The sequence below is a fragment of the Streptomyces ardesiacus genome (genome assembly GCF_003112575.1).
Lineage (GTDB): Bacteria > Actinomycetota > Actinomycetes > Streptomycetales > Streptomycetaceae > Streptomyces > Streptomyces ardesiacus.
The window spans coordinates 1,354,499-1,410,620 of record NZ_BEWC01000001.1 but is presented as its reverse complement, the minus strand read 5'-3'; the positions used below and the strand labels follow the sequence as shown (position 1 = coordinate 1,410,620).

The 56,122-nt window shown below is 72.6% G+C and carries 51 protein-coding genes (2 of these 51 cut by a window edge); 31 read left to right on the top strand and 20 right to left on the bottom strand.

The window, feature by feature from the left end; all coding sequences use genetic code 11:
• Both Sdi02f_RS06145 and asnB (Sdi02f_RS06140) read left to right on the top strand, forming a co-directional pair.
• Positions 1-225, top strand: the 3' end of a protein-coding gene (locus Sdi02f_RS06145; protein WP_108932829.1) for a hypothetical protein. The gene continues 351 nt to the left of window position 1, outside the view; only the last 225 of its 576 coding nucleotides appear in the window; its start codon lies off the left edge, out of view; it ends in the stop codon at positions 223-225.
• 418 nt (positions 226-643) lie between these two features.
• Positions 644-2,485 carry an asparagine synthase (glutamine-hydrolyzing) gene (gene asnB / locus Sdi02f_RS06140; RefSeq protein WP_030401175.1) on the top strand — a complete coding sequence of 614 codons (1,842 nt, stop codon included), beginning with the start codon at positions 644-646 and terminating at the stop codon, positions 2,483-2,485.
• A 151-nt stretch (positions 2,486-2,636) separates the two neighbouring features.
• Here asnB (Sdi02f_RS06140) and Sdi02f_RS06135 read toward each other — a convergent pair whose 3' ends face one another.
• Positions 2,637-2,834: an antitoxin gene (locus Sdi02f_RS06135; protein WP_053639679.1), complete on the bottom strand. Its 198-nt coding sequence runs from the start codon at positions 2,832-2,834 to the stop codon at positions 2,637-2,639.
• A 154-nt stretch (positions 2,835-2,988) separates the two neighbouring features.
• Positions 2,989-3,777 carry a TSUP family transporter gene (locus Sdi02f_RS06130; RefSeq protein WP_037824790.1) on the bottom strand — a complete coding sequence of 263 codons (789 nt, stop codon included), beginning with the start codon at positions 3,775-3,777 and terminating at the stop codon, positions 2,989-2,991.
• Between the two features lie 102 nt (positions 3,778-3,879).
• Here Sdi02f_RS06130 and Sdi02f_RS06125 point away from each other — a divergent pair, with 102 nt between their 5' ends.
• Positions 3,880-4,695: an AraC family transcriptional regulator gene (locus tag Sdi02f_RS06125; protein ID WP_053663564.1), complete on the top strand. Its 816-nt coding sequence runs from the start codon at positions 3,880-3,882 to the stop codon at positions 4,693-4,695.
• 470 nt (positions 4,696-5,165) lie between these two features.
• Positions 5,166-5,396 (top strand): hypothetical protein, encoded by a 231-nt coding sequence (locus Sdi02f_RS06120; RefSeq protein ID WP_108932828.1) that lies wholly within the window; start codon positions 5,166-5,168, stop codon positions 5,394-5,396.
• An 18-nt stretch (positions 5,397-5,414) separates the two neighbouring features.
• Here the strand turns inward: Sdi02f_RS06120 and tatA are convergent, their stop codons facing one another.
• A complete protein-coding gene (tatA, locus tag Sdi02f_RS06115) occupies positions 5,415-5,687 on the bottom strand; it encodes a Sec-independent protein translocase subunit TatA (protein WP_108932827.1) in 273 nt (90 codons plus the stop codon).
• A gap of 151 nt (positions 5,688-5,838) precedes the next feature.
• On the opposite strand from tatA, the gene Sdi02f_RS06110 reads away from it, so the two are divergent.
• Complete coding sequence (locus Sdi02f_RS06110; RefSeq protein WP_108932826.1) at positions 5,839-7,407, top strand: LCP family protein; 1,569 nt, start codon at positions 5,839-5,841, stop codon at positions 7,405-7,407.
• On the opposite strand, the gene mgtA is transcribed toward Sdi02f_RS06110, so the two are convergent.
• The 4 genes from mgtA to Sdi02f_RS06090 all read right to left on the bottom strand — a co-directional run bounded on the left by mgtA (position 7,398) and on the right by Sdi02f_RS06090 (position 13,000).
• Complete coding sequence (gene mgtA / locus Sdi02f_RS06105) at positions 7,398-10,118, bottom strand: magnesium-translocating P-type ATPase (protein WP_108932825.1); 2,721 nt, start codon at positions 10,116-10,118, stop codon at positions 7,398-7,400. The two genes, Sdi02f_RS06110 and mgtA, sit on opposite strands and share 10 nt — an antisense overlap.
• Positions 10,111-10,473, bottom strand: a complete 363-nt coding sequence (locus tag Sdi02f_RS06100; RefSeq protein ID WP_037798922.1) for an ArsR/SmtB family transcription factor — start codon at positions 10,471-10,473, stop codon at positions 10,111-10,113. The genes mgtA and Sdi02f_RS06100 overlap by 8 nt, the downstream gene beginning before the upstream one ends.
• A 199-nt stretch (positions 10,474-10,672) precedes the next feature.
• Entirely contained in the window at positions 10,673-11,488 is an 816-nt protein-coding gene (locus Sdi02f_RS06095) for a class I SAM-dependent methyltransferase (RefSeq protein ID WP_108932824.1), read from the bottom strand.
• A 315-nt stretch (positions 11,489-11,803) separates the two neighbouring features.
• On the bottom strand, positions 11,804-13,000 hold the full coding sequence (locus Sdi02f_RS06090) for a right-handed parallel beta-helix repeat-containing protein (RefSeq protein WP_108932823.1): 1,197 nt from the start codon (positions 12,998-13,000) through the stop codon (positions 11,804-11,806).
• 230 nt (positions 13,001-13,230) lie between these two features.
• On the opposite strand from Sdi02f_RS06090, the gene Sdi02f_RS06085 reads away from it, so the two are divergent.
• Together Sdi02f_RS06085 and Sdi02f_RS35825 are read left to right on the top strand one after the other, a co-directional pair.
• Positions 13,231-13,605 (top strand): PadR family transcriptional regulator, encoded by a 375-nt coding sequence (locus Sdi02f_RS06085; RefSeq protein WP_030401187.1) that lies wholly within the window; start codon positions 13,231-13,233, stop codon positions 13,603-13,605.
• Complete coding sequence (locus tag Sdi02f_RS35825; protein WP_167458126.1) at positions 13,602-14,201, top strand: HAAS signaling domain-containing protein; 600 nt, start codon at positions 13,602-13,604, stop codon at positions 14,199-14,201. The genes Sdi02f_RS06085 and Sdi02f_RS35825 overlap by 4 nt, the downstream gene beginning before the upstream one ends.
• Positions 14,202-14,263: 62 nt before the next feature.
• Here Sdi02f_RS35825 and Sdi02f_RS06070 read toward each other — a convergent pair whose 3' ends face one another.
• The 3 genes from Sdi02f_RS06070 to Sdi02f_RS06065 all read right to left on the bottom strand — a co-directional run bounded on the left by Sdi02f_RS06070 (position 14,264) and on the right by Sdi02f_RS06065 (position 16,860).
• Entirely contained in the window at positions 14,264-15,610 is a 1,347-nt protein-coding gene (locus tag Sdi02f_RS06070) for a glycosyltransferase (protein ID WP_245962138.1), read from the bottom strand.
• 67 nt (positions 15,611-15,677) lie between these two features.
• The gene (locus tag Sdi02f_RS35820) at positions 15,678-15,839 is read right to left on the bottom strand and encodes a hypothetical protein (protein ID WP_167458125.1); all 162 of its coding nucleotides are present in this window, start codon (positions 15,837-15,839) and stop codon (positions 15,678-15,680) included.
• A 103-nt stretch (positions 15,840-15,942) separates the two neighbouring features.
• The gene (locus Sdi02f_RS06065) at positions 15,943-16,860 is read right to left on the bottom strand and encodes a LysR family transcriptional regulator (RefSeq protein WP_031083858.1); all 918 of its coding nucleotides are present in this window, start codon (positions 16,858-16,860) and stop codon (positions 15,943-15,945) included.
• Between the two features lie 126 nt (positions 16,861-16,986).
• On the opposite strand from Sdi02f_RS06065, the gene Sdi02f_RS06060 reads away from it, so the two are divergent.
• The 6 genes from Sdi02f_RS06060 to Sdi02f_RS06035 are packed head-to-tail and all read left to right on the top strand — an operon-like array spanning position 16,987 to position 23,054.
• Positions 16,987-17,988 carry a fumarylacetoacetate hydrolase family protein gene (locus tag Sdi02f_RS06060; RefSeq protein ID WP_108932822.1) on the top strand — a complete coding sequence of 334 codons (1,002 nt, stop codon included), beginning with the start codon at positions 16,987-16,989 and terminating at the stop codon, positions 17,986-17,988.
• On the top strand, positions 17,985-18,947 hold the full coding sequence (locus Sdi02f_RS06055) for a cyclase family protein (RefSeq protein ID WP_108932821.1): 963 nt from the start codon (positions 17,985-17,987) through the stop codon (positions 18,945-18,947). Before Sdi02f_RS06060 ends, Sdi02f_RS06055 begins: the two co-directional genes overlap by 4 nt.
• 24 nt (positions 18,948-18,971) lie before the next feature.
• Positions 18,972-20,102 (top strand): FAD-dependent oxidoreductase, encoded by a 1,131-nt coding sequence (locus Sdi02f_RS06050; RefSeq protein ID WP_108932820.1) that lies wholly within the window; start codon positions 18,972-18,974, stop codon positions 20,100-20,102.
• A gap of 5 nt (positions 20,103-20,107) precedes the next feature.
• On the top strand, positions 20,108-21,106 hold the full coding sequence (locus tag Sdi02f_RS06045; protein ID WP_108932935.1) for an amidohydrolase family protein: 999 nt from the start codon (positions 20,108-20,110) through the stop codon (positions 21,104-21,106).
• A gap of 4 nt (positions 21,107-21,110) precedes the next feature.
• Positions 21,111-22,043: a VOC family protein gene (locus Sdi02f_RS06040; protein ID WP_108932819.1), complete on the top strand. Its 933-nt coding sequence runs from the start codon at positions 21,111-21,113 to the stop codon at positions 22,041-22,043.
• A 39-nt stretch (positions 22,044-22,082) separates the two neighbouring features.
• Positions 22,083-23,054, top strand: coding sequence for a fumarylacetoacetate hydrolase family protein (locus Sdi02f_RS06035; RefSeq protein ID WP_030401196.1), 972 nt, complete (start codon positions 22,083-22,085; stop codon positions 23,052-23,054).
• Between the two features lie 87 nt (positions 23,055-23,141).
• On the opposite strand, the gene Sdi02f_RS06030 is transcribed toward Sdi02f_RS06035, so the two are convergent.
• Positions 23,142-23,870 carry an SDR family oxidoreductase gene (locus Sdi02f_RS06030; RefSeq protein ID WP_031083871.1) on the bottom strand — a complete coding sequence of 243 codons (729 nt, stop codon included), beginning with the start codon at positions 23,868-23,870 and terminating at the stop codon, positions 23,142-23,144.
• A gap of 131 nt (positions 23,871-24,001) precedes the next feature.
• Between Sdi02f_RS06030 and Sdi02f_RS06025 the strand changes: the two genes are divergently transcribed.
• The 3 genes from Sdi02f_RS06025 to Sdi02f_RS06015 all read left to right on the top strand — a co-directional run bounded on the left by Sdi02f_RS06025 (position 24,002) and on the right by Sdi02f_RS06015 (position 27,782).
• Positions 24,002-25,207: an NAD(P)/FAD-dependent oxidoreductase gene (locus Sdi02f_RS06025; protein WP_031083873.1), complete on the top strand. Its 1,206-nt coding sequence runs from the start codon at positions 24,002-24,004 to the stop codon at positions 25,205-25,207.
• A 127-nt stretch (positions 25,208-25,334) separates the two neighbouring features.
• Positions 25,335-26,003, top strand: a complete 669-nt coding sequence (locus tag Sdi02f_RS06020; RefSeq protein ID WP_420707246.1) for a DUF4328 domain-containing protein — start codon at positions 25,335-25,337, stop codon at positions 26,001-26,003.
• A gap of 222 nt (positions 26,004-26,225) precedes the next feature.
• Complete coding sequence (locus Sdi02f_RS06015; RefSeq protein WP_037798887.1) at positions 26,226-27,782, top strand: FMN-binding glutamate synthase family protein; 1,557 nt, start codon at positions 26,226-26,228, stop codon at positions 27,780-27,782.
• Between the two features lie 71 nt (positions 27,783-27,853).
• On the opposite strand, the gene Sdi02f_RS06010 is transcribed toward Sdi02f_RS06015, so the two are convergent.
• The 5 genes from Sdi02f_RS06010 to Sdi02f_RS05990 form a co-directional block, all read right to left on the bottom strand.
• Positions 27,854-28,759, bottom strand: a complete 906-nt coding sequence (locus tag Sdi02f_RS06010; protein WP_108932818.1) for a class I SAM-dependent methyltransferase — start codon at positions 28,757-28,759, stop codon at positions 27,854-27,856.
• Between the two features lie 129 nt (positions 28,760-28,888).
• The gene (locus tag Sdi02f_RS06005) at positions 28,889-29,518 is read right to left on the bottom strand and encodes a helix-turn-helix transcriptional regulator (RefSeq protein ID WP_037798891.1); all 630 of its coding nucleotides are present in this window, start codon (positions 29,516-29,518) and stop codon (positions 28,889-28,891) included.
• 32 nt (positions 29,519-29,550) lie between these two features.
• On the bottom strand, positions 29,551-31,503 hold the full coding sequence (locus tag Sdi02f_RS06000) for an APC family permease (protein ID WP_030401203.1): 1,953 nt from the start codon (positions 31,501-31,503) through the stop codon (positions 29,551-29,553).
• Between the two features lie 115 nt (positions 31,504-31,618).
• Entirely contained in the window at positions 31,619-32,059 is a 441-nt protein-coding gene (locus tag Sdi02f_RS05995) for an OsmC family protein (RefSeq protein WP_030401204.1), read from the bottom strand.
• Between the two features lie 10 nt (positions 32,060-32,069).
• A complete protein-coding gene (locus Sdi02f_RS05990; RefSeq protein ID WP_051849622.1) occupies positions 32,070-33,053 on the bottom strand; it encodes an SDR family NAD(P)-dependent oxidoreductase in 984 nt (327 codons plus the stop codon).
• A gap of 346 nt (positions 33,054-33,399) precedes the next feature.
• Here Sdi02f_RS05990 and Sdi02f_RS05985 point away from each other — a divergent pair, with 346 nt between their 5' ends.
• Together Sdi02f_RS05985 and Sdi02f_RS05980 are read left to right on the top strand one after the other, a co-directional pair.
• Positions 33,400-35,733, top strand: a complete 2,334-nt coding sequence (locus Sdi02f_RS05985) for a beta-L-arabinofuranosidase domain-containing protein (RefSeq protein ID WP_108932817.1) — start codon at positions 33,400-33,402, stop codon at positions 35,731-35,733.
• A 128-nt stretch (positions 35,734-35,861) separates the two neighbouring features.
• Positions 35,862-36,290, top strand: a complete 429-nt coding sequence (locus tag Sdi02f_RS05980; RefSeq protein WP_030401207.1) for a cold-shock protein — start codon at positions 35,862-35,864, stop codon at positions 36,288-36,290.
• A gap of 27 nt (positions 36,291-36,317) precedes the next feature.
• On the opposite strand, the gene Sdi02f_RS05975 is transcribed toward Sdi02f_RS05980, so the two are convergent.
• Entirely contained in the window at positions 36,318-36,689 is a 372-nt protein-coding gene (locus Sdi02f_RS05975) for a VOC family protein (RefSeq protein WP_030401208.1), read from the bottom strand.
• A gap of 109 nt (positions 36,690-36,798) precedes the next feature.
• On the opposite strand from Sdi02f_RS05975, the gene Sdi02f_RS05970 reads away from it, so the two are divergent.
• Complete coding sequence (locus Sdi02f_RS05970; protein WP_030401209.1) at positions 36,799-37,260, top strand: MarR family winged helix-turn-helix transcriptional regulator; 462 nt, start codon at positions 36,799-36,801, stop codon at positions 37,258-37,260.
• 14 nt (positions 37,261-37,274) lie between these two features.
• Here the strand turns inward: Sdi02f_RS05970 and Sdi02f_RS05965 are convergent, their stop codons facing one another.
• Together Sdi02f_RS05965 and Sdi02f_RS05960 are read right to left on the bottom strand one after the other, a co-directional pair.
• Positions 37,275-37,805, bottom strand: a complete 531-nt coding sequence (locus Sdi02f_RS05965) for a hypothetical protein (RefSeq protein ID WP_030401210.1) — start codon at positions 37,803-37,805, stop codon at positions 37,275-37,277.
• 146 nt (positions 37,806-37,951) lie between these two features.
• The gene (locus Sdi02f_RS05960) at positions 37,952-38,365 is read right to left on the bottom strand and encodes a Fur family transcriptional regulator (RefSeq protein WP_030401211.1); all 414 of its coding nucleotides are present in this window, start codon (positions 38,363-38,365) and stop codon (positions 37,952-37,954) included.
• A 188-nt stretch (positions 38,366-38,553) separates the two neighbouring features.
• On the opposite strand from Sdi02f_RS05960, the gene Sdi02f_RS05955 reads away from it, so the two are divergent.
• Together Sdi02f_RS05955 and Sdi02f_RS05950 are read left to right on the top strand one after the other, a co-directional pair.
• Positions 38,554-40,017, top strand: a complete 1,464-nt coding sequence (locus tag Sdi02f_RS05955; protein WP_031083887.1) for a catalase — start codon at positions 38,554-38,556, stop codon at positions 40,015-40,017.
• 97 nt (positions 40,018-40,114) lie between these two features.
• Positions 40,115-40,510, top strand: a complete 396-nt coding sequence (locus Sdi02f_RS05950; protein WP_108932816.1) for an ankyrin repeat domain-containing protein — start codon at positions 40,115-40,117, stop codon at positions 40,508-40,510.
• A gap of 14 nt (positions 40,511-40,524) precedes the next feature.
• Here Sdi02f_RS05950 and Sdi02f_RS05945 read toward each other — a convergent pair whose 3' ends face one another.
• Complete coding sequence (locus Sdi02f_RS05945; protein ID WP_108932815.1) at positions 40,525-41,307, bottom strand: NAD(P)H-dependent oxidoreductase; 783 nt, start codon at positions 41,305-41,307, stop codon at positions 40,525-40,527.
• Between the two features lie 147 nt (positions 41,308-41,454).
• Between Sdi02f_RS05945 and Sdi02f_RS05940 the strand changes: the two genes are divergently transcribed.
• From Sdi02f_RS05940 to Sdi02f_RS05895, 10 genes are all read left to right on the top strand, one after another.
• A complete protein-coding gene (locus tag Sdi02f_RS05940) occupies positions 41,455-42,306 on the top strand; it encodes a helix-turn-helix transcriptional regulator (RefSeq protein ID WP_108932814.1) in 852 nt (283 codons plus the stop codon).
• A gap of 432 nt (positions 42,307-42,738) precedes the next feature.
• On the top strand, positions 42,739-44,220 hold the full coding sequence (locus tag Sdi02f_RS05935; protein WP_108932813.1) for a sugar transferase: 1,482 nt from the start codon (positions 42,739-42,741) through the stop codon (positions 44,218-44,220).
• Positions 44,221-44,290: 70 nt separating this feature from the next.
• Positions 44,291-45,616 carry a nucleotide sugar dehydrogenase gene (locus Sdi02f_RS05930; RefSeq protein ID WP_108932812.1) on the top strand — a complete coding sequence of 442 codons (1,326 nt, stop codon included), beginning with the start codon at positions 44,291-44,293 and terminating at the stop codon, positions 45,614-45,616.
• Positions 45,606-46,889, top strand: coding sequence for a glycosyltransferase family 4 protein (locus Sdi02f_RS05925; protein ID WP_167458124.1), 1,284 nt, complete (start codon positions 45,606-45,608; stop codon positions 46,887-46,889). The genes Sdi02f_RS05930 and Sdi02f_RS05925 overlap by 11 nt, the downstream gene beginning before the upstream one ends.
• The gene (locus Sdi02f_RS05920) at positions 46,886-48,253 is read left to right on the top strand and encodes a Wzz/FepE/Etk N-terminal domain-containing protein (protein ID WP_030401219.1); all 1,368 of its coding nucleotides are present in this window, start codon (positions 46,886-46,888) and stop codon (positions 48,251-48,253) included. Before Sdi02f_RS05925 ends, Sdi02f_RS05920 begins: the two co-directional genes overlap by 4 nt.
• Entirely contained in the window at positions 48,250-49,782 is a 1,533-nt protein-coding gene (locus tag Sdi02f_RS05915) for a Wzz/FepE/Etk N-terminal domain-containing protein (protein WP_108932810.1), read from the top strand. Before Sdi02f_RS05920 ends, Sdi02f_RS05915 begins: the two co-directional genes overlap by 4 nt.
• A gap of 3 nt (positions 49,783-49,785) precedes the next feature.
• On the top strand, positions 49,786-51,720 hold the full coding sequence (gene asnB / locus Sdi02f_RS05910; RefSeq protein ID WP_108932809.1) for an asparagine synthase (glutamine-hydrolyzing): 1,935 nt from the start codon (positions 49,786-49,788) through the stop codon (positions 51,718-51,720).
• Positions 51,721-51,791: 71 nt separating this feature from the next.
• The gene (locus tag Sdi02f_RS05905) at positions 51,792-53,978 is read left to right on the top strand and encodes a bi-domain-containing oxidoreductase (RefSeq protein WP_174843305.1); all 2,187 of its coding nucleotides are present in this window, start codon (positions 51,792-51,794) and stop codon (positions 53,976-53,978) included.
• On the top strand, positions 53,975-55,936 hold the full coding sequence (locus Sdi02f_RS05900) for a heparinase II/III family protein (protein ID WP_108932807.1): 1,962 nt from the start codon (positions 53,975-53,977) through the stop codon (positions 55,934-55,936). The genes Sdi02f_RS05905 and Sdi02f_RS05900 overlap by 4 nt, the downstream gene beginning before the upstream one ends.
• Positions 55,937-55,968: 32 nt before the next feature.
• Positions 55,969-56,122, top strand: partial view of a right-handed parallel beta-helix repeat-containing protein gene (locus tag Sdi02f_RS05895; protein WP_108932806.1) — the 5' end (the start) only. Its footprint extends 1,397 nt past the window's final position; the window shows 154 of its 1,551 coding nt (coding positions 1-154); it begins with the start codon at positions 55,969-55,971; its stop codon lies off the right edge, out of view.

The following is a 56,122-nucleotide window of genomic DNA, read 5'->3' as shown; positions in this document are numbered from 1 at the left end:
GTGGGGTACCGGGTCACCGGTGCCGGCGGAGACCTGTGCACCCCCGCCCTTCCCTGGGGCGACATGGATGTCACGCCCTGCCTGACCGGCGCCGAGACCACGCGCGACCCCGCGGGCTTCACCATCCGCTACGCCGCACTTGACGATCTGATCCGCATGCGGCGAGCCCTCGGTCGCCCCAAGGACCACCGCCGGGCAGACGAACTCGTACGACTGCACACGTGACCTGGCGGGGTGACGCAGCCGCCGTCGTCGCTCTGGCCGCGTCACAGGGCAACCGGCGACCGCACCCGCAACCCTGTGACGCGAACCCAAGTGCCCTCCGCTGCCGCCCGGACCGGGATGCACCCGATCCGGGATGCGCCCGGACCGGACGGTTGGGGAAGACTTTGCGCGTGGCCGATTCCACGCGAGCCTTGCCCTGCCTGAGGGCGGCCGACGGTATCGCGCTCGCAAAGGCTGGCTGAAAACGAAAGATGCTCCGCGGCCCTTCCGTGACGGCCACGTTGACCTCACTTGCTTCCATGTCGCACGCTCGAAATGTAGATGGGACCTACAACTGGTTCGCCGTCGACGCGCTCGCAGTCGCAAAACGACTGGTCGTGGCGGGGTCGCCCGGCGGGCCGGACTCAGGAGGTTGCGTATGTGCGGCATCACCGGCTGGGTCTCCTTCGCCCGTGATCTCGGCACCGAGAGGGCGGCCTTGGATGCGATGACCGAGACGATGGCCTGCCGTGGGCCGGACGACCGCGGCGTCTGGACGCAGGGGCCCGCGGCGCTCGGCCACCGCAGGCTCGCCGTCATCGACCTGCCCGGCGGCCGGCAGCCGATGAGCGCCGAAACCCCCCACGGCACGGTCGCGCTCGTCTACTCGGGAGAGACCTACAACTTCACCGAACTCCGCCGTGAACTCGCGGACCGGGGGCATCGTTTCGCCACCGGATCCGACACGGAGGTGGTGTTGCGCGGCTACCTCGAATGGGGTGACGCGCTCCCCGAGCGCCTCAACGGCATGTACGCCTTCGCGCTGTGGGACGGCCGCGAGAACAAGCTCGTCATGGTCCGCGACCGCATGGGCATCAAGCCGCTCCACTACCATCCGACCGCGGACGGCGTGCTGTTCGGCTCCGAGCCCAAGGCGATCCTTGCCCATCCGTTGGCCCGCCGCCGGGTCCGGCTCGACGGACTGAGGGAACTTCTCACCATGGTCAAGACGCCCGGTCACGCCGTCTGGGACGGCATCCGTGAGGTCGAACCCGGCACCGTCGTCACGGTCGACCGCTCGGGCCTGCGCCGGCGCCGCTACTGGGAGCTGGAGACCCGTGCGCACACCGACGGCAGGGACGCCACGGTCGAGCACGTCCGCTCGCTCCTCGACGACATCGTGCGCCGCCAGCTCGTCGCCGACGTGCCCCGCTGCACCCTGCTCTCCGGCGGGCTGGACTCCTCCGCGATGACCGCGCTCGCCGCCCGGCAGCTGGGTGAACGCGGTGAGAAGGTCCGCAGCTTCGCCGTGGACTTCACGGGGCAGACCGAGAACTTCGTCGCCGACGAACTCCGGGGCACCCCCGACACCCCCTTCGCCCACGACGTCGCCCGCGCCGCGGGCACCGACCACCAGGACATCGTGCTGGACGCCCGGGCCCTCGCCGATCCCGAGATCCGCGCCGAGGTCGTCCGCGCCCGGGACCTGCCGGCCGGCCTCGGCGACATGGACGCCTCCCTGTACCTGCTCTTCCGGGCGATCCGCGACCACTCCGTCGTGGCCCTGTCCGGCGAGTCCGCCGACGAGGTCTTCGGCGGATACCTGCAGTTCTTCGACGAGGAGGCCCGCCGCGCCGACACGTTCCCCTGGCTGGTGTCGATGAGCCGTCACATGGGAGAGGACACGGATGTGCTGCGCCCCGACCTGGCGGCGAAGCTGGATCTGCCCACGTACGTGGCCGACGGCTACCGCGACGCCGTGGCCGGCATCCGGCGCCTGGACGGTGAGAGCGACGTCGAGTACCGGATGCGGCGGATCTGCCATCTGCACCTGACCCGCTTCGTGCGCATCCTGCTCGACCGCAAGGACCGCGCGAGCATGGCCGTCGGCCTGGAGGTCCGCGTCCCCTTCTGCGACCACCGGCTCGTCGAGTACGTGTACAACACTCCCTGGGCGCTGAAGTCCTTCGACGGCCGGGAGAAGACCCTGCTGCGCGAGGCGACCGCGGACGTGTTGCCGAAGTCCGTGTACGACCGGGTCAAGAGCCCCTACCCGTCCACGCAGGACCCCAAGTACGCGGCAGCCCTCCAGGACCAGGCCAGGGATCTGCTGACCCGCACCGGCCACCCCGTCTTCGACCTCGTCGACCCCGCTCGCCTGCGGCGGGCCGCCGAGCGGGAGGAGCCGATGAGCAGTCAGGCGGGCCGGCGCGGCCTGGAACGGACCCTGGACCTCGCCCTCTGGCTGGACCTCTACCGGCCCGAACTGGACCTGAGCTGAACGACTCGTCCCTGGACCTGTTGCTGTCGGCCCGGCTGCCCGGGGCCCCGGCGGGCCGGTGCTTCCCTCCGCCCGGCCCCGGGAGAGGGGCCGGGCGGAGCCGAACGGTTCGGCACGGACAGGACACGGGCTCGTACGCGACGGCGTGTCGTCAGTCCTTCTTGTCGCCCAGTTTCTCGATGTAGTCCTGGGCCTTGTCGACGGCGGCGTCGATCTTGTCACTGTGCTTGCCGCCGGTCTTGTCGTCGATGAGGTCGCCGGCCTTCTCCAGACCACTGGTGATCTTGTCACCGTGCTCCTCGGCGACATCCTCCAGCTTGTCCTTGAGGTGCTTCAGGCTGTCGAACATGAACCGTCCCCCTTCTACAGGGCTGTAGTAGTCAGGTGCTCATGATCTCACCCGCGCACGGCTCGAACGGCCGATCAGGGCGTGAAGCCGAAGGTGCGGCCCGGTCCCTTCCCGGCGACCGGCACCCCGGCCCCGCACAGCAGCCGTCAAGCGTTCACCGCACCATCGCGAGGGCCACCGCGGCCAGCAGCCCGACGTACGTCCAGGCGTGCAGGCGGTCGGGGATGCTCGGCGGACGTCGGCGCAGCACCGCGATCACCGGCAGGGCGCCCAGCAGCAGTGCTCCGGCCGCGCGCGGGTCGACGAGGCCCACCAGGGTCACGTCGGCCTGGGTGCCGACAAGGCCCCCGGAGCCGCCCAGGAAGACGGCGGCGGCCGGGAGCGCGATCGCGAGGGTCAGCGGGTTGGCCAGCGCGGTCGCGACGTGCATCGTGTGCCCGGCCCGGCGCATCGCGGGAACGGTCATGACACTGCCCCCCACGCCGAGGAAGGCGGCGACCGCGCCGACGGGTGCGCCGACGGCGGCCGGCAAGGGGCGCGGCGCGCCCGGGGCCACCGCGGCCCGGGCGCGCGGGCGCAGGAAGCCGGGGCGGAGCAGCAGGTCGACGACGGTGAGGACGACGTACGCGACGAACGCCCAGCGGATCAGCCCGGCCGGGGCGTGACGCGCGGCCAGTGCCCCGGCCGAGGCGCCGGCGCCGAGCAGGAGGAGCAGCGGGCCGCCGCCGCGGAGGACGCCCAGCACCCGGCGGGGCGTGACGACGGTGGCGAAGGCGGCGTTGGCCACCATGACCAGGGCCGAGGTGGCCGTCGCCACCCGTATCGCGTCCGCGCCGAGCGCGGAGTCCGCCCACACCACGACGGGGACGGTGACGAAACCGCCGCCGAACCCGAACAGGACGGTGGTCACACCGGTCAGGAGCCCGATTCCGAGCAGAGCCACGAATTCCACACCGGCCACTTCACCAGTCCGGCGGCGGTGCCCGCATTCGATGTCCGGCACCATACTTTCGCGACCCGGCCACGACGGCCGTAGGCTGGCCGGGTGAAGAACGTCCCCCTGGCCGATGTCGACGACGTGGACCGGGCCGTGCTGCCGATCGGCACCGACTACCCGCCCGGACACCTTCTGGACTGGCACGAGCACCGGCGCGCGCAGTTCCTGTACGGCGCCACCGGAGTCATGGTGGTCGACACCGGCGACGGCACCTGGACCGTGCCGCCCGAGCGGGCCGTCCTGATCCCGTCCGGCACCCGGCACCGGGTGCGGATGCTGGGCGTGAGCACCCGCAGTCTGTACATCGAGCCGGACGCCGTGCCGTGGTGGCCGGACACCTGCACGGTGGTGGACGTGCCGCCGCTCCTGCGTGAACTGCTGCTGGCGGCCGTGGAGTTCGAGGCCGACTACAGCCTGGCCGGACGCGACGGCAGCGTGGCCGACCTCCTGCTGCACGAGATCGCCGCGCGTGCCCCGCTCCCGTTCCACGTCCGCGTCCCCGCGTCCGCGGACCTGGCGGCGCTGTGCCGGGAGTATCTGGCCGCCCCGGACACCGGGGTCTCCAATGCCGCCTGGGCGGCGCGGGCGCACCTGAGCGAGCGGGCGTTCACGCGGCGCTTCCGGGCCGAGACGGGCGACAGTCCCGCCGTCTGGCGGGGCCGGGCGCGCCTGCTCGCGGCGGTGCCGCTGCTGCGGTCCGGTTCGGTCAGCGAGGTCGCCGGACGGCTCGGCTACGCATCCCCCGCCGCGTTCACCGCCGCCTTCACCCGCACCTTCGGCGTCCCACCGTCCCGGTTCACGCGGGGGCACCCGGGGCACCGGGGGCGGTCAACCGTGCACGGCCCCGTCAGTGACCCTTCGTGAACCGAACGCCCGGCGACCCGGAGGCGCCTCCCTCCAGGTGACGGTTCCGTCGAGGAGATTCCGCGGGCCGCGGTGACGGTCTGCCGACCGGGAGGTGCTCCGGCAGCTGTTCACCGGGCGTGCAGGGCCTGCCGAACGCCGGACGACAGCATCTGACGGTACGCATCATCTGCCGTGGACGAGGCGGCAGTTGGGCACAACCGGGCGACCCTTTGCGATCGGTGATCTGTGCGTCGACACCGAAGGACTCACCGTCGGGCAGGTGGCCGATGCGCTCGTCGCCGATGCGGTGCCCCTGCTGCCGGTGTCCTTGTCGGGGCGGTAGACGGCGGGGACGACGTCCTCGACGGCCAGGTCGTCGCGGTGGAGGTGGAGTTCACCGCCGGCAGGGTTCGCCGGAGGCGGGCGTCCGGTCCCCCGTGATCCACCTCATGACACTCCTAAAGTTGCGCAACCTCTAAACTGTCACCATGGACACTACCGACGCGACAAACTGGGAGACCGCGCTGCTCACCGGGGGGCCGGTCGACGGGGCACACATGAGGGTGACGGGGCGACCCTGGGTGATCCAGGTGACCCGCCCCTGCGCACCGGACGGCGTGCCCGACGGAGTGCGGGTGGAGGCCGTGTACGTCTACCGGCGCGACGCCCGGGTGAAGGACCAGCCCCTGCGGTACGGATTCGACGCGGCCAGCCCCTGATCCGGGGACGCCCGGGCCTCAGCGGGCCGAGTCGTCCCCGGCGGCCGGCAGGGTCTCCCCCGGCGCGGTGCCGCCCACTCGCGGCACCGCGGCGGTGGGGGTGGGCGCGTCGCCGGTCGCAGTGGGACGCGTGGCGTCGTCGCCCTTCATGGCCTTGGCCTCGCTCTTGAGGATGCGCATCGACTTGCCCAGGGCGCGGGCGGTCTCGGGCAGCTTCTTCGACCCGAACAGCACGATGGTCACGATCGCCACGATCAGCAGGTGCCAGGGTTCCAGTCCGTTGCGGAGCATCCCGTCCACTCTCCTTGTCGCCGGTTGGCGGCCCGCACCGGACGGCACGGAGCCAATAATTGCTATATTGCGCAACTGTACAACCATGGGGGTGGGGTCAGTCGTCCCCTCCGTATGAGCCGTATGGACGAGGACGTATGAGGACGCGCCAGTGACCACCACGCACGATCGCACCAGCCCTTCCCGCCGTCGGCGCCGGGCGGATCCGCCCCGCCGCGGTAAATCCCCCCGGCGCCGCGCCGCGACAGCGCGGCGCCGCAGGCGCAGCCCGCTGCGGATCACGCTCCTGACCGCACTGGCCGTGACGGTGCTGGGCACGGCTGGCCTGGGGTGGATCTATCTGAAGCTCAGCGGCAACATCGACACCTTCGACGGCGACGGCCTGTCCAAGAACCGTCCCGAGGCCGGCTCCTCCAAGGGCGGGAACGTCCTCGTCATCGGCTCGGACGCGCGCACGGACGGCAACAGCGCGCTGGGAGGCGGCAGCAAGGACGACGTCGGCCGCTCCGACACGGCGTTCCTGCTGCACATCCACGCCGACCGCAAACACGCGACAGCCGTCTCCATCCCGCGCGACACCCTGCTGACCATCCCGCCGTGCAAGCTCCCCGACGGCACCTGGACGACGACGCGGACCAACGCGATGTTCAACTCGGCGTTCTCGGTGGGCCAGACGGCGAAGGGCAACCCCGCCTGCACCCAGAACACGGTCGAGAAGCTCACCGGTCTGCGCGTGGACCACACCGTCGTCGTCGACTTCAAGGGCTTCGCGGCACTGACGGACGTCGTGGGCGGGGTGGACGTGTGCCTCCCCGGCGACGTGCACGAGAAGGACCTCAACCCCCACCGCACCACACAGGGCCGCCTGCTCTTCAAGAAGGGCGAGCAGACCGTTGCCGGGCAGCAGGCCCTCGACTACGTACGCCTCCGGCACGGCATCGGCGACGGCTCGGACATCGGCCGCATCAAACGCCAACAGGCCTTCGTCGCCAGCCTCATCGGCAAGATCAAGAGCAACGGGCTCACGCCGGCCAAGCTGCTCCCCCTCGCCGACGCGGCCACCAAGTCGATGACCGTCGACCCGGGCCTGGGCACGGCCGACAAGCTGATCTCCTTCGCGATGTCGTTGAAGGACATCGACCTGCACAGCACGAAGTTCGTCACCATACCCTGGCGGTACGAGGGCAGCCGCGTCGCGATCGTCGAGCCGGACGCCGAGCGGTTGTGGGCCGCGCTCAGGGCCGACCGCACCGTCGACGGCACCGATGCCAGCGGCAGGAGCACGGCACAGGGCTCCGCCTCAGCCGCCGCTTCAGCCTCCGCCTCGCCGAAGGCGGAGGAGCGGGTGTCCGGCGACGGCATCGAGGTCGCGGTCTACAACGGCACCACCGTGCCCGGCCTGGCCTCGAACGCCGCGGCGACGCTCACCGAACACGGCTTCACGGTCACCGGCACCGCCAACGCGAACAGCCAGGACCACGCCACCACGGTGATCGAGTACGGCGCGGGCCTCGAAACCCAGGCCCGGACGGTCGCCGCGGTCTTCTCCGGCGCTCAGCTCCGGCCCGCCGGTGGGTCCGGCGTCCGTGTGGTCCTGGGAGCGTCCTACGCCACCAGCGGCAGCTCCGCCGCGCCCGAACCGTCCACCGTGCCCTCCTCCGTCGCGGACGGGGCCCGCTCCGCCGACGACGACCTGTGCTCGGACCTGTCCTACGGGTGACGCGGGCCGCGCACCGGACGGATGCGCCCGGAGCCGGGCCCTCGCCGGTCGTCGTAACGCGTCCTCGCCGCCGTCAGCCCGGCCGCGTAGAGCACGAGGACGACGGCGAGCAGCACGTAGTACAGGACCGGCAGGGCCGTGAGGCCGAGCATGGAGCCGAGCGGCGAGACCGGTAGCAGCAGTCCCACGGCGGTCAGCGCGACCGCCGCCCAGGCGACCGGGCCCGGGACGCGCCCCGCGCCGCGCAGGATCAGCATCACCAGGGCCTGGGTGACCAGGTTCTCGGTGAACCAACCGGAGTGGAAGACCGCCTCGTCGTCCAGGCCGTCGGGCCCGTACAGGGCGAGGGCGAGGACACCGAAGGTGGCCAGGTCGGCGACGGCGTTGAGCAGGCCGAAGCCGGTGATGAAGCGCAGGAGCTCGCGCGGACGCAGCAGGGTGGGGCGGCGCAGCGTCCGCGGATCGGGCCGGTCGTGGGCGAAGGCGAGCTGGGCCGCGTCGAAGCAGAGGTTCTGGGCGAGGACCTGGGCCGGGAGCATCGGCAGGAAGGGGAGCAGGAGCCCCGCGGCGAGCATCGCGATCACGTTGCCCAGGTTCGAGGACAGGATGATGCGCAGATAGGTGGCGATGTTGGCGCCGGAGTGACGCCCCGCCGTGATGGCGTGGTCGATCGCGGTGAGGTCCTTGTCCGCGAGGACCACGTCGGCACTCTCCCGGGCGACGGCCACGGCGTCGCGGTGGACGATGCCGACGTCGGCCGCGTGCAGGGCCGGCAGGTCGTTGACACCGTCGCCGAGGAAGCCGACGGTGTGCCCGCCGGAGCGGAGGGCGGCGGCGATCCGGGCCTTGTGGTCGGGAGTGCAGCGCGCGAAGACGGTGGCACGCCGTGCGGCAGCGGCGAGTTCGTCGTCGCCGAGCCCGTCGACGTCCTCGGCGGTGAGGACGGCCTCCGGGCCGACCTGGACGCCCAGGTCGCGGCAGGTCCGAACAGCGGTCCCCGGGTGGTCGCCGGTCAACAGCTTGACCGTGACGCCTCGGTCCGCGAGGGCGGCCAGCGTGTCGGCGGCGGTGGGCGCCGGCGCGTCCCGGAAGGTGACGAAGCCCCGGAAGACCAGGCCGCGTTCGTCGGCCGGGGTGTAGTCGCGGGTGCGAGCGGGGCGTTCGACGGTGGCGACCGCCAGCACGCGCAGGCCGTCCTCCGCCTGCGCGGTGGCGCGGGCGAGCAGGCCGTCCCGCTCGTCCTCCGCCAGCGCGCAACGCTCCAGAACGGCCTCGACGGCGCCCTTGACGACCAGCGTGTGCGTGCCCAGCCGGCCCGGCGTGCGGACGACCGCGGTGGCAAGGCGCCGCACCGGGTCGAAGGGCAGGACCGCCACCGCGTCGTGCGCCATGAGGGCGTCTTCGTCCACGGCGTCCAGGACCGCCTCGTCGAGGGCGTCGGGGGCGGGCAGATCGGCCAGATGAAGGGTCGACCAGGCGTTCACCGCTGCCCAGCGCAGCGCCCCGGAGTCCTCGGTGCCGTCCGGGCCGAGGGCGCGGTGGACGACGGGACGGTCCTGGGTGAGGGTGCCGGTCTTGTCCAGGCAGAGAACGTCGACGGCGCCGAGGTCGTGCAGGGCCGTCAGCCGTTTGACGATCACCCCGTGGGTACGGGCCAGCAGCGCCGCCGCGCGGGCCATGCAGGTGGAGACGATGACCGGCAGCATCTCCGGGGTCAGCCCGACCGCCACCGCGACGGCGAACGGCACCGTTTCCAGGCCGCGCCCGCGCAGCGCGGCATTCGCCATCAGGACCAGCGGCGGTGTCAGCAGCATGAACCGGATCAGGATCCAGGAGACGCCGCGCACGGAGCGGTCGAAGGCGCTCGTCTCCCGCTGCGCGGAGAGGCGGCCGTGGGCCTCGGCGAACCGGGTCCCCGCACCGGTCGCCACGACGACCGCCGTGCCGCTGCCGGAGGCGACGCTGCTGCCCTGGAAACAGAGGCGGGGGTCGTCGAATCCCCCCAGTCCAAGATGCGCGCGCCGCACGGGGGAACCCGTGTGGGAACCGGCCACGACCGGCGTGTCGCCGGCGTCCTTGGCCACGGGGGCCGACTCCCCGGTGAGCGCGGCCTGATACACCGTCAGCCCGCGGGCGCGCAGGAGCCGTACGTCGGCCGGGACCGGATCCCCCGGACCGAGGCGGACCACGTCACCTGGCACCAGTTCGTCCACCGGTATCTCACGCGGCACGGGAGCCGCGTCGTCCTCCGTGCGGCGCTGGGTCGCGGCGGTCGTGGCGACCATCTTGCGCAGCGTGGCCATGGAACGGTCGGCCCGATGCTCCGGGGTCGCGCGCAGGACGCAGCTGACTCCGACGAGCAGCAGGATCACGCAGGCCGTGCCCCACGAGGCGACGGCCGCCGACACCAGGCCGAGGCATCCCAGGACCGCCGTGAACGGGTCCCGCAGGCTGCGGGCGAAAAGCCGCGGCCACGAGGCTCCGCGGTGCACGGGGAGCGTGTTCGGCCCGACCCGTGCCAGCCGCTCCTGGGCCTGGGCCTCGGTCAGTCCGCGCGGGGTGCTGTCGAGTCGCCGCAGCACCTGCAGCACGGTCGGAACACGCGGGCCGGCGACGGGGACGCCGGCGGCCGCGAAGTCCCCCCGCGCCGACGCGGCACCCTGAGCCGGCCCTTCACCGCCGGGCTGCGACGCCGGGGACGGCTCACGCACCGGACCCGCGCAGCCGGCGGACCGGGGCGGATGCGCCCTGGGCGCGGGCGGTGAGCTGGCCGACCATCAGGCGCACCACCGTCACTACGTCGGAGTCGTCGACGAAGTAGACGACCCGTCGGCCTTCCCTGCGGGAGCGCACCAGACCGGCCAGCTTGAGCTTCGCCAAGTGCTGGCTGACCGCGGGCAACGCCCCGCCCACCCGGTCCGCGAGGTGACTCACGTCACTCTCGCCCTGCGACAACGCCCACACGATGTGCAGCCGGGCGGACGACGCCAGCAGCCCGAACGCGGCGGCCGCCTCCGTCAGCACCTCGGCGGGCGGATCCTCGGACCCACCGACGTCTGACGCCACGGTCCTTCTCCCTTCCGGCCTGATCATCAGCTCCGTGCTCTGCGCCGACCAGTCTAGGTGCCCGCACGCGCGGGCCCGCCCGTGCTCAGGGGGCCGTGACCAGCCGGACCAGGACGGGGGTCGGGCAGCCGGGGAGTGACTCCAGGGCGGTTCCGCCCACTGTGCCGTCCGGCGGAACAAGCACGCACAGGGCGCGGGCCTACGTATGGTCGTGAAGCGCGTGAACGTCGCCCGAGGAGGCCTCACCCCGGCGGAACAGCGCCGTCCACAGGAAGCCCACGCCGAACAGTGCCGACTCGGGCGCCTCCTCCCGCATGCGGCGCAGTTCGACCTCGGTCAGGTCGGAGAAGATCCAGCGCAGCGCTTCGGGCGTGTAGGCGAGGCCGCCCTGCAGCCGGCGTTCACGGTAGAGGTCGGCGTCGGTCAGTTCCGACCCCGCGCCCGCCTCTCCTGCGGCGAAGCAGGTGAGCGCGAGGTGGCCGCCTGGTGCGAGGACGCGGTCAAGGAGCGCCAGGTAGCTGATGCGACGGTGCGGCGGCAGGTGGTGGAAGCACCCTGAGTCGACGACCAGGTCGTACGGGCCGCTCAGCTCGGTGGCGGGGAGCGTGAAGGCGTCGCCGCACAGGAAACGGACATCGGCTCCAGCCTCCTGGGCCCGGTCCTCGCCCCAGGCCACGGCCACGGGCGAGAGGTCGACGGCGTCCACCTCGAAGCCGTGTGCGGCGAGGTACAGGGCGTTGCGGCCGGGTCCGCATCCCAGGTCCAGGGCGCGGCCGGGAGCGATCAGGCACTGGTCGAGGTAGGCCGCCAGGTTCTCGTCCGGCTTCGCCGCGAAGAACGGGACGGGCCGCGACCGGTCGGCGTAGAAGCGGTCCCAGAAGTCCCTGCCGTCGCCGGTCGCCACCCGACCGCGCTCGGGTTCGGCTCCGGCTTGGGCTTCCGTCTCGGCCTCGGAGGCGAAGAGCCCGTCCAGGAGCGCGAGGACGTCCTCGACGGTGCGTACGGTCCGGTCCATCCGGCCCCCCTTTCGACCGAACCCGATGATAGGAACGGCGAGGACGAAGGACCAGGTCGGCCGACATGGGGCGATGGCTGGAGCGCCCTGCTGCGGTCCGGAAGCGGACGGGGAAGGACTCCCCTCCGGACCCCGACCCGCCACCCGCCCAAGCACCCCTCGGAGGCCGGGAAGGGGCCGTCCTCGGCGGCGAGGCGGAGACGATTTTGAGAACGTCTCCAGCGAGCCTCGACCTGCCGCAGCCCGGCCTCTCCACCCCCGCACGGACCTGCCCGGCGGTGCGCATCCGCCGGGCAGGTGCGGTCGTCGGGTGCCTTACAAGGTCACGGCCTTGCCGCCAAGGGTGACGGCGAGCTTGCCGTCCGAGGCGAACGACCAGCCGAGGGCGCCGCTGTAGGAGGAGCAGCGGGACCCGTTCGTGCCCGTCCAGAACTGGTTGGAGCTGTCCGCGTTCCCGACGGTCTTGTCGTTGGAGCCCGACACCGTGAACCGGCACGAGGTGTTGGAACGGAACACCGACGTGCCCTTGTCGAACGAGTAGTTGCGCTCGGCGTTGTCGACGCTCAGGTTGCTGGAGATCGCCATGGTGCCCGGGTTGCTGTTGTACGTGAACCCGTGGTGGCCGTTCTTGAAGGCGATGCTGCGGCGGACGACGTGGTCGACGGCGATGCCGTCGCCGCCGAGCTTGTACCCGTTGCGGTCTCCGTTGTCGTTCACGGTGCCGTCGCTGAGCGTGCCGTTGCCGTACGCCAGCGAGTCCTCGACGGTGACCGGGCCGATCGCTCCGGTCTCGGTCTTGGTGTACAGGTCCCAGCCGTCGTCGATGTTGTGGTGGGAGACGGCGTAGCGGAAGACGTTGCCCGTGCCGGTGGTGAGCTTGGCGGCGAACCCGTCCGCGTCCTCGCCGTCGGAGTCGGCGTTGTCGTGCGACTCGGCGCTCAGGATCAGGTTGTTCGCCGGCCACTGGCTCGCGGGCGTGCTGGAGGAGATCCGGCCGAGCTGCAGGCCGGTGTCCCGGTTGAAGCGGGTGACGGTGCGCTCGACGATGTTGTTGCTGCCGCCGATGTAGATGCCGTTGTCCCCGGCGTGCTCGACGACGATGCCCTTGATGTGCCAGTACGAGCCGTTCACCTGCAGCCCGCGGTTCGACGAATTCTCGCTCTGGGCCGCGAAGTTGAGCACCGGCTTCTCGCTCGCGTAGGGGGTGATGGTGGTGCGCGCGGACGCGGTGCCGTTCGCACCCTGGGGCACGGTGACGGTCTGGCCGTACGCATACGTCCCGCCGCGCAGATAGATCGTGCCGCCCGCGGCGACCCGGCTGATCGCAGAGGCGAGCGTCGTGGGATCGGCCAGGGTGCCGGCGGCGTCCTCGGTGCCGGACGGCGCGACGTACACCGTCGTCGCGGCCTGCGTCGCGGCCTGCGTCGCGGCCTGCGCGGTGGTGCCGGAGGCAACCGCGGCAAGCGTGCCGGCGAGGAGGCCGAGGGAGGCGACGAGAGGTCTCAGTTCCATCGTGCGATCTCCAAGTGTGGGGGCGGTTCGATGACCGGAGCGCCGACCTTGGCGCCGGGGGAAAGCGCTCTCTGTCTGGACCGTAACCAGCCGACATGGACAGGTCAATAGTCAAGTATGTGATTGCTAATCATGCACACGAACATTTGGAGGCCTACAGTCGGCAAGGTCCGCCCTCGCGCAACGCCTGGAACGGCTTACGCCTTGCCCGGCCTGGTATCTTGCTTTGCATGGAACCTGGCGATTCGACCAAGCAGGCCCGCGCAGCCGCCCAACTGCGCAAGGGCGTGCTGGAGTACTGCGTCCTCGCCCTGATGCGGGACCGCCCCCGCTACGGCGTGGAACTCCTGCACGCCCTGGAGGAGTCGGGAGCCCTGGCCACCAGTCAGGGCACGGTCTACCCCCTACTCTCCCGGCTCCGCCGGGAGAACCTGGTCACCACCACCTGGCAGGAGTCCGCCTCCGGCCCGCCCCGTCGCTACTACGCGCTCACCGCGAGCGGTCGGGCCGCGCTGGACGAGTTCAGCCACGTCTGGCCCGGTTTCCGCGACGCCGTCGACACGTTCCTGACCGTCCCGCACCCCTGCGCCGGAGACCCCACATGAAGACACCGACCGACCCCACTCGCGACTACCTCGCCGCCGTGGAACGCGAGGCCTCCGCGCTTCCCGCCGAGCGCCGCCAGGAACTCCTCGCCGACCTCGCCGAACACATCGAGGTGACGCGCGCCGAACGCCCCGACGCGACGCCCGGCGAGATTCTCGCCGAGCTGGGCGACCCCCGCACGATCGCCGCGACGGCGCTGGCCGAGGCCGGGGAGGGCGGGGCACCGGCCGGGGCCTTCGGCAGCGCGGGCGCACCCGTGCGGCGGGGCAGGGTGCACCCGCTGGTGCCGCTGCTCATGCTCACCGTTCCCTACCTCGTCACGACGTTCCTCTGGGACGTTCCCGGCCTGGCGTTGTGCAGCGGCCTGATCCGCATCGCCGGCGGGGTGCTGCTGTGCACCTCGGTGCACTGGACCGCGGTCCGCAAGATCGTCGGCGTGGTGCTGACGGTCGTCGCGCCGACCGTCGCCGGGATCGTCTGGCGGGAGACCACCGTCGCCCCGGCCGGCGACGCCCCGGCCCTGGTGGCCAACCTGGTGGCGCTCGCCGTCGTGGCCGGGACGTCGGCTTGGCTCTGGTCGTCCCGCCGCAGCTGACCCGAGGCACCGGACCGCGGCCCGGCCCGAGCGGCCCCGCCCCACCGGTCGCGCCCGAGCGGTCACGCGGCGGGAGACGCACGCACCTCCACCCTGGCCCGGGTGCCCCAGCTGCCGATCTGCCAGCAGGTCGCCACGGCGTACAGGTACAGGGGGCGGAGCACCACCAGCCGCCAGAGGCCGGCCAGGGGGGAGAGCAGGAACATCATCACCTGGTGCCGCAGTGTCTCGTCGGTCCTCCGGACGGCGAACAGGCGCAGGCTGATGAGGTAGTTCATCGCACAGGCCAGGACGAGCGTGTACTGGAGCAGCGAGCCGGCCTGCTCGCGCAGTTCCGGGGTGGCGAGAACCGCCACGGGCACCAGGAGGGCCAGGACGAGGTGGGCGTACTCGACCACCGGCATCCAGAAGGCCAGTGAGCGCAGCGGCATGTGGCGCAGCCACCACAGGTGCCGCACGGTGGTGCCGCGCATCCAGCGCAGTTGCTGGCGGAGGTAGTGGAGTGGCCGGTCCGGCACCAGGGTGAAGCACACGGCGGAGGGCTGGTGCACCGTCCGGCCCTCCAGGCGCGCGTACATGGTCAGCATGGAGTCGTCGTTCATCTGCATCGGGACGCCGCGGAAGGTCTCCCGCTCGTAGACGCCGGCGTGCCCCCGCACGACGTCGGCCCGGTAGAGGGCCAGCGTGCCGGAGTTGATGAGGACGGAGCCGAGTACGGACTGTGCGCTGCGCAGGCCCCGGGTGAAGGGGACGTAGAGCAGCGTGGTGAGCCGGGTCAGCGCGTTGGTCCTCACGTTGAGGGGGACGACGAGTCCCGCCACCGACTTCACCCGCGGGTCGGCGAACGGTTTGAGGCCCTCGGCCACGGCGTGCTCGTCCATGACGGAGTCGCTGTCGAGGGTGACGAAGACGTCGGCGTCGTCCTCGGCGAGCACGTGCATCTGGGCCCACCGCTTGCCGCGGTTGGGCGTGCGGTCCCAGGTCGCCTCGATGCCGAGGCTGTCGGCCTCCCGCAGGAAGTAGGCGCGCTCGGCGTCGTAGAGCAGCGGTTCGCCCGTCGCCGTGTCGACGGAACCGTCGTCGACGACACGCACCCGCTGCACGCGGCGGGACTGGGCGAAGACGGACCGCAGGCAGGCGTGGAGCGCCTCGGGGTCCTCGTTGTAGACGGGGATCTGGATGGTCACCCGCAGCGCGTCCACGCTCCGCTGTTCCGCCTCCGTGACGGTGGCCGGGCGCTCCAGCCAGCACACAGGAAGCCACCACAGCAGGCAGAACGACACCAGCCAGACGACACTCATCCCCGGATCGGCGTGGTCCCGCCACACGGTGAGCTGCAGCAGGTGCCAGGCGGCCCAGCCGACGGTGGCGGCGAAGGGCAGGACGCCGAGCGCCCCTCGCGCGCCCACGGGAACGTACCGCGCACCGGGGAGGTGGTGTGCGTGCCGCCCGCTCGGGGTGCGCGGCGCTCCGGGTCTACGCCTCATGCGCGTCCTTGCCCCGCCGGAACGTGGACCGGACCAGCAGCGCGCCGCCCAGCGTCAGGGCGAAGGCGAGCGCGACCAGCCAGGTCTGGCCCAGTGCGACGCCGAACAAGGACAGTCCCGACCCCGTCGTGGCCAGTTCGTCATAGGTCATGCCGCTTCCTCTCACTTGGCGCGATTTGCGGCACAACGTATAAAACTATGCCCTGATTCAGACGCATTCGGCGCAGGTGTCGCACGGTTCGGCGGCCGCCCGCTCAGCGTCGGGGCTCGTCGGCCATCCGCCTGCCGACGCGGGCGGCGGTCTCGCGCAGCCAGATGTGGGCCGCGTCATGGGTGTGCACCGGGTGCCACCACATGGCCTCCCGCAGGGGCACGGCCTCGTAGGGCGGCTCCAGTACGCGAACGGCGGCGAGCGGAGCCAGGAGCCGGGCCAGGCGGGCCTGGATCAGGGCGATGCGCCGGGTGCCGCTGACCAGCAGGGGCATGATCTGGAAGACGTCGACGGAGACCTCCACCCGGGGCTCGATGCCCAGCATGCCGAGCTGGCGGACGGCCGGGGCGTCGTAGGTGCGCTGGTAGGTGACCCAGGGCAGCCGCGCCAGGTCTTCGCGGGTGAGCCGGTCCCCGACGCTCGGGTGGTCCTCGGCGACGAGGAAGACCCACCGGTCCTCGTAGAGATCGGTTGCGGGGAAGTCGCTGATGACGCCGTGGGGCATGAGCAGGCCGTCGGTGGCGCTCAGCAGGGTGTCCGTGGCGTCCACGACGGTGGTCGGCGTCTGGGCGAAGCGCAGCCGGATACCGGGGGCCTCCTGGTGCACGACCCGGGCGAGTTCGGCGCCGAAGACGGCGACGGCGTAGTCGGACGCCAGGAGTTTGAACTCGCGGCTCTCCTTGGCCGGGTCGAAGTCCGCCTGGCTGGCGAAGAGCCGCTCCAGCAGGTCGTAGGCGGTGGACACGCGGTCGAGGAGCACCTGGCCGAGGGCGGTGAGTTCGTAGTGGCCGCCGACGCGGGCCAGCAGGTCGTCGTCGAAGTGACGGCGCAGGCGGGAGAGCGCCGCACTCATCGCCGGCTGGCTGAGGCCGACGCGCTGCCCGGCACGGGTCACGTTGCGCTCCTCCAGGAGGGCGCGCAGGGCGACGACGAGGTTGAGGTCCAGGCTACTGAGATTCACGGCGGTTTCCCTGGCTGTGCGGCGGCGACCTGCGGGAATTCGCTCCGTGGATGACCGTCATCCACGGAATTGATTTCCCTGATCACGAAGGGCGGTCCACATTAGTGCCATCGCAATCAGGAGGACATGTCCGTGAAACCTGAAGCCGCGTCCGCACTCTTCGCCGGACCCTTCGCGCTGGCCACTCTGTCCGCTCCCGAGGGCCCCGCCTTCCCCGCCCTCGTCACACCCGACGCCCAGGTGCTCGACCTGCGCCCCGCCCTCGGCGGCACCGTCCCGACCGTGCGCGGGATCCTGGAGGCGTGGGACTCGGTGGCGCCGCGGCTGGCCGTCCTGGCCGGCGACCGTTCCCTCGTGCGCAGGCCGTTGACGGAGTTCCGCGTGCACGCCCCCGTCGAGCCGCTCCAGGTGTTCCAGTCCGGCGCCAACTACCGGCAGCACGTCATCGACCTGCACGTCGCGCACCGGGCCCCGGGTGACGAGCGGCCGGAGGCTCAGCGGCGTGCGGAGGCCGCGGAGATCATGGACCGGCGGGCCGCCGAGGACCTGCCGTACGTGTTCATCGGCCTGCCGAGCGCGGTCACCGGGGCCTACGACGACGTCGTACTGCCCGCGTGGGCCGAGAAGCCCGACTGGGAGCTGGAGTTGGCCGCGGTGATCGGCCGGCCCGCCCACCGGGTGTCCGTGGCGCAGGCCCTGGAGCACGTCGCCGGGTACACCATCGCCAACGACCTGACCGACCGGGCCACCGTCTTCCGCCGGGACATGCCGCAGATCGGAACCGACTGGCTGCGCAGCAAGAACGCGCCGGGCTTCACTCCGCTGGGCCCGTGGATCGTGCCCGCCTCCTCGGTCGCGGACCCGGGCGACCTGCGCCTGACGCTGAAGCTGAACGGCGAGACGATGCAGGACGAGTCCACCCGGGACATGATCTTCGGCGTCGCGCGCGTGGTCTCCCACGCCTCGCAGACCGCCCGGCTCCTCCCCGGCGACCTCGTGCTCACCGGCTCCCCCGCCGGCAACGGCATGCACTGGGGCCGGCTGCTGCGCGACGGCGACGTCATGGACGCCTCCATCACCGGCCTCGGCGCCCAGCGCACCCGCTGCGTGACGGAGGTGTCCCGGTGACCCCGGACCGCACCGACCCCGAGGGAGCCATAGCGCGCGCCGCGAAGGCGTACTCCAACTGGGGCCGTTGGGGCGAGGACGACGTGCTCGGCACGCTCAACTTCCTCGACGAGGCGAAACGGCGCGAGGGCGCCGCGCTGATCCGGCGGGGCGTCAGCTTCTCCCTGTCGCAGCGTTTCGACATCGACGGACCGCAGAAGGGCTGGCGCAGGCGCACCAACCCGGTGCACACGATGCTGGACACCGGCACCGACGCGGCCCTCGGCAACCAGGGCCTGCCGCACGGCATCGGCGGCGCCGACGACGTCATCGCGATGCCGCTGCAGTGCTCCACCCAGTGGGACGGCCTCGGGCACATCTTCGACCACGGCAAGGCATGGAACGGCCGCCCCTCGGAACAGGTCGTCACCTCCGACGGCGACCTGGTCACCGGCATCGAGCACATGGCCCCGCACGTCGCCGGACGCGGTGTGCTGCTGGACGTCGGACGCGTGGCCGGCGAGGGCGGCGAACTGCCGGACGGTTTCGCGGTCACCGAGGAGCACCTGACCGCGACCGCCGAGGCCCACGGCGTCACGGTCGGCCGCGGGGACCTCGTCCTGGTGCGCACCGGGCAGCTCGCCCGGGTCCGCCGCGAGGGCTGGGGCGACTACGCGGGCGGTCCCGCGCCCGGTCTGTCGTTCACCACGGCGGGCTGGCTGCACGGCACGGAGATCGCCGCGATCGCCACCGACACCTGGGGCTTCGAGGTCCGCCCGAACGAGTTCGAGCACGCCTTCCAGCCCCTTCACCAGGTCGCCATCCCCCACCTCGGTCTGCTCATCGGCGAGATGTGGGACCTGGAAGCCCTCGCCGACGACTGCGCCGACGACGGCCGCTACGAGTTCTGGCTCACCGCCGCCCCCCTGCCCATCACCGGCGCGGTCGGCTCGCCCGTCAATCCGATCGCGGTCAAGTAGACCGAGGGAACAAGGGAGTTCTTCATGACCCAACCCCGCACGGTTCTCGTCGTCGGCGGCGGCGCGGCCGGCAACGCCGTCACGATCCTGCTGCGCCGCGCCGGGATCGCGGTGGACCTGATCGAGGCCAGGGAGGACTGGAACGCCACCGCGGGCTCCGGCATCACCCTCCAGGGCAACGCGCTGCGCGTCCTGCGTGCACTCGGCGTCTGGGACCAGGTGCAGGCGTCCGGCTTCGGCTTCGGCTCGGTCGGGATCACCGCCCCCGACGGCACCGTCCTGCACGTCCAGGACGACCTGCGCACCGGCGGGGACGACCTGCCCGCCACCGTCGGCATGCAGCGGTCGCGGCTCCAGCGGATCCTCATCGAGGCGGTACGGGCGAGCGGCGCGTCGGTCCGTCTGGGCACCACCGCCGGGACACTGGACCAGGACGCGGACGGTGTCTCGGTACGCTTCAGCGACGGCACCGAGGGCCGCTACGACCTGGTGGTGGCCGCCGACGGCCTCGGTTCCGCCACCCGCGCCGCGATCGGCATCACGGACAAGCCCGAGCCGACCGGCATGGCCATCTGGCGCATCGCCGCTCCGCGGCCCACGGGCGTGACCCGCACCGACCTCGCCTACGGCGGCCCGGCCTACATCGCCGGCTACTGCCCGACCAGCGAGACCACCCTGTACGCCTACGTCGTCGAGGCCAACCGCGACCGCGCCGGGATACCGCCCGAGTCGTACGCGCGGGAGATGCGCCGCCTGACCCGGCACTACGGCGGCTTCTGGCCGGAGATCACCGAACACATCACCGATCCGGCGCTGGTGAACTACACCTGGTTCGACCGGATGCTGGTCGAGGGCTCCTGGCACCGCGGCCGGGTCGTCCTCGTCGGCGACGCCGCGCACTGCTGCCCGCCCACCCTCGCCCAGGGGGCCGCAATGTCCCTCGAGGACGCCTGGGTGCTCTCGCAGATGCTGGCCGGGGCCGACGCGTGGGACGACGTCCTCTTCCAGGCGTACCACGACCGGCGGATCGGCCGTGTCCGCCCGGTGGTGGAGGCTTCCGTGCAGATCGGGCAGTGGCAGCTCGACGGGGTGCGCGACGCCGACGTGCCCGGCCTGATGGGCCGCACGATGACCCTGCTCCGGGAGCTGCCGTGACCGCCGTGAGCGCGCCCACCGTGGACGTGCACGCCCATCTCCTGCTGCCCGAGGCCGATGCGCTCGTCGCCGGACTGCCCGGACACGCCGGGGCCAGGGAGCTGGACGCCCGCCGCAACGGCCCCGCCGCCCTCGCCGTCAGCGGCCCCATGGTGCGCGAGCGCATCCCCCGCCTGACGGACGTGACGGTGCGCCTCGCGGCGATGGACGCGCAGGGCGTGGACGTCCAACTGGTCAGCCCCTCCCCCTCGCACTACCACTACTGGGCCGACCGGGACACGGCCGAGAAGCTGTACCGGCTCGCCAACGAGGCCACGGCCGCGCACTGTGCGGCCGCCCCCGAGCGGCTGCGCGGGCTGGGACTGGTCCCCCTCCAGCATCCGGAGCAGGCGGTCCCGGCCCTGGACCACGCCCTGGAGCAGGGCCTGGCCGGGGTGGAGATCTCCAGCCACGCCCCGGGACGCGAGCTGTCCGACCCGGCGTACGAGCCCTTCTGGGCGCGGGCCGAGGAGACCGGCGCACTCGTCTTCCTCCATCCCTTCGGCTGCACCCTGGACGAACGGCTGGACCAGTGGTACCTGTCCAACACGGTCGGTCAGCCCACGGAGAACGCCGTCGCGCTGTCCCACCTCATCTTCTCCGGGGCCCTCGACCGGCATCCCCGGCTGAAGGTGATCGCCGCGCACGGCGGCGGCTACCTGCCCACCCACCTCGGCCGCTCCGACCACGCCTGGTCCGCCCGCTCCGACGCGGGCGCCGGGTGCGCGCACCCGCCCAGCAGCTATCTGAAGCGGCTGTACTTCGACTCCCTCGTCCACGACCCGCACGTGCTGCGGGAGTTGGTCCGCGTGGCCGGCCCGGACCGGGTGCTGCTCGGCTCCGACTTCCCCTTCGACATGGGCACCGAGGACCCCGTCGGCGCCCTGCGTGCCGCGCGCCTGTCCGACGCCGACTTCCACGCCGTCCGCGGCGGCAACGCGGCCACCCTCCTGAGGAAGGACTGACACCATGCGTCTGCTCACCCACCTGAGGCACGTCGACCTCGCCGTGCCCGACTACGACAAGCAACTCGACTTCTACGCGGGCGTCTGGGGCCTGACCAAGGTCGCCGAGGACTCCGGCCTCTCCTTCCTCGCCGCCGAGGGCTCCCCCGAGCAGTACGTCGTCCGGCTGCGCAAGGCCGAGGAGAAGCGCCTTGACCTCGTCTCCTACGGTGCCGCGAACACGGCCGACGTCGACACCCTCGCCGAGCGGCTGCTGGCGGGCGGCGTGCAGTTGGTCTCCCGGCCGGGCAGGGTCGACACCCCCGGCGGCGGATACGGTTTCCGCTTCTTCGACGTCGACGGCCGCACCGTCGAGGTCTCCGCCGACGTCGAGGTCAGGCAGCACCGCAGGATCGAGGAGAAGGAGTCCATCCCGGTCAAGCTCTCCCACGTCGTCCTCAACTCCCCCGACCTGAACCGCACCCGGGAGTGGTACGAGCGCCACCTCGGCTTCGCCCTCTCCGACACGCTCGGCTCGCCGCACATGGGCGAGGTCATGCACTTCATGCGGATCAGCAACCAGCACCACTCCATGGCCCTGGCCAAGGGCCCGCACACCTCCCTGCACCATGTCTCCTTCGAGATGCGCGGCCTCGACGAGTACATGCGCGGCTCGGGCCGGGTCATGCGGGCCGGCTTCCGCAAGATCTGGGGCCCCGGACGGCACCTGGCCGGGGACAACACCTTCACGTACTTCCTCGACCCGCACGGCAACACCGTCGAGTACACCACCGAGCTGGAGAACCTGGACGAGGACACCTGGCACCCCCACGTCTACGACTTCTCCCAGCCCGAGGTCACCGACCAGTGGGGCACCGCCAACCCCATGAACGAACTCGTCGCCAAGGAGTCCTTCAACGACCCCGACCGCGGCGTCTTCGTCGCCCCGCCGGTCTGACCCCCGCCTCGGCCGAGCCCTTTGCCCCAGGAGCCGCACATGCGTTTCGCCGCCTACGAACACCGTCACCGTCACCGGGTGGCCGTCGTGGAGGACGACGGCACCCTCCACCCGCTGCCCGGCGTCACCTCGCTCACCGGCCTCCTCGCCCGGACCGACGGCCTGCCCGGACTGCTCGCCGCCGGACGGGCCGCCCTGGACGTCCCACCCGGCCCCCACGTGTCCCAGGTTCGGCTGCTGCCCCCGCTGCGGCCCGCTTCGGTACGGGACTTCGTCACGTTCGAGGAGCACGTCGAGGGCGTACGCCGCTCGGTGGACGGCGTCGCCGGGGTCCCCGAGCAGTGGTACGCGGCGCCGACCTTCTACTTCACCAACCCGCACGCGGTCTACGGCCACCGGGACGACATCCCGGTACCGCCCGGGTCCGCCGTGCTGGACTTCGAGTTGGAGGTGGGCGCCGTGATCGGGCGGGAGGGCCGCGACCTCACCCCCGGGCAGGCCCGCGAGCACATCGTGGGCTACACCGTGTTCAACGACTGGTCCGCACGCGACCTCCAGGGCGCGGAGATGAAGGTGGGGCTCGGCCCCTGCAAGGGCAAGGACACCGCCACCTCCCTCGGCCCCTGCCTCGTCACCGCCGACGAACTGGAGCCGTACCGCGACACCGAGGGGTTCCTGCGCCTGGCGCTGACCGCCGAGGTCAACGGCGAGAGGATCGGCGAGGACCTGCTCTCCCACATGAGCTGGACCTTCGAGGAGATGACCGCCTACGCCTCGCGCGGCACGCGCGTCGTGCCGGGTGACGTCCTCGGGTCGGGCACCTGCGGCAACGGCGGCTGCCTGGCCGAGCTGTGGGGCCGGCGCGGCGAGCGGACCCCGCCGCCGCTGAAGCCCGGCGACACCGTCGCCCTCACCGTCGAGGGCATCGGCACGCTGACGAACACCGTGGTCCCCGGCCCGGAGCCCGTGCCCCTGCCGACCGGCCGAAGGCGCAGCCGGGAGCGGCCGTGAGCGGCCCGCACCGCCCGTGGCCGGGGCCGGGCGGTGCGGGCCTGCGGACCGACGCCGCCCTGCGAGCGGGGCCGACTCCTCGCGCGCCTATGCCTGTTCGAAGTGGAAGGCCTTGATGAAGCAGTCGCGGGGCTGGGCGACGGCGAAGAGGACGCACTCCACCAGCGAGTGCGCGGACAGGGCGTCCCCGGCTTGGCGCGAGGTGGTGTGCCACTCCTCGGAGAGCGGGTCGGCGTTGTCGAAGTCGGGCGGGTAGAGCGAGATCACCCGGACCCCTTGAGGGCGCAGCCGCTTGGAGAGGATCTCGACGAACCCGGCCTGGGCGCTCTTGGCCGCGTAGAAGGCGTCGTGCGCGTCCGAGCGGTGGTGGCCCGGTGTTCCGCAGGCGGAGACCATCGTCACGACGTCGGGCGCCGGGGAGTTGATGAGGAGGGGGAGGAAGCTCTTCGTGGTCAGGACCGTGCCGGTGGCGCCGGAGGCGATGGTGTCGACGACGTCGTCGTCGGCGGCGGACAGCAGGTCCGGCCCCGCGAGGTAGCGGGAGCCGTTGTTGACGAGCAGGTCGACTCGGTCCGTGTGTTCCGCGACGTCCGAGGCGAAGGCGCGGATCGACGCGGGGCTGGTCAGGTCGCAGGCGAAGGCGTGCACCCGTTGACGGCCGCCGCGGCGGATCTCGTCGCGGACGCGCCGAGCGGCCGTGAGTTCGCGGGCCGAGAGGAAGACCTCGGCGCCGAGGTCCGCGAGGGCGATGGCCAGGGTGCGCCCGAAGTCGCGGCCCGCGGCCGTGATGACGACGCGGCGATCGTCCCATCTCATGGTGTCGCTCCTGGGTCGTGCACGGTCGGTGCATCGTGGTGCGGCGGCTGACGTGATCCGGCTCACAGCCTGTCACACCCTCCGAGGACGCGGTGTCTTGTGTGCGAACCGCTCGAAACGAGGGAGGCATCATGGCTGAGAACACACACGTGGTGGTGGTCGGCGGCGGGTACGCCGGCGTCATGGCGGCGAACCGGCTGACGCAGCGCGACGACGTGGCCGTGACCCTGGTCAACCCGCGTACCGCCTTTGTGCACCGCGTCCGGCTGCACCAGTTGGTGGGCGGGTCCGACGCCGCGGTCGTGGACTACCGGGAGGTCCTCGCCGAGGGCGTGCGGCTGGTGGCCGGCACCGTGGCGCGGATCGACCCGGGCGCCCGCAGGGTCACGCTGGCGTCGGGCGGCACGGTCGGCTACGACTACCTGGTCTACGCCGTGGGCAGCGGCAGCGCCGACCCCGATGTCCCCGGGGCGGCCGAGTTCGCCCACCCGATCGCCACCCTGGAGGAGGCCCGGCGGCTACGGCCGGTCCTCGACGCCGCGCCGAAGACGGCCGCGGTGACGGTGGTCGGAGCCGGGCCCACCGGCATCGAGACCGCCGCCGAACTGGCCGAACAGGGCCGTGCCGTCACCCTGGTCTGCGGCGGAGTGCTCGGCCCCTACCTCCACACGCGGGGCCGGCGTTCGGTGGCCGGGCGGCTCGCGGCACTCGGCGTGAGCGTCCTCGACGGCTCCCGCGCCACGGTGACGGCGGTGACCCGCCGTGCCGTGCGGCTCGCCGACGGCCGCGAGGTGCCGAGCGACGTGACCGTCTGGACCGCCGGCTTCGGTGTGCCGGACCTGGCCGCGCGCAGCGGGCTGAGTACCGACGCCGTGGGCCGGCTGCTCACGGACGAGACGCTGACGAGTGTCGACGACGACCGCATCGTCGCGGCCGGCGACTCGGCGGCGCCGTCGGGCCTGCCGCTGCGGATGAGCTGCCAGGCCGCGATGCCCCTGGGCGCACGCGCCGCCGACACGGTGCTCAGCCTGATCGCGGGCGAACGGCCCGAGCCCCTCAAGCAGTCCTTCGGCGCACAGTGCATCAGCCTGGGCCGGCGCACCGGCATCTTCCAGTTCGGCAACCGGTCCGACGTCGCGGTGTGGCTGCACGTCGACGGCCGCCTCGGCGCGAGGATGAAGGAGGCCGTGTGCAAGGGCATTCTCAAGCACCTGTCCGACGAGGCACACCGGCCCGGCGGGTACCGTCTGCACCGCATGAAGGGGAACACCTCGCGCCAGAAGGCCCTGGACGCACAGCAGGCACCGGTCCGGGCGACCACCCGGCCGGCCGCCTAGGCCCTCCCCTGCCGTCGGACCTGTCCCACGTCTCTTCCGCGCCCCCGCTCACCCTGCGCTGAGGCCGGGCGTCCGAGCCGGCCACCGGACCCGGTGCGGGCAGGGGTGGTCGGCGTGGTCTTCCCTCATGCTGGAGGATGACCGGATGAACGACGACGGCAAGACATCTGCCCTGCAACCCCTCACGGGGGCCGCCCGCTGCGTGACCGTGGCCCTCGCCCTGGCGGGCGTGGCCTGGACTGCCAGAGGGGTGTGGCAGATTCGGCTCGCCGTCGCCGGGCAGCCGCTCTCCGGCCCACCGGACCAGGGCGGCGGGCAGCACCGCCCGCTGACCGCCCTGGAGGACGCCTACCATCTCGTCAGCAGGGCGGGTGACGTCACCACGGTGCTCTGCGCGGTGGCTTTCCTGGCATGGCTGTCACGGGCCCGTGACAACGCGCGCCTGCTGTCCGGAGGACGGCTGAACTACTCCTCGCCCTGGGTGTACCTCGGCTGGATCGTCCCCCTGGCCAACCTCTGGGTGCCTCGCGGGGTCGTCGCCGACGTGCACCGTGCCGGCGCCCCGGACGCCCGCCTGCCCCGCGTCGTCACCGTGTGGTGGGTCTTGTGGCTGGTCGGTCTTGTGAGCGGGGTGGGCCTGATGTACGCCGACACGACGGACGAGGTCATCGCCCGTGCCTACAGCGGTGTCACCCCGCTGCTGGTGGCGGACGTCGCGATCGTCGGCGCCGCGGTGGCCTGCGCGTTCATGGTCCGTGCGCTCACCGACGCCCAGGAGGAGCGGGCCCGTTCCTGAGGCTGCGGCACCGCAGCCCTCCGGCCGGCCGCCGGACCGGGGCGCTTTGGCAGGGTGTGCGCCCGCGGTCGTACCCGGCCGCACGCCGCCCGGCCGGCTCCCCCTACGATCGCACTGCGTTCTTTGGCGGACACCGACACCGGTTCGGCCGTGCCCGCCGCCCGCACGACCAGATGTCCACCGACGGGGCGACGGGGCCGGCCGACGAGAAGGGGAAGACTCATGCGCGCCCGGAGCATCGGCACGGCGACCGCAGCGGCACTGGCCGTGGTGGCCGCCCGCGACCTCCTCCAGAAGAAGCACGCGCTGCTGCGGAACTTCCCGTTGGTCGGGCACGCCCGGTACCTGCTGGAGACCATCGGTCCGGAGCTGCGGCAGTACATCGTGACGTCCAACGAGGAGGAACGGCCCTTCAGCCGGGATCAGCGCACGTGGATCTACGCGTCGGCGAAGGAGGAGAACAACTACTTCGGATTCGGCACCGACGTCGACGTCGAACACGTGCAGGGACGCGCGTACGTGAAGCAGCGCACCTTCGCCCGGAGCCTGCCCGAGTCGCACGGCCGGCCCGACCTGCCCGCCGCCGTGCCGTCCGCCAAGGTGCTGGGCGGCCCCCGCGGCCGGGCCAAGGCGTTCAGGCCCGACAGCGTCGTGAACATCTCGGCGATGAGCTTCGGCTCGCTCTCCGGCGCCGCGGTCACGGCTCTCAACAAGGGCGCCGCGCTGGCCGGGACGATGCACAACACGGGCGAGGGCGGGCTGTCCCCCTACCACCGCAACGGTGCCGACCTCGTCCTCCAGATCGGCACCGCGTACTTCGGCTGCCGCAACGAGGACGGCAGCTTCCATCTCGGCAAGCTCAAGGAAGTGGTCGCGGGCGCCCCGGTCAGGGCGATAGAGATCAAGCTCTCCCAGGGCGCCAAGCCGGGGCTGGGCGGGATGCTGCCCGGGGCCAAGGTGACGCCGGAGATCGCCGCGATCCGCGGCATCCCCGAGGGCAAGGACTGCGCCTCGCCGTCGCGCCACACCGCGTTCGGCGACGTCGACTCGATGCTGGACTTCGTGGAGCTGATCGCCACCGAGACCGGTGTGCCGGTCGGCATCAAGAGCGCGGTGGGCGAGATGGACTTCTGGCGCGAGCTGGCCACGCTGATGGCGCGGGGCGACCGCGGGGTCGACTTCGTGACCGTCGACGGCGGCGAGGGCGGCACCGGTGCGGCGCCCCTCACCTTCACGGACTCCGTGTCGCTGCCCTTCCGGATGGGCTTCTCCCGGGTCTACGGCACCTTCGCCGAGCAGGGGCTGACCGACGACCTGACGTTCATCGGCTCCGGCAAGCTCGGGCTGCCCGACAACGCAGCGGTCGCCTTCGCCCTCGGCGCCGACATGGTCAACGTGGGCCGGGAGGCGATGCTGTCCATCGGCTGCATCCAGTCGCAGAAGTGCCACACGGACAAGTGCCCCACGGGCGTCGCCACCCAGAACGCGTGGCTGGCCCGCGGTCTCGACCCGGAGTCGAAGGCCACCCGGGCCGCCGTGTATCTGCGGACGCTGCGCAAGGAGTTGACGAAGATCTCGGCGGCCGTCGGCGTGGCCCACCCGGGGCTCATCACGGCCACGGACATCGAGATCCTCAACGGCGACTACGACGCCCGCACCCTGGCCGCGGTCTACGGCTACAAGGACGGCTGGGGCGAACTCGGACCGCGCCTCGCCGACGAGATCACCGCGCTGCTCGCCGCCGAGCCGCACACCGCCCCGGACACGCTGAAGGCCTGACCGGCCGTCCCACCGGTGCGGGGGCGTCCGCGCCCCCGCACCGGATCGCCTGCGTGTCGGCCCGCGTCTCCTCACCCTCCTGCGGCGGCTCGGCGAGCGGCCCAGACGGTGCGTTCGGTGCGTACGGCGAGGTCCGTACGGCGCAGGATGCTGTTCGGGCCGTCGGTGTCCAGGAGTTCGTCGAGTGCGGCGAGGTCCTGGGGGTCGAGGACGGGCGCGGCCACGCCGCGCAGGCGCTGCAGGCTGCCATGGGCGTAGCGGCCGATCGCTTCGCTGCGCCCGCCCTCGATGTCGACGGTGAGGGTGCGCTCGTCCTCGACGGTGAAGCCGGCGGCGGCCAGCATCGGCCCCCAGTCGGCGCCGCGGTGCGGAACGTGCTCGGCGTGGAAGCTGTCGGTCGCGGCGTGGGCGCGCTCTTCGAGGCCGGGCCGGTCCTCCGGGGCGTCGGCGGGCAGGAAGCGGGGGAAGCCGGCGAGCTCGACGACGGCGAACAGGCCGCCGGGGGCGAGCAGTTCACGGACGCTGCGCAGGGCGCGTTCGGGGCGGGCCATGTGGTGCATCGAGGCGGACGCCCACACCAGGCCGGGCGTGCCGAGGTCGGGCCAATGGTCGCTGTCCAGGTCGGCCCGCACGGTCCGTACGCGCTCTTCGACTCCGCGGGCGCGTGCCTTCTCGCTCAGGATCCGGAGGTGTCCGGCCGAGTTGTCGACGGCGGTGACGTGCGCGTCGGGGAAGCGTTCGAGGAGCGCGAAGGTGCCCGTGCCGGTGCCGCAGCCCAGGTCCACGATCAGACGCGGCTCGCTGGTCAGCGGCAGCCAGGCGGTGACGGACGCGAGGTGCTCGGCGAGCACCTCGGCGTCCAGATCGAGGATCTCCGCCTGACCGGGATCGTCGTGCTCGTGGTCGCCGCCGTGGCCGTGGCCGGGGTGGTGAGCGGGCGCGTCGTGGTGGGAGGTGTGCCGGTGCGTCGGGGTCATGGCATCACCGTAAGTCCGCCATGCGCCGTTCGGGCAAGACCTTGCGCGATGCGCAAACAGATGGCTCGGTTTGCTGCCCGCCGCGCAAGACGGCCCGCCCCCCCGGTGGGTCCGGCGGACTGTGGTCCGCTATCCGATGTACCCCTGGGTGTCCGTGCAGTCGGCTTCCGAGCCGCCGGCGCCCGGGGTCTTCTGGTGGCCGCGGCGGGCGTCGCGGTCGAAGATGCCGAGGATCTCGCACGGCCCGCCCTCGGCGCCGATCGCGTGCGGCGTCATGGTGGGGAACTCCGCGGCCTGGTTGGTCTCGACGCGAAAGCGCCGGTGGCCGAGCATGAGGACGGCGGTGCCGGACAGGACCACCAGCCACTCGTGGCCGGGGTGGGCGCGCATCTGCGCCGGGTTGCCGGGCGGCGGATCGGTCAGCCGCTGACGCATCACGCTCATGCCGGGATCGCCCTTGACCGGCCAGCGCAGCAGACCGTGCGCGGCGTCGATCATCGGGCTGACGACGACGTCGGCGGAGGCGTTCTCGACGAGCTGGTCCAGGGTGGTGTCCAGGGCGCGGGCGAGAGTGACGAGCTGGTCCAGGGCGAGGCGGCGCCGGCCGTTCTCGATGCGGCTCAGCGAGGACTGGCTGAGGTTGGCGCGGCCGGCCAGCTCCTCCAGCGACCAGCCCTGGGCGACGCGCAGCGCCCGGATCCGTGTGCGTACCAGGCTGTCCAGCTGCCCGTCTTCCACCCCTGCCCCTTCGTGCTTCATGAGCAATACTCTATGCCGCTGCCGCAACCCGGTCAGTCCAGGTCGGGCGAGCGGTGCGACTCCAGTGCCTGCATGGCGCGTGACGCGTTGAACGGCAGGATCGTGACCGCGATGTGCGGCAGTTGCTCCAGGGCCCTCGACATCTTCTCGCCGGTCCCCCGGTGGAGGAGCTTGCCGAGGGCGTTGGCGTACATCCGCCGGGGCACGAGCACCGTCAGGGACGTGTCGCCGTCCTGCGTGGTGCGCGCGGCCAGTTCCCGCATCGCGTGCCGCAGACGGCGGTCGGGGCAGGCCACCAGTTCCAGCTCGACCGAGGTCGCGGACGTCGACGCCCAGCGGGCGGACAGGCGGCGCGCGTGCGCCTCGTCGATGGCGAAGTGCACGGCACGGACGCTGTCGGGCCGCAGCTCGTGGGCGTAGCGCAAGGCCTTCAGCGTGGCCAGGTCCAGCGTCTCGACGAGGACGAACACCCGGTGGCGGCGGGTACGCGGCCGGTCCGCTCCCGCGGGGAGCTGCTCCAGGGCGGCGGCCTCGCGCCGGTACTCGCGGTTGATGCGGATCAGCGCCCAGACCCCGAGCGGGAAGACCACGACGACCAGCCAGGCGCCTTCCGTGAACTTCGTGACGGCGAAGATCAGCACGACGGCGGCGGAGACGGCCGCCGCGAGCGCGTTCACCGTGATCTTCGCCCGGCGCCGTGACTCACGTCTGCGCAGGTGGTAGGCGGTGAGGCCGCTGCCGGCCATGGTGAAGGCGGTGAAGACGCCGATCGCGTACAGGGCCACCAGCTTGTCGACGCTGGCGCCCGTGACGAGCAGCAGAGCGAGCGAGAGGGCGGAGAGCGTGAGGATGCCGTTGGAGAAGGCCAGCCGGTGTCCGCGCCGGGTGAGCATCCGGGGCAGGAACCGGTCCTGGGCGACGAAGCTGGCGAGGAACGGGAAGCCGGTGAAGGGGGTGTTGGCGCCGGTGTAGAGGACCAGCGCGGTCGCCAACTGGACGAAGACCAGCCCGGCCGTTCCCACCGTTCCGGTGCCGAAGGCGAGCCTCGCCTCCTGGGCGATGACGGTGGGCGTCCCGTCGGTGTAGGGGACGGCGTGGGTGACGTGGGCGAGGGTGGAGACGCCCAGGACCAGGACGGCGAGCACACAACTCATGGTGATCAGGGTCACCCGGGCGTTGCGGCCCTGCGGTTCGCGGAAGGCGGAGATGCCGTTCGAGATGGCTTCGAGCCCGGTGAGCGACGAACCGCCGTTGGCGAAGGAACGCAGCACGATGAAGACCGAGGCGCCGTAGAGCCAGCCGTCGCCGGGGGTTCCGAGCGGCACGACACCCGGAGCATGGAGGTCGGCGTGCGGCAGTCCGCCCGTCACCGCCCGCACCGCCGCGACGAGGAAGACCAGGCCCATCGCCGCCATGAAGAGATAGGCGGGCAGCGCGAAGGTCCGGCCCGCTTCGCGCACTCCGCGCAGGTTTCCGTAGCACAGCAGCACGATCACCCCCACCGACACCGGGAGCTGGAGGTGGTCCAGCCCCGTCCAGCCGTGGCCGGCCAGGTGGGCGAGGGAGATCAGCGCGTTCGTGCCGGCCGACACCTGGACGGCCACCGTGACGACGTAGTCGACGAGCAGGGCCACGGCGGCGACCTGGGCGACGTTCGGCCCGAAGTTCTCCCGCGCCACCACGTAGGACCCGCCGGCCCGGGTGTAGATCGTCACGACGTCGCTGTAGCAGAGCGTCAGGAGCAGCAGCACCAGCAGGATCGCACCGGTCACCGGCATGACCATGGTGAAGGCGGCCGCTCCGACGACCGGCACGAGGACCCGGAGCATCTCCTCCGAGCCGTAGGCCGAGGAACTGATGCAGTCGGATGCGAGTACCCCGAGCGCCGCCGGCTTGCCCAGCTTCTCCTCACTGACGCGCTCGGTCGTGAGGGGCCTGCCGAGGAGCCGCCGCTTGACGCGATACATCGGCCGTTCGAAAGTCATGCCGCCATCACAGCGGGCGGCTGCTCCGGGGCGGGGCAGGCACCACGGGCGGCCACCCGCACGGAGGCGCCGGGCTCCCGCCGGGAGACGGCGGTGCGCGGACCCGGCGTGCGGGTCAGGCCTCGGTGACCGTGGTGGTCACCGGTGTGCCGGTCTCGACGGTCCTGCTCACGGTGCAGAGACGGTCGTGGGAGGCCTTGACCGCGCGGGGCAGGATCGCACGGGCGCGTTCGGCTCCCTCGCCGTCCGGGAAGTCCACGGTGAACGCGACTTCAAGGTTCGTGAGGCGGTTGCCCAGGTCGTCGCTGACCTTGTCCCCCCTGACCGTCACGGAGAAGCGGGCGGGCTCCGCGTGACGGGCGGTGGCGATGTCGACGTCCACGGCCGTGCAGCCGCCGATCGCGGCCAGGAACAGCTCGACGGGGGTGAACCCGGTGTCCTGGCCGCTCTCCGGGGACGTACCGAAACTGATCGATCCGCCGCGGGCGTTGGTGGCGACGAACCGGCCGCCGCCCGTGCGTTCGACGACTACGGAACGTTCCGTTTGTTCGCTCATGCCGCTCACATTAGCCACATCGGCCGTGGGGAGCGGTCCGCGCCCGCCGGAAGCCGAGGTCCGGATCGACCCCGGTCAGTTCCGTGCCGGCGGCCCACAGGCGCGCGGCGACGGACGGGTCGGCCATGTGCGCGGGGACGGGCTCGCGTCGCGGCCGGCCGCGCAGCCCGAAGACCCTCGGCCCCCAGAGCTGCCCTCCTTGTACGCCGGGGTCGAGGACGGCACGGACGAGCGGCCACGCTCCGGCGTACTTGCCCTGCACGAGGAGCCCCGCGGGCAGCCCGCGCAGCCGCTCGCCGGGGGTCGCCACGCTGAGCGGCGGACGGGAGGGAGTGAGGGAGTCCAGGGCGCCGCCGGGGTGGGCCACCACGCTGAGGACCGTGCTGTCGAGGGCGCGCAGCCGGCGGTCGAGTTCGAAACCGAAGCTCATCTGCGCCAGCTTCGACCGTCCGTAGGTGCGCTTGGGGCGGTAGTCCCGCAGCGACTGCAGATCGTCGAGGTCCAGTCGCTCGGACCGCGCCGCGAAGCTTCCGACCGTCACGACGCGGCCCGCCGGTGCGGCGGACAGGAGGGGGGCCAGCCACCGGGTCAGCGCGAAGTGGCCGAGGTGGTTGGTGGCGAACATCAGCTCGTGGCCGTCCCCGGTCTGCCGGCGCGGCGGGTCGTCGAGCGCGACGCCCGCGTTGTGGACCACCGCGTCGAGACGGTCGAGGCCGAGTCCGTCCGCGGCGGTCTTCAGGGACGGCAGGTCGGCGAGGTCCAGGCGCAGGTGCCGTACGCGCGCTCCGGGGACGCGCGAGCGGATCGAGGCCAGGGCGGTCTCGGCCCGGCCGGGGTCCCGGCTGCCGATGACGACGAGGGCCCCGGTGGTGGCGAGCTGCTCGGCGGCGAAGTAGCCGATTCCGGCGTTCCCGCCGGTGACGAGGACGTTCTTCCCCTCGGCGGACGGCAGCCGGTGCACGTCCCACGGTCGGTTCTGGGATGGGGAGGACACGATGACAGGCTCCTTGGCTTGCGGACGGCGTGCTCCTGGAGAGCACCGGCCCGCTCAAGGTCGCACCGCTCGCCGACAGATCACCGACAGCGCGCACGCGCCGCCGACAGCCGGCCGACAGCCGGGCCCGGGGCCACGGCGAGGGGCCGGAGGGTGCCGGACGCATGGACGGCCGTGCGTGCTGGACGCATGGACGGCCGTGCGTGCCGGATGCATTGACGGCCGTGGATGCCGGAACTAAGGTCGCGACGATTTCACGAACGACGTTCGACATGACGAACGCAGCGACAGACGAACCACGGTCCTCCGTCCCCTGTCCCCGCACGGCGCACGCAAAGGTGGTTCCATGCCCGCTCCCCTCAGCAGAAGGCGCCTCCTCCAGGCCGCCGGAACGACGGCCGCCGCCACCGCCGTCGGCCCCCTCGCCGCCGGCTCCCCCGCCGCCGGCTCCCCCGCCCACGGAGCGGCCCCTGCGCCGGTCCGGCCCGACGTCGGGGCGCTGGCCTTCCCCTTCGACCTCGGCCGGGTCAGGCTGACCGCGAGCAGGTGGCTGGACAACCAGAACCGCACCCTGAACTATCTGCGGTTCGTCGACGTGGACCGGCTGCTGTACAACTTCCGCGCCAACCACCGCCTGTCCACCGGGGGAGCCGCCGCGACCGGCGGCTGGGAGGCCCCCGACTTCCCCTTCCGCAGCCACGTGCAGGGCCACTTCCTCACCGCGTGGGCGCAGGCGTACGCCGCGACCGGCGACACCGTCTGCCGGGACAAGGCCCTGTACATGGTGGCCGAACTGGCCAAGTGCCAGGCCAACAACGGCGCCGCGGGCTTCGGCGCCGGGTACCTCTGCGGCTACCCCGAGTCGGACTTCGACGCCCTGGAGTCCGGGGCGCCGGTCAACGGCAACGTGCCGTACTACACGGTCCACAAGACCCTCGCCGGTCTGCTGGAGGTGTGGCGGCTCCTCGGCAGCGCCCGGGCCCGTGACGTCCTGCTCGCCCTGGCGGACTGGGTCGACCGGCGCACCGGCCGGCTGAGCACCGCACGGATGCAGGCCGTCCTGGAGACCGAGTTCGGCGGCATGAACGCCGTCCTGACCGACCTCGGCCGGCAGACCGGCGACGCCCGGTGGCAGGCCGTCGCCCAACGCTTCGACCACGCCGCGGTGTTCGACCCGCTGGCGGCGAACCAGGACCGGCTGGCGGGGCTGCACGCCAACACGCAGGTGCCCAAGTGGATCGGGGCCGTGCGCGCGTACAAGGCCACCGGCACGACGCGCTACCGGGACATCGCCGCCAACGCCTGGAACATGTGCGTCGGCGCCCACACCTACGCCATCGGCGGCAACAGCCAGGCGGAGCACTTCCGCGCCCCGAACGCCATCGCCGCGCACCTGGCGAACGACACCTGCGAGAGCTGCAACACCGTCAACATGCTCACCCTCACCCGGGAGCTGTTCACGCTGACGCCGGACCGGGCCGAGCTGTTCGACTTCTACGAGCAGGCGTGGCTCAACCACATGACCGGCCAGCAGAACCCGGCCGACCCGCACGGCCACGTCACCTACTTCACCCCGCTGAGGCCGGGCGGACGGCGCGGCGTGGGTCCGGCGTGGGGCGGCGGCACCTGGAGCACCGACTACACCACGTTCTGGTGCTGCCAGGGCACCGGTCTGGAGATGCACACCCGGCTGATGGACTCCGTCTACTTCCACGACGGCGGCACCACCCTGACCGTGAACCTGTTCGTCCCCTCGGTCCTCACCTGGGCCGCGCGCGGCATCACCGTCACCCAGACCACCTCGTACCCGGTGAGCGACACGACCACCCTCCGCATCACCGGCGACGCGGGCGGCACCTGGGCGCTGCGCGTGCGCATCCCGGGCTGGACCGACGGTGCCGTCGTCGGCGTCAACGGCGTCGCGCAGGACATCACCGCCACGCCCGGGACCTACGCCACCGTGGAACGCGCCTGGGCCTCCGGGGACACCGTCACCGTCCGGCTGCCGATGCGCACCGTCGTACGGCCCGCCCCCGACAATCCGAACGTCGGTGCCGTCACCCACGGCCCGGTCGTCCTGTCCGGCGACTACGGCGACACCGCGCTGTCCTCCCTGCCCTCCCTGGACGTCGGCTCGGTCAGGCGGACCGGTTCGGCCGCGCTCGCCTTCACCGCGACGGCGAACGGTGCCGCCGTGGACCTCGGCCCGTTCCACGACGCCCACGGGCACAACTACACCGTCTACTGGAACACCGGTGGCCTGGCCTCCGTCCGCATCGCCAACGCCGTCGGCGGTCTGGTGCTGGGCATCCAGGACATGTCCACGGCCGACGGCGGCCGGGCCCTGCTGTGGACCGACTCCGGGACCGCCGACCACGACTGGGAGCTGGTGCCCGACGCGGGTGGCACGCACCGCCTGCGCAACGTCCACAGCGGGAAGGTGCTGGGCGTGCTCGACATGTCCACGGCCGACGGCGCCGCCGTGCTGCAGTGGTCGGACAACGGCACCGCCGACCACCGGTGGACGCTCCAGGACCTGGGCGACGGCACCTGCACCATCCGCAACGCCCACAGCGGGAAGCTGCTCGCCGTCCGGAACGGCTCCCCCGCCGTCGGCGCCTTCGTCGTCCAGGACGCGGACGACGGCACGGCCGACAACCGCTGGCGCGTCCTGCGCTGAGCCGGACCCCGCGAGGCGCCGTCCGGGCCGGGTCCCGGCGCACTCGCCGCGACCCGGCCCGATAGCATGCACACGGCTTCGGGGAAGGGCCTCGGAGCCGTGTGGTTTCCAGTGGGCTGGGGGTCGGTATGGTCGCGGGTCGTGTGGTGCGCTTCGACGCTACGCGGGGTTACGGGTTCATCGCGCCGGAGGACGGCGGCGAGGACATCTTCCTGCACGTGAATGATCTGCTCATCCCCGAGGAGTACGTCCGCTCCGGTCTGGTCGTGGAGTTCGACGTGGAGCGCGGCGAGCGCGGGCTCAAGGCGTCGGGCATCCGCCTCCCCGAGGGCGAGGTGGCCGGGCCCCCGCGGCGCCGGCAGGAGTCCGCGCCCCGGGCCCCGATGTCCGACGAGAACGGCCAGCCGCTGTGCGACGTGCTGAGTTCCGACGAGTACCGGCGCGACGTGACGGAACTGCTGCTGACCTCGAGTCCGCAGCTGACCGCGGAACAGGTCCTCACCATCCGCGGCGCCCTCCTGAAGTTCAGCGAGGGCCACGGCTGGGTCGAGGACTGAGGCCGCGCCCGGCCGCCGCGAGCGGCCTCAGCCTCCGTGGACGGTGAGCCGGTAGCCCCCGGGCCCGGTGAAGGTGAACATCGGCCCGAAGGGGCTGTCCTGCACCGGACCCGCGACCTCGACACCGGCGTCGACGAGCCGTGCGTGCAGCGCGGGGGCGTCGTCGGTGCGCAGCCACAGGGCCACGCCCAGGCCGGGGACGGCGTCGCCGGTCAGGTCGGTGCCCGGGAGCGGTTCCCGGACGGCGAAGGGGACCGGGCTGGTGGCGAAGACCACCGCGCCGGGCGGAGACGCGGGGGCGCGGCGCAGGCCGAGGTGCTCCTCGAAGAAGGCCGCGGCGGCGGGCACGTCCGTGACCTGCAGGGCGATGAAGTCGGGACCTTCGACGGCGGCGGTCATGGTGTCCTCCGGAGATGTTGGGCCCAGGACTGTGATGCCAGGACCTCGATGTCAGGGCTTTGACATGGGGACGATAGGCGGGCGCGCGCTCGCATGTCAAAATGCTGACATGGAGACTCCGACGCCCGTTCCCCCGCCGCACGCCGCCAAGGACGTCACCGAGCACGTGGGGTACCGCCTCAAGCGCGCCTCGGCCGCCCTGCGCACCGCCATGGACCGAGCACTGCGGGAGCACGGGCTGACCGTCCCGCAGTACTCCTGCCTCGAGCTCCTCGACGAGCAGCCCGGCCTGTCCAACGCCGACCTCGCCCGCGGCACCTTCGTCACCCGGCAGTCGGCCAACGTCGTCCTGCGCGGGCTCAAGGACGCGGAGCTGATCACACGGCCGCAGTCCGCCGAACACGGCCGCGCCCTGCCCGTGCACCTCACGGCGGCCGGGAGGGAACGCCTGCACGCCGCCCGCCGGGCGGTCTACGCGATCGAGGTGCGCATGATCAGCGGTGTCCCCGCGGACCGTCTCGCGGCACTGCTGTCCGACCTCGACGCCATGACGGAGGCGCTCGGCGACTGACCGGGCGGCAGGCGCTAGTCGATCAGTGCGTCCGCGGCGATGATCGCCAGGCCGAGCAGCATGTCGAGGGCGCCCGCCCGGCAGGAGGCCAGGCGGCCGAGCCCGGCGGCGCGGGCGGCCGTGACACCCAGGCAGAAGAGGGAGACGGTGTTCAGCCCCAGGGCCGTGTCGACGGCCGTCTCCTCCGCCCACCACCCGGCCGAGGCCGCGAGCACCAGTACGACGGTCGGCAGCGCGGCGGCGACCAGCGGCCACTCGTCGAGCACGGCGCGCACCCTGCCCGGCCGGGCCGCGCCGTCGCCGGACGCACGCCGGGCGATGACGTGGGCGTACCCGTGGGCCACGGCGGAGACCAGCGCGGTGAGCAGCACCCACAGCGCGTCCTGACCCGGGTTGGCCTTCTCCCCCGGCACGTCCAGCGCGGCCACCAGGGCACTCGCCAGCACCAGGCCGTAGATGCCCTTGAACAGCCACTGCTCGGGCCGGCCCCGGAGGATGCCCCTGGGCGCCGGGCTCCCGGCTGCGGCACCGGCGTGCGCGTTCATCCGGGCGAGCCGGTCGGCCCCGTACCGCCGAGGATCCCGATTCCCATGCCGCGCCTCTCTTCCTCCCGGAGCCTGGTGGCTCAGTCACCACTGTGTCGGCGGACGGGGAGGACGGCGCTCTGGGCGCCCCGAAGGGATGAGTGGCCTCAGGCCGCGCAGTCCGGGCAGACGCCGCGGTACGTGACCTCGACCTCGGAGACGGTGAAACCGAAGGACTGGGACGCCGGGAGGTCGGCGAGGGGGTCGCCCGTCGGCCGTACGTCCCGCATCGAGCCGCAGCGCGAGCAGAGCAGATGGTGGTGGGGGCGGTGGGCGTTCGGGTCGTAGCGCTTGGCGCGGCCGTCGGTCGCGACCTCGAGGACCTCTCCCCGGTGGACCAGTTCGCGCAGCGTGTTGTACACCGTCGCCCGGGAGATCTCGGGCAGTCGCTCCGCGGCGCGGGCGTGCACCTCGTCGGCGGTCAGGTGCACGTGGTCTCCGTCGAGGACCTCGGCGACGACGCGGCGCTGGGCCGTCAGGCGCCAGCCGCGTTCGCGAAGCCTCTCCAGGAGATCACTCATGGGCAGCACCCTAGCAGGGAACGGCGCCAACTCAAGAGCCGATATCGCTCTGGATAGCGCCTTGCCTTAGATCCTGTCCAAGGTAGGGTGTGTCCATGAACGCGCGGGGCAGCTTGCCCCGGACCGCCGGCCGGCCGGGACCGTCAGGCCTTGAGCGTCATGCGAAGAACCACTCCGAGGAGCAAGCCTTGCCTGAGAACAACCAGAAGCCGCTGACCACGGTTGCCGGTGCACCGGTTCCCGACAACCAGAACTCCCTGACGTCGGGTCCGCGTGGGCCGATGCTGCTGCAGGACGTGTGGTTCCTGGAGAAGCTCGCCCACTTCGACCGCGAGGTCATTCCGGAGCGCCGGATGCACGCCAAGGGCTCGGGCGCCTTCGGCACCTTCACGGTGACCCACGACATCACGCGCTACACGAGCGCGAAGATCTTCTCCGAGGTCGGCAAGAAGACCGAGCTGTTCGCCCGGTTCTCCACGGTCGCCGGTGAGCGCGGTGCCGCCGACGCCGAGCGCGACATCCGCGGTTTCGCCGTGAAGTTCTACACCGAGGAGGGCAACTGGGACCTCGTCGGCAACAACACCCCCGTCTTCTTCTTCCGTGACCCGCTGAAGTTCCCGGACCTCAACCACGCGGTGAAGCGCGACCCGCGCACCAACCTGCGCAACGCCGAGAACAACTGGGACTTCTGGACCAACCTCCCCGAGGCCCTGCACCAGGTCACCATCGTGATGTCCGAGCGCGGCATCCCGGCCTCGTACCGGCACATGCACGGGTTCGGCTCGCACACCTACAGCTTCGTCAACGCCGAGGGCGAGCGGTTCTGGGTCAAGTTCCACCACCGCACCCAGCAGGGCATCAAGAACCTCACCGACGCCGAGGCCGAGGCCCTGGTCGGCAAGGACCGCGAGTCGCACCAGCGCGACCTCTTCGACGCGATCGAGAACGGCGACTTCCCGAAGTGGAAGCTGTTCGTGCAGATCATGCCGGAGGCCGACGCGGAGACCTACCGCTTCCACCCCTTCGACCTCACCAAGGTCTGGTCGAAGAAGGACTACCCGCTGATCGAGGTCGGCGAGTGGGAGCTGAACCGCAACCCCGACAACTACTTCGCGGACGTCGAGCAGGCCGCCTTCAGCCCGGCCAACGTGGTCCCGGGCATCGGCTTCTCCCCCGACCGGATGCTGCAGGGCCGCCTCTTCTCCTACGGCGACGCCCAGCGCTACCGTCTCGGCGTCAACCACCACCAGATCCCGGTCAACGCCCCGAAGAGCCCGGTGAACTCCTTCCACCGCGACGGCGCCATGCGCGTCGACGGCAACCAGGGTGCCACCCCGGGCATCGAGCCCAACTCCTACGGGCGCTGGCAGGAGCAGCCCGCCTACCGCGAGCCCGCGCTGGCCGTGGGTGCCGTCGCCGACCGGTTCAACTACCGCGAGGACGACGACAACTACTTCGAGCAGCCCGGCAACCTGTTCCGGCAGATGACCCCGGAGCAGCAGCAGGTTCTCTTCGAGAACACGGCGCGCGCGATCAACGGCGCCTCGGAGCAGACCGTCGCGCGGCACATCGCCAACTGCACCAAGGCCGACCCGGCCTACGGCGAAGGCGTCCGCAAGGCGATCGAGGCCCTGGCCGCCGACACCCTCTGACCGTCCGGTCGGACAGACGCGCGGTACGCGGCACCGCACCGGCGCGGGCACCTCACGGGGGCCCGCGCCGGTGCGGCCGTACCGCCACGGAGACTTCATGAACACGCACAACAGCGCCGGACTGACACCCGAGCAGACCGAGCGCGTCGTGGCCATCGCCATGGACCTGGCCCGGGAGGGCGACACCGGGCAGCTGGTGGAGTTCGTCACGCACGGGCTGCCCGTGGACGTACGCGACCCGGCCGGCAACACCCTCCTCATGCTCGCCGCCTACCACGGTCACGCCGGCACCGTCCGGGCCCTGGTCCAGCACGGCGCCGACCCCGACCTGCGCAACGACCGGGATCAGTCCCCCATCGCCGGTGCCCTGTTCAAGGGCGCCGACGACGTGGTGGCCGTACTGCGGGAGGCCGGCGCGGACCTCGACTCCGGTACGCCCACCGCGCGGGCCGCCGCCTCCATGTTCGGCCGGGACCACCTGCTCGCGGGCTGACCCGGCCCGGGCGCCTACCGGCCGCGCACGTGCAGGCCGAAGCCGCTGCGGCCCGGTTCCTCCAGGCCCTGCTTCAGGCGCAGTGACGGGATCTCGTAGTCGCCGTGGTTCTGAGGCCGGAAGGCGATCGGCTCGGTCGTCTCCAACGACAGCAGCCGCTCCCGCCACGCCTTGGCGGCGTCCTCGAAGCCGTCCTCGCCGAGCCGGTCGGCGCCGTGGAGGACGAAAGGCGGCAGGACCTCGAGGCCGGGGTAGTACAGGATCCCGTGGTGGATCGGGAAGAGCAGGTCCTCGATCGGGCCGTTGATCCCCCGGTCGCTGTAGTGGGACTCGGCGCCTCCGACGGTCACCGACAGGATCGCCCGCCGTCCGCGCAGCGTCCCCTCCCCGTAACGCTCGCCGTACCGGGTCCCGTCGTGCACGCCGACGCCGTAGGCGAAGCGGTGGGTGAACACGCGGTCGACCCACCCCTTGAGGATCGCCGGCATCGTGTACCACCACAGCGGGAACTGGAGGACCACCGTGTCGGCCCACAGCAGTTTCTCCTGCTCGGCCACCACGTCGGGCGTGAGCGCTCCGGCCTCGTGGGCCCGGCCCGAGTTCGGCACCACCCGCAGCGGGCTCGTGGCGTACTCGCCGTAGTCCGCCGCGTCCGCGGTGGCCTTCCAGTCCATCGCGTACAGGTCGCTCACCCGCACCTCGTGCCCGGCGGCCGTCAGGGTGGCGACGGCGAGGTCCTTCAGCGCACCGTTCAGCGAGCGCGGCTCGGGGTGGGCGTGGACGATGAGCGCCTTCATGGCGGTTCCCTTCGACGACGGGGCCGGTCGTCACCGATGCTGGGCCGGTCCGGTCCCGTTGTGCAGGGGCGCCGCTTCCGTCGGACGGGACTTCCTGGTACCGGCAGGACCACCCTGGCGCACGGGGCCGAAGCCATACTGGGGGCCATGGACGATCTCGCGGGCTTCCTGCGCACCCGGCGCTCCCGGGTCGATCCCTCCTCCGTCGGCATCCCCGCCGCCAGCCGCCGCCGTGTGGAGGGGCTGCGCCGTGAGGAGGTCGCGCACCTGTCCGGGGTCAGCGTCGACTACTACGTGCGCCTGGAGCAGGGCCGCGCCACGCAGCCCTCCGAGCAGGTCCTCGACTCCCTCGCCCGGGTCCTCGGCCTCGACGAGACCGAGCGCGGCCACCTGGGCCGGCTCGCGCGGCAGCGCCGCCGCCGGGCGAAGTCGCCGGGCGGGCGCCTGCGCCCGGAGCTGCTGCGCGTGCTCGACCTCGTCGGCGACGCACCCGCCCTGATCATGGACCACCGGCTGGACGTCGTCGCCGGGAACCGCCTCGCCGGGCTCCTCTACGGCCGGCAGCCGCGGGGTCTGAACACCGCGCGGCACATCTTCCTGGAGGAGACCGAGCGCGGCCTGTACGCCGACTGGGAGACCTGCACCCTGGACGCCGTCGGGCACCTGCGGCTGGCGGCCGGCAAGTATCCGGACGATCCTCGACTGGCCTCGCTCATCGGCGAGTTGGCGATGGGCAGCGAGCGCTTCCGCCGGCTGTGGGCCCGTGCGGACGTACGCGCCCGCACTCACGGGCGCAAGGCGTACCGGCACCCGCTGGTCGGTCTGCTGGAACTGCACCAGGAGAACTTCGCGCTGCCGGACAAGTCGGGCATGGAGCTGCTGGTACTGACCGCGGCGCCCGGGAGTGCGACCGAGGACGGGCTGCGCCTGCTGGCGTCGCTCGGCGGTGACGTCACGAGCGGCGCAGAAAGCCGGGCGCCCGGCCCTCGCACGACGTGAGGCCGCCGGTGGCTCGATCCGGCGGTGCGCGCACGTGCCACACGCGTGAATCGGGCGCCGAACCCGATACTGCAGAAAGCGCGGTGGCGCAAACACATCCGTGGGGTTTCACCGATTCATTGATCAACTCCCAAAGCTTGACCATGAATTGCACACATCCCCTCTACACGGTGGCCCCGATGGTCTAGATTGACCGTGCTTCGGCTGTTCAGGCACGGGGCGACCGATAACGATCTTTAGGTCGGGGGCAGGGGGGTCTGCTGATACCACGGTGAGCTGTGCACTTTTCTGTGACACAGCCAATCCGTCGTGCGCGGGCAGGCGGGGGCCGCCCGCGGGGAGGAACGGCACGGCGCGGGAGGCGGGGGCCTCCCGAGGGGGAGGAACAGTGCTAGGCGAACACGTCGAACCACTGGGGACCTGGGGGGTTCTGTGCGGCAAGGGGGATTGGTCAGCGCGTTTCCGTCGGCCCGCGGCCAACTGGCGGAGGGGGCGGTCGGCCGGCCGGCGATCGACTGGGAGCAGCGGTACCGCCGTACCGTGATCACCAGCGACACCGTGACCACGGCCGTCGTGGTGGCGGGCATAGGGAATTTCTTCGGGGTCCGGGACGCGGCCAACTGGCACGAGAAGTGGGGAATTCTCGCGTTCGGCACCGAACTGCTGGTGCTGGGGGCACTCGCGGTCAGCCGGTCGTGGTCCCCGGCGGTACTCGGACAGGGAGCCGAGGAATTCCGCCGGCTCGGGCGCTCGCTTTTCATGGCGACCGTCGTACTGGCGCTCGGCGGAATCGCCCTGACCTCGCGCAACATCAAATTGTGGATCTTCGTCGCCGTTCCCGCGATCGCGATCGTCACCATGGTCGCGCGGTATGTGCTGCGGCTGTGGCTGCACCGGCAGCGCAAGGAGGGACGGTGCCTGAGGCCGGTGCTCGCCGCGGGCAGCCCGGCCACCGTACGCGACCTGATCACCCGCACCCGGCGCTTCCCGCACCTCGGCTGGCGCGTGGACGCGGTGTGCACGACGGACAGTCCGGGACTGGACGGCGGTGGCCGACTGGACGGCGTGCCGGTCGTCGGCCCGCTGTCGGACGTGGCCGACCACGTCCGCCGCGACGGCTACCGGGTCGTCGCCATCACTCCGGACCCGCACTGGACGCCGCACCGGTTGCAGCGGCTGGCCTGGAACCTGGAGGGCAGCGACGCCGAGATGGTCGTGGCCCCGGTGCTGATGGAGGTGGCCGGTCCCCGGCTGCACGTCGACGCGGTGCTCGGGATACCGCTGCTGCGGGTCAGCATGCCGGCCTTCACCGGCGGCCGCCGGGCGATCAAGGCGGTCGTCGACCGGTTGGGCGCGGCGGTCCTGCTGACGCTGTTCGCCCCGCTGATGCTGTTCGTCGCCCTGCTCGTCCTGGTGGACAGCCGGGGCGGTGTCTTCTACCGCCAGCGCAGGGTGGGCAAGGACGGCCGCGAGTTCACCATCGTCAAGTTCCGCACCATGGTCGCCGGGGCCGACCGGGCGCGGGCCGCGCTGGCCGACCGCAACGAGGGCGCGGGCCTGTTGTTCAAGCTGCGCCGGGACCCGCGGGTGACGCGGGTGGGCACGGTGCTGCGCCGGTACTCGATCGACGAGCTGCCGCAGCTCTTCAACGTGCTCACCGGTTCGATGTCGCTCGTCGGTCCGCGGCCGCCGCTGCCGGAGGAGTCCGCGGCGTACGGCCCGGACATCCGAAGACGGCTGCTGGTCAAGCCCGGGCTCACCGGCCTGTGGCAGATCAGCGGACGCAGCGACCTGCCGTGGGACGAGGCGGTCCGGCTGGACCTGCGGTACGTGGAGGACTGGTCGCTCGCCCTGGACACGGTGATCTTGTGGAAGACGCTCCGTGCGGTCGTGCACGGGCAGGGGGCCTATTGATGCGCGGCGGTCGTCCGACCGGCGCGCGGACCGCAGGCCGTCAGGGCCTGCCTGGGGGGAGGAACGGGTCATGAGGGTCAGCGTTTTCGGCCTGGGCTATGTGGGCTGCGTGTCGGCCGCGTGCCTGGCCGGCAAGGGGCACGAGGTCATCGGGGTCGACGTGAACCAGGTGAAGGTCGACCTGGTCAACGACGGCAAGGCCCCGGTGGTCGAGGAGCGGATCGGCGAACTGGTCGGCGAGGTCGTGGGCAGCGGAGCGCTGCGCGCCACCCGTGACGTCCGCGAGGCGATCACGGGCAGCGACATCTCCCTGGTCTGCGTGGGCACGCCGTCGGAGCCCAACGGCAGCCTGTGCACGACGTACTTGGAGCGGGTCACCGAGGAGATCGGCGCCGCGCTGGCGGACCGTGCCGGGCACGGCGGGCGGCACACCGTGGTGTTCCGCAGCACCATGCTCCCCGGCACCTGCGCCAACCTGCTGATACCGATCCTGGAGAAGTACGTCGGCGGCACCGCCGGGGTCGACTTCGGAGTGGCGGTCAATCCGGAGTTCCTGCGCGAGGGCACCAGCGTGCGCGACTTCTTCGACCCGCCCAAGACCGTCGTCGGCGAACTCGACCCGGCCAGCGGCGACGCCGTGCTGGGACTGTACGAGGGTCTGCCCGGCGAGGTGTTCCGGGTGCCGGTGGCGACGGCCGAGGCGATCAAGTACGCGGACAACGCCTTCCACGGCCTCAAGATCGGCTTCGCGAACGAGCTGGGCGCGGTGTGCCGGGCGCTCGGGGTGGACTCGCACCAGGTGATGGACGTGTTCCTGGCCGACCGCAAGCTGAACATCAGCCCGGCCTACCTGCGCCCCGGCTTCGCCTTCGGCGGCTCCTGCCTCCCCAAGGACCTGCGCAGCCTGGTCCACGCCGCCCAGCGGGCCGACGTGTCGGTGCCCCTCCTCTCGCACGTGCTGCCCTCCAACTCCGCGCATCTGGAGCGCGCGGTGGAGCTGGTGGAGCGGGCCGGGAAGCGCCGGGTGGGGCTGTTCGGGCTCTCCTTCAAGCCCGGCACCGACGACCTGCGCGAGAGCCCGCTCGTCGAGCTGGCGGAGCGGCTCTTCGGCAAGGGCTACGACCTCAGGATCCACGACGCCAACGTGAGCCTGTCCCGGCTGCTGGGTGCCAACCGCGAGTACGTCGAGACCCGGCTGCCGCACCTCGCGCAACTGCTCGCGGACTCCGTCGACGAGGTCCTCGACCACGCCGAGGTGTGCCTGGTGGGCACCAGGGACCCGGCCGTGCTGTCGGCGCTCCCCCACGGCGGCGACCCGCTGCTGATCGACCTCGTCCGCCTTCCCGACGCCGACACGCGCCGGGCCGAACCGGGGTACGTGGGCCTTGCTTGGTGACACGACGTCAGGTGACGCGGCCTCGGGTGCCGCGCCCCACGGTGGCGGCGCCGGCGGCCGGCCGGGGCGGCGCGCGCTGATCCTGGTGGAGAACCTGTCGGTGCCCTTCGACCGGCGGGTGTGGCAGGAGTGCACGACGCTGCGCGACGCGGGCTGGAAGGTGCACGTCATCTGTCCCCGGGGGACCGGGCGGGACACGGAGGCGGAGACGGAGATCGACGGGGTGCGCATCCACCGCTACCCGTTGCGCGCGGCCACCGGCGGACCGGCCGGCTACCTGCGCGAGTACGGGGCGGCGCTCTGGCACACGGCCCGGCTGGCCCGCAGGGTGGGGCCGGTGCACGTGGTCCACGCCTGCAACCCGCCCGACCTGCTGTTCCTGCCGGCCCTGTGGCTCAAGCGGCGCGGCGCGCGGTTCGTCTTCGACCAGCACGACCTGATCCCCGAGCTGTACCTGTCCCGGTTCGGCCGCGGCAAGGACCTGCTGTACCGCGCCGTGTGCGCGCTGGAACGGCTGACCTACCGGAGCGCGGACATCGTGCTCGCCACCAACGAGAGCTACAAGGACGTCGCGGTCCGCCGGGGCGGCCGGCGGCCCGAGGACGTCTTCGTGGTGCGCAGCGCGCCCGCCACCGACCGGTTCCAGCAGGTGCCGCCCGAACCCGAACTGAAGCGGGGCAAGCCCCATCTGCTGTGCTATCTGGGCGTCATGGGGCCCCAGGACGGTGTCGACTACGCCCTGCGGGCCCTGGCGAAGCTGCGCGACGAGCTCGGGCGGACCGACTGGCACGCGGTCTTCGTCGGCTCCGGCGACGCCTTCGACGCGATGGTGGAGCTGTCCCGGTCGCTGGGGCTCGCCGATCAGGTGCAGTTCACCGGACGCGTCCCGGACGCCGACCTGGTGCGCTACCTGTCCACCGCGGACGTGTGCCTCTCGCCGGACCCGCGCAATCCGCTCAACGACGTGTCGACCATGAACAAGGTCCTGGAGTACATGGCGATGGGCCGTCCCATCGTGTCGTTCGACCTGCGGGAGGCGCGGGTCTCCGCCGGTGACGCCGCCGTCTACGCGGCCGCGGACGACGAGGCCGAATTCGCTTTTCTCGTCGCGCAGTTGCTGGACGACCCGGAGAAGCGGGCACGGATGGGCAAGATCGGCGAGGAACGGGTCAACGGGCCGCTGGCCTGGCGCAACTCGCAGGCGTCGCTGCTCGCCGCGTACGCCGCGGCCTGCCGTGCGGGGATCGAAGCAGGGAGAAGGCAGCGCCGTTGAGTGAGGACACGATACGCCTGGTCACGGTCGGGCGGATTCTCCGCCGGCGGCGACGGCTGCTCGCCGTCCTCGTCGTGCTGGGCGCCCTCGTCGGCTACGGCGTCTCGGTGCTGTTCCCGCCGCGGTACACGGCGACGGCCTCCGTCCTGCTGCCGGGGCAGTGGGAGGAGCGCGAGCTGCGCACCCAGGTGGAGATCGCGACCAGCTCGTCGGTGGTCGACAGGGCGGCGGACACGCTCCGCTGGAGCGGCGTCGGCAGCAAGGAGCTGCGCGAGCGGGTGAGTGCCAGGATCTCCGACGGCAACATCGTCAAGATCTCGGGGACGGCCGACACCCCCGAGCGCGCGCAGCGGCTCTCCGACGAGATGGCCCAGCAGTTCGTGGCGTACGCGGCACAGATCGCCGGCGGCACCACCGGTCCCGGCGGCGCGACGGGACCGGAGGCCCTGCGGCAGCAGGTGACGCGGACCAACCAGCGCATCACCGACCTGGCCGACGCGGCCGACCCCGGGCAGACCGTGGAGAGCGTGCAGGCCCGCACCGAGCTGGAGAAGCTGCGCTCCGCGCTGCAGGAGGCGATGCAGAAGCTCGAGGAGACCGACCCCGCGAGCAGCAAGGCCGGCCTGGTCGTGATGGGGGCGGCCCCCCGGCCGGCCGGCGAGGCGCCCCCGACCCGGTGGCAGCTCGTCGGCGGCGGTGCGCTGCTGTTCTTCGTGCTGTCGGTCGCCGGCCATCTCGCCGCCGCACGGGTGAACCGGCGCCCGCGCTCCGAGCCGGAGATCGCCGCGGCGCTGGGCTCGGCGCTGCTGGGGACCGTCGACGTCCCCGGGCGGCGGCGCGCGCTCCGGCCGAAGGCGCGCGGGGTGCGGGACCGCCTCCGGCGGCTGCTGGGCGTCGACACGCGGTGGGACCTGCCGGCCCCGCGGTCGTCCGGCGACGAGGCGGGGCGGCGGATCCGCTACCGGCGGGTGTGCGCCCGCCTGCGGGACCGGGTGCCGAACGCGCGCCGGCTGCTGGTCGTCGTACCCGACGACGACGAGGTCGCCCGCCGGGCGGCCGGGCAGCTCGCGGCCGAGGCGGAGGGCGACCCGCTGCTGCGGGTGGTGGAGGTGCAGGTGTCCCGGCCGCTGGTGCCTGACCGCGGCACCGAGTCCGGTGCCCTGGTCGTGCTCAGCGCGGGCGCCCGGACGGCCGAGGAGCTCGCCGGGGTGGCCGAGGCGTGTGCGGACGGCGGCCACGAGGTCGTCGGCGTCGTCGTGGCCGGCGCCGTCCGGGCCCCTTCGTCGGGGTCGGCCGGCCGGCCCCCGGAGCCTGCCGCCGCGGTGGCCGCGGAGCACGAGCACGCGACGGGAGGTTCCGCATGACGACGGCCACGGACGCGCAGTCCCCGGCCTCCGCTCCGCTGCTCGACCTGCAGGCACTGGTGGTGGCGGTGCGCAGGCGGCGCCGGCTGTGGGGCGCCCTGGCCCTGCTGGGGCTGCTGGCCGGTGCCGCCGTGGCGGTGCTGCTGCCGCCCCGGCCCGCCGCGGTGGTCAAGGTGCTGGTCGCGCACAAGGAGGACCAGCCCAACGACACCGGAACGCTGATCAGCACCGATGTCGAACTGCTCGCCACCACGCGGATCGCGCGGCAGGCCCTGCGCTCGCTCGGCTCCGGTCAGGACCCGGAGGACTTCATGCGGGACTACCGGGGCACCGGACTCACCAACAACCTGATGCGGATCGATGTGACGGGCGACAGCGACGCCGAGGCGGTGGCCCGGGCCAAGGCGCTGGCCGACGCGTTCGTCGCGGACCACGTGCGGCGGATGCGGGAGTCCGCCGATGCCGAGGCCGAGTCCCTGCTCGACCAGCGCGACCGCATGCGCAAGGAGCTCGCCCAGGTCAACAAGGCGATCGGGGACCGTTCGCCGGACGACGACCCGAAGGCGTCGGCGAGCATCGAATCCCTCTACGCCCGCCGGGCCGAACTGGACTCGCGGATCGCCGAGTTCGACCAGCGGGCCGCGGAGGCGCGCACCGGCACGCCCGAGGTCGTCGCCGGCACGCAGATCGTGGACGCCCCGCACGCGGTACGGCACTCACTGCCCAGGGCGGTGGGCACCGACGCAGCGATCGGGCTCGTCCTCGGACTCGTCGTCGGGCTGGTTTTGGCCGCGGTCGGCTCGGTGGTGGCGGACCGCCCCGTGCTGCGCCGGGACATCGCGGCACACCTGGGGGCCTCGGTCCTCGCGGAGCTGCGCCGCGCCCCCCGCCGGACGGCGGGGCGGTGGCAGCGCCGCCGCTCCCATGCGGCGCGCGAACGGCTCACCACCACCCTGGCCCGCATCGTGCGCCGCTCCCCGGAACCGGTGTCACTGCTGGAACTGGGGTGTGCGCGGGCCGCCGCCGTGATCGCCCTGGACCTCGCCGGGGCACTGGAGGCGGACGGGCCCGTGGCCGTCGTCGACGGCCTGCCCGGCACGGAGCTGGCCGACGGGAGGCGCACGTCCCCGGCGGGGCCGGTCGTGCTCAGCGGTGAACGCGCCGCGGCCGAGCCGTCGCAGGGGCGCCGGATCGGCGTCGGCTCGGTCGGGCCGGGGACGGCGTGGACCGACCTGCACTACCTCGGCAGCCGGACGGTGCTCGTCGTACGGGCCGGGCACGGCAGCACCGCGTGGCTGCACACGGTGGCCAGGCAGCTCGCGGACCAGCGCGTCGAGGTGATCGGTGTGGTGCTGATCGACCCCGATCCCCGCGACCGGACCGACGGCACCCTGTGGGACGGCCCGCGCAGCGCGCCGCGCGGCCTCGCCGAACGGCCGAAGCGGCACAACGGCACGGGGCGGCCGAGGGCGGAACGGCCGTCGATGCCGGCCGCGCGGGTCCCGGACAGCGACCAGGAGGTGCGGTAGCGCATGTGTGGCATCGCAGGGACGTTCCACTGGCCGGACGGGAAGGCCGTGACCGACCGGCTCACCGACGTGCTCGCCCACCGCGGTCCGGACGGGGCGGGCCGCTACAGCCACCCCGCCGGGGACGGCGAGGTGCACCTCGGGCACCGCCGGCTGGCGATCGTCGACCTGTCCGGTACGGGCGCCCAGCCGATGGTGTCGGACGGCCTCGCCCTGACCTACAACGGGGAGCTGTACAACGCGCCCCGGCTCCGCGGCGAGCTGGAGGCGGCGGGGGTGCGCTTCCGCGGCACCTCCGACACCGAGGTGGTGCTGGAGGCCTGGCGGCGCTGGGGCACGGACTGCCTGCCCCGGCTGCGCGGCATGTTCGCCTTCGCCGTGTTCGACGAGCGCACCGGTGAACTGGTGCTCGCCCGCGACCAGCTCGGCATCAAGCCCCTGTTCCTGCTGCGGCGCGGCGAGGGTCTGGTCTTCGCCTCCGAGCTGAAGGCGCTCGCCGCGGTGACCGGCGGGAAGCTGGAGGTGGACCACGCGGCGCTGGTGGCCTCGCTGCTGTACTACTGGGTGCCGGACTCGCGGTGCGCGTTCCGCGAGGCGGAGAAGCTGCCGCCGGGCAGCTGGCTGCGGTGCCGGCCCGACGGCCGGGTGGAGCGCGGCCGGTACTGGAACCTGAAGGACGTCGCCGCCGAGGGCCAGGAGCGGGCCCGCGCCGGCGAGCGGCCGGACCTGGCCGCCGCCGTCGAGGAGTCGACCCGCAGCCACCTGCTGGCCGACGTGCCGGTGGCGACCTTCCTGTCCGGGGGGCTCGACTCCAGCTACCTGACCGCGCTGGCGGCCCGTCACCGGCCGGGGATCTCCGCCTACACGATCGGGTTCCGCGCCGAGGACGCCCGGTTCGAGGCGATGCCGGACGACCTGCGCTACGCCCGGCAGGTCGCCGCGCGGTTCGGCGTCGACCTGCACGAGATCGAGATCGCCCCGGACGTGCTCGACCTGTTGCCGCGGATGACGTACCACCTGGACGAGCCGATCGGCGACCCGGCCGCGATCAACACGTTCCTGATCTGCTCGGCCGCCCGGGAGGCCGGGGTCAAGGTGATGCTCTCGGGGATGGGAGCCGACGAGCTGTTCGCCGGGTACCGCAAGCACCTGGCCAACCTGCTGGCGCTGCGCTACCAGCGCGTCCCGCGGCCGCTGCGGCGCGGGGTGTCCGCGGCCGTGGACCGGCTGCCGGTGGCGACGAGCCGCCGGGGGCTGAGGTCGGTGCGCTTCGCCAAGCGGTTCCTGTCCTTCGCCGACCTGCCGGAGGAGACCGCCTTCCGGCGCAGTTACACCATGTACGACCGGCGGGAGCTGCTCGGACTGATCGACCCGGACCTGGCGGGGACGGTCGACGACGTGCTGACCGAGCACGCGGACGTCTACGGGGACAACGGCCTCGACGACTTCGTGAACCGCATGTGCCTGGCCGACGCCCGGATGTTCCTGCCGGGCCTCAACCTCGCCTACACGGACCGCTCCAGCATGGCCGCGTCGACCGAGGTGCGGGTGCCGTTCGTGGACGTCGAGGTGGTGAGGGCGGCGTTCGCGGTGCCCGGTGACCGCAAGATCGTCGGACGGCAGGGCAAGGTCGCCCTCAAGGAGGCGGCCGCCTCGGTCCTGCCCCGGGAGGTCGTGTACCGGCCCAAGGGCCTGTTCAGCGCCCCGCTGCGGGCCTGGATGAGCCGGGACCTGGCACCGCTGGTGCGCGAGGTGGTCAACGACGGCGAACTCGTCCGGTCCGGAATCCTGCGCCGCGACGCGCTGCGCCGGCTCGTCGCCGAGGACGCCGCCGGGCAGCGGGACTTCTCCAAGCACCTGTGGCACGTACTGACCCTGGAGTACTGGTATCGCGGCGCGACCTCCGGGGCCGTCGCGGCCACGTCACCGACGGCGTAGGGCCTCCTGGCACGAGGACGGCAGGACAGACAACGGCTCGGGCAACCGGCACAGAGACAAGAGGACTTCGGGTGAAACAGGTAGTGCAGAACTACAAGAGCGGCGAACTCGCGCTGCTCGACGTGCCGGTGCCCGGCTGCAAGCCGGGCGGGGTGCTGGTGCGGACCGCCTACTCGCTGATCTCCACGGGCACCGAGCTGATGAAGGTGTCCGAGGCCGGCATGTCGATGCTGGGCAAGGCCCGTTCCCGGCCGGACCAGGTGGCCAAGGTGGTGCAGAGCGTGGCCACCAACGGGGTGCCGGCGACCTACCGCAAGGTGATGGGCAAGCTCGACTCCTACACGCCGCTGGGCTATTCGCTGTGCGGGGTGGTCGAGCAGGTCGGCGCCGGGATCGACGACGTGAAGGTGGGCGACCTCGTGGCCTGCGCGGGCAACGAGCACGCGTTGCACGCCGAGGTGAACTGGGTGCCCAAGAACCTCTACGCCCCGGTGCCGGACGGTCTGGCGCCGCAGGACGCGGCCTTCGGGACCGTCGGTTCGATCGCGTTGCAGGGGGTGCGCCAGGGCGAGTCGCGCCTCGGCGAGGTGGCGCTCGTCGTCGGGCTGGGGCTGATCGGGCAGTTGGTGGCGCAGTTGCTGACCGCCTCGGGCGTCCGGGTGGTGGGGGCCGACCCCGACCCGGCACGCTGCGAGCTGGCCGAGCGCCTGGGCGCGGCGGCCTGCGGCGACCCGGCTTCCCCGGCCGTGGAGAACGCCGTGGCCGAGCTGACCGACGGCCACGGCGTGGACCAGGTGTACCTGGCCGCCGGCGGCGGCAGCAATCAGCCCGTCGAGCTGGCCGCGCGGCTGTGCCGGGACCGGGGCCGGGTCGTCGACATCGGCAAGTGCCGCCTGGACCTGCCCTGGAACGCGTACTACGAGAAGGAGCTCGACGTCCGGTTCTCCCGCTCCTACGGCCCCGGGCGCTACGACCCGGCGTACGAGCTGGAGGGGCGGGACTATCCGATCGGGTACGTGCGCTGGACCGAGCGCCGCAACCTGGCGTGCTTCCTCGACCTCGTCGCCCGGGGCCGGGTCGACGTGGGGCCGCTGATCTCCCACACGGCCGCCTTCGACGACGCCGTGGAGACGTACCGGCGCCTGGAAGACGGCGAACTGAAGGCCGTGGCCGTGCTCTTCCGGTACCCCGAACGGGCCGACGGGGAGCAGGGCACGGCCCGGGTCCCGGCGGTGACCGTGCCGGCCGCGCCCGTGCGGCGGGGACCGGCACGGGCGGTGAGGACGCCGGTGCGGCTCGCCTTCGTCGGCGCGGGGAACTACGCGAGTTCGATGCTGCTGCCGCACCTGGCCGCCCGCGAGGGCGTCGAGCTGTCGACGGTCGTCACCACCACGGCGCTGTCCGCGGCCAACGCGCAGCGCAAGTTCGGCTTCGCCGAGGCGACCACCGACCTGGACGCGGTGCTCGGCGACAAGACCGTCGACGCGGTGTTCGTGGTCACCCGGCACAGCTCGCACGCGGACCTGACCCAAAAGGCGCTGCGGGCCGGCAAGGCGGTGTTCGTGGAGAAGCCGCTGGCGCTCACCTCGGAGGAGCTGGCGGGGGTGCTCGCGGCGGTGGAGGAGTCCGGCAACGACCGCGTGCAGGTGGGCTTCAACCGCCGGTTCGCGCCGCTGCTGCGGGAGGCCCGCGACCGGCTCGGCGCCCGCACCGGCCCGGCGAGCCTGCGCTACCTGGTCAACGCGGGGCGCCTCGACCACGGCAGCTGGTACCTGCGCCAGGACACCGAGGGCTCGCGGTTCGCGGGCGAGGGAGGGCACTTCGTCGACACGGCGAGCTGGCTGCTCGGGGCCGACCCGGTGTCGGTGTACGCCCTCGCCGCCTCGGGCAATGAGGACCTCCAGGTCGTGCTCGGCTACCCGGACGGGTCCACCGCCACGATCAGTTACGTGACCACGGGGGCGGCCGGCTTCCCCAAGGAGACGCTGGACCTGGTCGCGGACGGCAAGGTGCTGCAGCTCGACGACTTCGTCCGCGCCTCCGTCTACGACGGCCGCAAGCGGTGGGTCAGTTCGCGGCTGCCCAAGGCCCGGAACAAGGGCCAGTCGGCCGAACTGGCCGCGTTCGTCAGGGCCGTGCGCACCGGCGGCCCGATGCCGGTGCCGCTCGGGTCGCTGGCCGCCACCACGGCCGCCACGTTCGCCGTGGGGGCCTCGCTGGCCGCCGGCGCTCCCGTGACCCTGGCGGAGGCGCCGTGACCCTGGGCACGGGCTGGTACCTGCGGCGGCTGTCCCGGATGGGGCCGCGCGAGGTCGGCGGACGGGTGGGCGACACGCTGCGCCGGCGCCGGTGGCGGTCGGCGCCGCCCCTCGCCCCGGCAGTGGCGGGCGGCCGGTTCACCGCCGTACTGCCCGACCGCGCGCTCGCCGCGGTGGCACCGGACGCCGCCAAGCGTCTGGTCGCCGAGGCGGACCGGCTGATGGCCGGGCACGTCGATTACTTCGGCGTGCCGCGCGAGGACCTGGCCGATCCGGACTGGTGGTACGACCCGAAGACCGGGCGCCGCGCGCCGGGGGGCTACGCCTTCGACGTGCCGTACCGCGACGAGGAGGCGGCCGGGGACATCAAGCAGATCTGGGAGCCGTCCCGGCACCAGTACCTCACCGTGCTCGCCGCCGCCTACGCGCTCACCGGCGACGAGCGGTACGCCGAGCGGGTCGCCGGGCACCTGCGGTCGTGGTGGTCGGCCAACGCTCCGCTGCGCGGGGTGCACTGGATCAGCGGCATCGAGCTGGGCATCCGGCTGCTGTCCTGGGTGTGGATCCGCCGGCTCCTCGACGGCTGGGAGGGCGCCGCCGACCTGTTCGAGGGCAATCCGGTGGCGGTCAGGCAGATCTGGCACCACCAGCGCTGGCTGGCCGCCTTCCCCAGCCGGGGCTCGTCGGCCAACAACCACGTCGTCGCCGAGGCCGCCGGGCAGCTCGCCGCCGCCTGCGCCTTCGGCTGGTTCCCCTCCTCGGCGCGCTGGCGGGACCAGGCGCTGCGGTCCCTGGAGCGGCATCTGCGCGCCAACACCTTCCCCTCCGGCCTCAACCGCGAGCTGGCCACCGAGTACCACGGGCTGGTGCTGGAACTCGGTCTGGCCGCGGTGGCCGAGGCGGACGCCGCCGGGGTGCCGGTCCCCCGGACGGTCCGGCTGGTGCTGCTGCGGATGACCGACGCGCTCGCCGCCGTCGTGGACGACCGGCTGCGGCCGCCGCGCCAGGGGGACGCGGACGACGGCCACGGACTGGTGGTGGACGGCGCCGGCACCGACCGCTGGGCCTCGCTGCTGGCCACCGGGGAGGCCGTGTTCGGCGCGCTGCCCTGGTGGCCGCCGGTGACCGGCACCGACGTGCGCACCCCGCTGCTGGCCGCGCTGCTCCAGCCGTACGCGAAGGAGGGGACGGGCCCGGCCGTGGCCCGGCCGAAGAGCCGCCCGGCCCACTTCGCGGACGCGGGACTCACCGTCCTGCGCGGGCCCGCGGGGATCTGGTGCCGCTGCGACGGCGGGCCCCACGGCTTCCTGTCCATCGCGGCGCACGCCCACGCGGACGCGCTGTCGGTGGAGGTGCGGCACGAGGGCGTCGACGTGCTCGCCGACCCGGGTACCTACTGCTACCACGGGCAGCCCGCGTGGCGGCGGTACTTCCGCTCGACCCTCGGCCACAACACGCTGGAGCTGGACGGCACCGACCAGTCCGTCTCGGGCGGCCCGTTCCTGTGGACCCGGCACGCGCGCAGCCGCGTCCTGGCCGTGGACGCCTCCGAGGAGGGGGTGTCGCGCTGGTGCGCCGAGCACGACGGGTACGGGCCGTCCACGCACCGCCGCCGGGTTGAGCTGACGGCCGCGAGCCGTGAGCTGCGGGTGGTGGACGAGGTGAGCGGCCCGCGCCGGACCGTACGGCTGGCGTTCCACCTCGGCCCGGCCGTCTCTGCCGGCCTGGAGGGCAACCGTGCCCTGCTCACCTGGTCCCGGGACGGACAGGAGCGCTCGGCGGTGCTCGACCTGCCCGGCGGGCTGTCGTGGCGGGCGCACCGCGGGGAGACCGACCCGCCGCTGGGCTGGTACTCCCCCGGCTTCGGACGCAAGCAGCCCGCCACCACGCTGGTCGGCACCGGATTCACCGACGGCAGGCGGCAGTTCACGACCGTGCTCACGTTTCGCGGCCAGTAGCAGAAACCAGGAACAGGGAGGGGGGAGGACACATGGGGATCACCTGGCGTGGCCGGGAACGGCCGGCCTCGGTGCCGGCGGTGCTGGTACTGGCGCTGGCGCTGCTGGCGACCGGCTGCGACGGCACGCCGGACGACGGCCCGGCGCCGAGACCCTCCGCGTCCTCCTCCTCGTCCGGCGCGCAGT

Excerpts from the sequence above, each read along its gene's own strand:
- asnB (WP_030401175.1), top strand. The coding sequence starts at position 644 with ATGTGCGGCATCACCGGCTGGGTCTCCTTCGCCCGTGATCTCGGCACC.
- Sdi02f_RS06135 (WP_053639679.1), bottom strand. The coding sequence starts at position 2,834 with ATGTTCGACAGCCTGAAGCACCTCAAGGACAAGCTGGAGGATGTCGCC.
- Sdi02f_RS06120 (WP_108932828.1), top strand. The coding sequence starts at position 5,166 with ATGGACACTACCGACGCGACAAACTGGGAGACCGCGCTGCTCACCGGG.
- tatA (WP_108932827.1), bottom strand. The coding sequence starts at position 5,687 with ATGCTCCGCAACGGACTGGAACCCTGGCACCTGCTGATCGTGGCGATC.
- Sdi02f_RS06095 (WP_108932824.1), bottom strand. The coding sequence starts at position 11,488 with ATGGACCGGACCGTACGCACCGTCGAGGACGTCCTCGCGCTCCTGGAC.
- Sdi02f_RS06090 (WP_108932823.1), bottom strand. The coding sequence starts at position 13,000 with ATGGAACTGAGACCTCTCGTCGCCTCCCTCGGCCTCCTCGCCGGCACG.
- Sdi02f_RS06085 (WP_030401187.1), top strand. The coding sequence starts at position 13,231 with ATGGAACCTGGCGATTCGACCAAGCAGGCCCGCGCAGCCGCCCAACTG.
- Sdi02f_RS35825 (WP_167458126.1), top strand. The coding sequence starts at position 13,602 with ATGAAGACACCGACCGACCCCACTCGCGACTACCTCGCCGCCGTGGAA.
- Sdi02f_RS35820 (WP_167458125.1), bottom strand. The coding sequence starts at position 15,839 with ATGACCTATGACGAACTGGCCACGACGGGGTCGGGACTGTCCTTGTTC.
- Sdi02f_RS06060 (WP_108932822.1), top strand. The coding sequence starts at position 16,987 with ATGTCCGTGAAACCTGAAGCCGCGTCCGCACTCTTCGCCGGACCCTTC.
- Sdi02f_RS06050 (WP_108932820.1), top strand. The coding sequence starts at position 18,972 with ATGACCCAACCCCGCACGGTTCTCGTCGTCGGCGGCGGCGCGGCCGGC.
- Sdi02f_RS06040 (WP_108932819.1), top strand. The coding sequence starts at position 21,111 with ATGCGTCTGCTCACCCACCTGAGGCACGTCGACCTCGCCGTGCCCGAC.
- Sdi02f_RS06035 (WP_030401196.1), top strand. The coding sequence starts at position 22,083 with ATGCGTTTCGCCGCCTACGAACACCGTCACCGTCACCGGGTGGCCGTC.
- Sdi02f_RS06030 (WP_031083871.1), bottom strand. The coding sequence starts at position 23,870 with ATGAGATGGGACGATCGCCGCGTCGTCATCACGGCCGCGGGCCGCGAC.
- Sdi02f_RS06025 (WP_031083873.1), top strand. The coding sequence starts at position 24,002 with ATGGCTGAGAACACACACGTGGTGGTGGTCGGCGGCGGGTACGCCGGC.
- Sdi02f_RS06020 (WP_420707246.1), top strand. The coding sequence starts at position 25,335 with ATGCTGGAGGATGACCGGATGAACGACGACGGCAAGACATCTGCCCTG.
- Sdi02f_RS06015 (WP_037798887.1), top strand. The coding sequence starts at position 26,226 with ATGCGCGCCCGGAGCATCGGCACGGCGACCGCAGCGGCACTGGCCGTG.
- Sdi02f_RS06010 (WP_108932818.1), bottom strand. The coding sequence starts at position 28,759 with ATGACCCCGACGCACCGGCACACCTCCCACCACGACGCGCCCGCTCAC.
- Sdi02f_RS06005 (WP_037798891.1), bottom strand. The coding sequence starts at position 29,518 with ATGAAGCACGAAGGGGCAGGGGTGGAAGACGGGCAGCTGGACAGCCTG.
- Sdi02f_RS06000 (WP_030401203.1), bottom strand. The coding sequence starts at position 31,503 with ATGACTTTCGAACGGCCGATGTATCGCGTCAAGCGGCGGCTCCTCGGC.
- Sdi02f_RS05995 (WP_030401204.1), bottom strand. The coding sequence starts at position 32,059 with ATGAGCGAACAAACGGAACGTTCCGTAGTCGTCGAACGCACGGGCGGC.
- Sdi02f_RS05985 (WP_108932817.1), top strand. The coding sequence starts at position 33,400 with ATGCCCGCTCCCCTCAGCAGAAGGCGCCTCCTCCAGGCCGCCGGAACG.
- Sdi02f_RS05980 (WP_030401207.1), top strand. The coding sequence starts at position 35,862 with ATGGTCGCGGGTCGTGTGGTGCGCTTCGACGCTACGCGGGGTTACGGG.
- Sdi02f_RS05975 (WP_030401208.1), bottom strand. The coding sequence starts at position 36,689 with ATGACCGCCGCCGTCGAAGGTCCCGACTTCATCGCCCTGCAGGTCACG.
- Sdi02f_RS05970 (WP_030401209.1), top strand. The coding sequence starts at position 36,799 with ATGGAGACTCCGACGCCCGTTCCCCCGCCGCACGCCGCCAAGGACGTC.
- Sdi02f_RS05965 (WP_030401210.1), bottom strand. The coding sequence starts at position 37,805 with ATGAACGCGCACGCCGGTGCCGCAGCCGGGAGCCCGGCGCCCAGGGGC.
- Sdi02f_RS05960 (WP_030401211.1), bottom strand. The coding sequence starts at position 38,365 with ATGAGTGATCTCCTGGAGAGGCTTCGCGAACGCGGCTGGCGCCTGACG.
- Sdi02f_RS05950 (WP_108932816.1), top strand. The coding sequence starts at position 40,115 with ATGAACACGCACAACAGCGCCGGACTGACACCCGAGCAGACCGAGCGC.
- Sdi02f_RS05945 (WP_108932815.1), bottom strand. The coding sequence starts at position 41,307 with ATGAAGGCGCTCATCGTCCACGCCCACCCCGAGCCGCGCTCGCTGAAC.
- Sdi02f_RS05940 (WP_108932814.1), top strand. The coding sequence starts at position 41,455 with ATGGACGATCTCGCGGGCTTCCTGCGCACCCGGCGCTCCCGGGTCGAT.
- Sdi02f_RS05930 (WP_108932812.1), top strand. The coding sequence starts at position 44,291 with ATGAGGGTCAGCGTTTTCGGCCTGGGCTATGTGGGCTGCGTGTCGGCC.
- Sdi02f_RS05915 (WP_108932810.1), top strand. The coding sequence starts at position 48,250 with ATGACGACGGCCACGGACGCGCAGTCCCCGGCCTCCGCTCCGCTGCTC.
- asnB (WP_108932809.1), top strand. The coding sequence starts at position 49,786 with ATGTGTGGCATCGCAGGGACGTTCCACTGGCCGGACGGGAAGGCCGTG.